This is a genomic window from Pseudomonas sp. 21 (genome assembly GCF_000955805.1).
Classification (GTDB): domain Bacteria; phylum Pseudomonadota; class Gammaproteobacteria; order Pseudomonadales; family Pseudomonadaceae; genus Pseudomonas.
On the sequence record NZ_JYOA01000009.1, the window covers coordinates 28,475 to 84,388 of the forward strand.

52 protein-coding genes (1 of these 52 running past the window's edge) are annotated in these 55,914 nt (G+C 66.7%); 24 read left to right on the plus strand and 28 right to left on the minus strand.

The window, feature by feature from the left end:
• Positions 1–27: 27 nt before the first annotated feature.
• Complete coding sequence (hrpB, locus tag UB43_RS21190) at positions 28–2,559, minus strand: ATP-dependent helicase HrpB (RefSeq protein ID WP_045215002.1); 2,532 nt, start codon at positions 2,557–2,559, stop codon at positions 28–30.
• Between the two features lie 192 nt (positions 2,560–2,751).
• On the opposite strand from hrpB, the gene UB43_RS21195 reads away from it, so the two are divergent.
• From UB43_RS21195 to UB43_RS21205, 3 genes are read left to right on the plus strand one after another with little or no spacing between them, the layout of a single operon-like run.
• Positions 2,752–3,168: a hypothetical protein gene (locus tag UB43_RS21195; RefSeq protein WP_045215005.1), complete on the plus strand. Its 417-nt coding sequence runs from the start codon at positions 2,752–2,754 to the stop codon at positions 3,166–3,168.
• 1 nt (position 3,169) lies between these two features.
• Entirely contained in the window at positions 3,170–3,682 is a 513-nt protein-coding gene (locus UB43_RS21200; RefSeq protein ID WP_045215008.1) for a DinB family protein, read from the plus strand.
• Positions 3,682–4,578, plus strand: a complete 897-nt coding sequence (locus UB43_RS21205; RefSeq protein ID WP_045215011.1) for a cation diffusion facilitator family transporter — start codon at positions 3,682–3,684, stop codon at positions 4,576–4,578. Before UB43_RS21200 ends, UB43_RS21205 begins: the two co-directional genes overlap by 1 nt.
• Before the next feature lie 6 nt (positions 4,579–4,584).
• Here the strand turns inward: UB43_RS21205 and UB43_RS30115 are convergent, their stop codons facing one another.
• Positions 4,585–5,769 carry a DUF6515 family protein gene (locus tag UB43_RS30115; RefSeq protein ID WP_256205204.1) on the minus strand — a complete coding sequence of 395 codons (1,185 nt, stop codon included), beginning with the start codon at positions 5,767–5,769 and terminating at the stop codon, positions 4,585–4,587.
• A 441-nt stretch (positions 5,770–6,210) separates the two neighbouring features.
• On the opposite strand from UB43_RS30115, the gene UB43_RS21215 reads away from it, so the two are divergent.
• The gene (locus tag UB43_RS21215; RefSeq protein WP_024763946.1) at positions 6,211–6,690 is read left to right on the plus strand and encodes an Lrp/AsnC family transcriptional regulator; all 480 of its coding nucleotides are present in this window, start codon (positions 6,211–6,213) and stop codon (positions 6,688–6,690) included.
• A 335-nt stretch (positions 6,691–7,025) separates the two neighbouring features.
• Positions 7,026–7,229, plus strand: coding sequence for a DUF2788 domain-containing protein (locus UB43_RS21220; protein WP_015475469.1), 204 nt, complete (start codon positions 7,026–7,028; stop codon positions 7,227–7,229).
• A 27-nt stretch (positions 7,230–7,256) separates the two neighbouring features.
• Here the strand turns inward: UB43_RS21220 and UB43_RS21225 are convergent, their stop codons facing one another.
• The 4 genes from UB43_RS21225 to UB43_RS21240 all read right to left on the minus strand — a co-directional run bounded on the left by UB43_RS21225 (position 7,257) and on the right by UB43_RS21240 (position 11,543).
• Positions 7,257–8,492 (minus strand): amidohydrolase family protein, encoded by a 1,236-nt coding sequence (locus UB43_RS21225; protein ID WP_045215013.1) that lies wholly within the window; start codon positions 8,490–8,492, stop codon positions 7,257–7,259.
• 10 nt (positions 8,493–8,502) lie between these two features.
• A complete protein-coding gene (locus tag UB43_RS21230) occupies positions 8,503–9,819 on the minus strand; it encodes an MFS transporter (RefSeq protein WP_045215016.1) in 1,317 nt (438 codons plus the stop codon).
• A gap of 110 nt (positions 9,820–9,929) precedes the next feature.
• Positions 9,930–10,838, minus strand: a complete 909-nt coding sequence (locus UB43_RS21235; protein WP_045215020.1) for a LysR substrate-binding domain-containing protein — start codon at positions 10,836–10,838, stop codon at positions 9,930–9,932.
• 138 nt (positions 10,839–10,976) lie between these two features.
• Positions 10,977–11,543, minus strand: a complete 567-nt coding sequence (locus UB43_RS21240; RefSeq protein ID WP_045215022.1) for a pseudouridine synthase — start codon at positions 11,541–11,543, stop codon at positions 10,977–10,979.
• Between the two features lie 151 nt (positions 11,544–11,694).
• Between UB43_RS21240 and UB43_RS21245 the strand changes: the two genes are divergently transcribed.
• A complete protein-coding gene (locus UB43_RS21245; RefSeq protein WP_045215025.1) occupies positions 11,695–12,747 on the plus strand; it encodes an MBL fold metallo-hydrolase in 1,053 nt (350 codons plus the stop codon).
• Between the two features lie 232 nt (positions 12,748–12,979).
• Here the strand turns inward: UB43_RS21245 and UB43_RS21250 are convergent, their stop codons facing one another.
• The 3 genes from UB43_RS21250 to amn form a co-directional block, all read right to left on the minus strand.
• Complete coding sequence (locus UB43_RS21250; protein WP_045215027.1) at positions 12,980–13,543, minus strand: SEC-C metal-binding protein; 564 nt, start codon at positions 13,541–13,543, stop codon at positions 12,980–12,982.
• A gap of 116 nt (positions 13,544–13,659) precedes the next feature.
• Positions 13,660–14,436, minus strand: coding sequence for a deoxyribose-phosphate aldolase (gene deoC, locus UB43_RS21255; protein WP_045215030.1), 777 nt, complete (start codon positions 14,434–14,436; stop codon positions 13,660–13,662).
• A 143-nt stretch (positions 14,437–14,579) separates the two neighbouring features.
• Positions 14,580–16,055: an AMP nucleosidase gene (gene amn, locus UB43_RS21260; protein WP_045215033.1), complete on the minus strand. Its 1,476-nt coding sequence runs from the start codon at positions 16,053–16,055 to the stop codon at positions 14,580–14,582.
• A gap of 181 nt (positions 16,056–16,236) precedes the next feature.
• On the opposite strand from amn, the gene UB43_RS21265 reads away from it, so the two are divergent.
• Entirely contained in the window at positions 16,237–17,301 is a 1,065-nt protein-coding gene (locus UB43_RS21265) for a LirA/MavJ family T4SS effector (protein WP_052969592.1), read from the plus strand.
• On the opposite strand, the gene UB43_RS21270 is transcribed toward UB43_RS21265, so the two are convergent.
• The 14 genes from UB43_RS21270 to UB43_RS21335 form a co-directional block, all read right to left on the minus strand.
• Positions 17,298–18,950 carry an acyl-CoA dehydrogenase family protein gene (locus tag UB43_RS21270; RefSeq protein ID WP_045215037.1) on the minus strand — a complete coding sequence of 551 codons (1,653 nt, stop codon included), beginning with the start codon at positions 18,948–18,950 and terminating at the stop codon, positions 17,298–17,300. The genes UB43_RS21265 and UB43_RS21270 overlap by 4 nt on opposite strands.
• Positions 18,947–19,630 carry a TetR/AcrR family transcriptional regulator gene (locus UB43_RS21275; protein WP_045215039.1) on the minus strand — a complete coding sequence of 228 codons (684 nt, stop codon included), beginning with the start codon at positions 19,628–19,630 and terminating at the stop codon, positions 18,947–18,949. The genes UB43_RS21270 and UB43_RS21275 overlap by 4 nt, the downstream gene beginning before the upstream one ends.
• Positions 19,631–19,751: 121 nt before the next feature.
• Complete coding sequence (locus UB43_RS21280; RefSeq protein ID WP_045215042.1) at positions 19,752–21,002, minus strand: OprD family porin; 1,251 nt, start codon at positions 21,000–21,002, stop codon at positions 19,752–19,754.
• Positions 21,003–21,242: 240 nt separating this feature from the next.
• Positions 21,243–22,220 (minus strand): NADH:ubiquinone reductase, encoded by a 978-nt coding sequence (locus UB43_RS21285; RefSeq protein ID WP_045215045.1) that lies wholly within the window; start codon positions 22,218–22,220, stop codon positions 21,243–21,245.
• 19 nt (positions 22,221–22,239) lie between these two features.
• Positions 22,240–23,157, minus strand: coding sequence for an SDR family NAD(P)-dependent oxidoreductase (locus tag UB43_RS21290; RefSeq protein ID WP_015475457.1), 918 nt, complete (start codon positions 23,155–23,157; stop codon positions 22,240–22,242).
• A 48-nt stretch (positions 23,158–23,205) separates the two neighbouring features.
• Complete coding sequence (locus UB43_RS21295; protein WP_045215048.1) at positions 23,206–24,351, minus strand: acyl-CoA dehydrogenase family protein; 1,146 nt, start codon at positions 24,349–24,351, stop codon at positions 23,206–23,208.
• A 16-nt stretch (positions 24,352–24,367) separates the two neighbouring features.
• Entirely contained in the window at positions 24,368–25,135 is a 768-nt protein-coding gene (locus tag UB43_RS21300) for an enoyl-CoA hydratase/isomerase family protein (protein WP_177329817.1), read from the minus strand.
• An 8-nt stretch (positions 25,136–25,143) separates the two neighbouring features.
• Positions 25,144–26,202: an acyl-CoA dehydrogenase family protein gene (locus tag UB43_RS21305; protein WP_045215052.1), complete on the minus strand. Its 1,059-nt coding sequence runs from the start codon at positions 26,200–26,202 to the stop codon at positions 25,144–25,146.
• A gap of 4 nt (positions 26,203–26,206) precedes the next feature.
• The gene (locus UB43_RS21310; RefSeq protein WP_037006947.1) at positions 26,207–26,611 is read right to left on the minus strand and encodes a PaaI family thioesterase; all 405 of its coding nucleotides are present in this window, start codon (positions 26,609–26,611) and stop codon (positions 26,207–26,209) included.
• Positions 26,612–26,649: 38 nt separating this feature from the next.
• The gene (locus UB43_RS21315; protein WP_045215055.1) at positions 26,650–28,008 is read right to left on the minus strand and encodes an MFS transporter; all 1,359 of its coding nucleotides are present in this window, start codon (positions 28,006–28,008) and stop codon (positions 26,650–26,652) included.
• Between the two features lie 39 nt (positions 28,009–28,047).
• The gene (locus UB43_RS21320; RefSeq protein ID WP_045215058.1) at positions 28,048–28,929 is read right to left on the minus strand and encodes a MaoC/PaaZ C-terminal domain-containing protein; all 882 of its coding nucleotides are present in this window, start codon (positions 28,927–28,929) and stop codon (positions 28,048–28,050) included.
• Positions 28,913–31,048, minus strand: a complete 2,136-nt coding sequence (locus UB43_RS21325; protein WP_045215061.1) for an acetate--CoA ligase family protein — start codon at positions 31,046–31,048, stop codon at positions 28,913–28,915. The genes UB43_RS21320 and UB43_RS21325 overlap by 17 nt, the downstream gene beginning before the upstream one ends.
• A gap of 122 nt (positions 31,049–31,170) precedes the next feature.
• Complete coding sequence (locus tag UB43_RS21330; RefSeq protein ID WP_045215064.1) at positions 31,171–32,322, minus strand: thiolase; 1,152 nt, start codon at positions 32,320–32,322, stop codon at positions 31,171–31,173.
• Entirely contained in the window at positions 32,319–32,705 is a 387-nt protein-coding gene (locus UB43_RS21335; protein ID WP_045215066.1) for a Zn-ribbon domain-containing OB-fold protein, read from the minus strand. The genes UB43_RS21330 and UB43_RS21335 overlap by 4 nt, the downstream gene beginning before the upstream one ends.
• A 141-nt stretch (positions 32,706–32,846) precedes the next feature.
• Between UB43_RS21335 and UB43_RS21340 the strand changes: the two genes are divergently transcribed.
• Positions 32,847–33,662: an IclR family transcriptional regulator gene (locus UB43_RS21340; protein ID WP_045215069.1), complete on the plus strand. Its 816-nt coding sequence runs from the start codon at positions 32,847–32,849 to the stop codon at positions 33,660–33,662.
• A 396-nt stretch (positions 33,663–34,058) separates the two neighbouring features.
• The gene (locus UB43_RS21345) at positions 34,059–35,078 is read left to right on the plus strand and encodes a branched-chain amino acid aminotransferase (protein ID WP_045215071.1); all 1,020 of its coding nucleotides are present in this window, start codon (positions 34,059–34,061) and stop codon (positions 35,076–35,078) included.
• Between the two features lie 220 nt (positions 35,079–35,298).
• Here the strand turns inward: UB43_RS21345 and UB43_RS21350 are convergent, their stop codons facing one another.
• Complete coding sequence (locus tag UB43_RS21350; protein ID WP_045215073.1) at positions 35,299–37,689, minus strand: hybrid sensor histidine kinase/response regulator; 2,391 nt, start codon at positions 37,687–37,689, stop codon at positions 35,299–35,301.
• Between the two features lie 208 nt (positions 37,690–37,897).
• Between UB43_RS21350 and UB43_RS21355 the strand changes: the two genes are divergently transcribed.
• From UB43_RS21355 to UB43_RS21370, 4 genes are all read left to right on the plus strand, one after another.
• Complete coding sequence (locus tag UB43_RS21355) at positions 37,898–38,695, plus strand: hydroxymethylpyrimidine/phosphomethylpyrimidine kinase (protein WP_045215075.1); 798 nt, start codon at positions 37,898–37,900, stop codon at positions 38,693–38,695.
• A gap of 34 nt (positions 38,696–38,729) precedes the next feature.
• Positions 38,730–39,359 (plus strand): thiamine phosphate synthase, encoded by a 630-nt coding sequence (gene thiE, locus UB43_RS21360; RefSeq protein WP_045215077.1) that lies wholly within the window; start codon positions 38,730–38,732, stop codon positions 39,357–39,359.
• Between the two features lie 42 nt (positions 39,360–39,401).
• The gene (gene hemL, locus UB43_RS21365; RefSeq protein WP_045215079.1) at positions 39,402–40,688 is read left to right on the plus strand and encodes a glutamate-1-semialdehyde 2,1-aminomutase; all 1,287 of its coding nucleotides are present in this window, start codon (positions 39,402–39,404) and stop codon (positions 40,686–40,688) included.
• Positions 40,689–40,915: 227 nt separating this feature from the next.
• Positions 40,916–41,458, plus strand: coding sequence for a tetratricopeptide repeat protein (locus tag UB43_RS21370; RefSeq protein ID WP_017521798.1), 543 nt, complete (start codon positions 40,916–40,918; stop codon positions 41,456–41,458).
• A 127-nt stretch (positions 41,459–41,585) separates the two neighbouring features.
• On the opposite strand, the gene UB43_RS21375 is transcribed toward UB43_RS21370, so the two are convergent.
• On the minus strand, positions 41,586–41,918 hold the full coding sequence (locus UB43_RS21375; protein ID WP_045215085.1) for a DUF1820 family protein: 333 nt from the start codon (positions 41,916–41,918) through the stop codon (positions 41,586–41,588).
• A gap of 148 nt (positions 41,919–42,066) precedes the next feature.
• Here UB43_RS21375 and miaB point away from each other — a divergent pair, with 148 nt between their 5' ends.
• The 5 genes from miaB to lnt all read left to right on the plus strand — a co-directional run bounded on the left by miaB (position 42,067) and on the right by lnt (position 47,581).
• Positions 42,067–43,404 carry a tRNA (N6-isopentenyl adenosine(37)-C2)-methylthiotransferase MiaB gene (gene miaB / locus UB43_RS21380; protein WP_045215087.1) on the plus strand — a complete coding sequence of 446 codons (1,338 nt, stop codon included), beginning with the start codon at positions 42,067–42,069 and terminating at the stop codon, positions 43,402–43,404.
• A gap of 105 nt (positions 43,405–43,509) precedes the next feature.
• Complete coding sequence (locus UB43_RS21385; RefSeq protein WP_045215337.1) at positions 43,510–44,511, plus strand: PhoH family protein; 1,002 nt, start codon at positions 43,510–43,512, stop codon at positions 44,509–44,511.
• On the plus strand, positions 44,504–44,965 hold the full coding sequence (ybeY, locus tag UB43_RS21390; protein WP_045215090.1) for an rRNA maturation RNase YbeY: 462 nt from the start codon (positions 44,504–44,506) through the stop codon (positions 44,963–44,965). The genes UB43_RS21385 and ybeY overlap by 8 nt, the downstream gene beginning before the upstream one ends.
• Before the next feature lie 21 nt (positions 44,966–44,986).
• Positions 44,987–45,826: an HlyC/CorC family transporter gene (locus UB43_RS21395; RefSeq protein WP_045215093.1), complete on the plus strand. Its 840-nt coding sequence runs from the start codon at positions 44,987–44,989 to the stop codon at positions 45,824–45,826.
• 222 nt (positions 45,827–46,048) lie between these two features.
• Positions 46,049–47,581: an apolipoprotein N-acyltransferase gene (lnt, locus tag UB43_RS21400; RefSeq protein ID WP_045215095.1), complete on the plus strand. Its 1,533-nt coding sequence runs from the start codon at positions 46,049–46,051 to the stop codon at positions 47,579–47,581.
• Positions 47,582–47,713: 132 nt separating this feature from the next.
• On the opposite strand, the gene UB43_RS21405 is transcribed toward lnt, so the two are convergent.
• Together UB43_RS21405 and UB43_RS21410 are read right to left on the minus strand one after the other, a co-directional pair.
• The gene (locus UB43_RS21405; protein WP_045215098.1) at positions 47,714–48,475 is read right to left on the minus strand and encodes a YdcF family protein; all 762 of its coding nucleotides are present in this window, start codon (positions 48,473–48,475) and stop codon (positions 47,714–47,716) included.
• 46 nt (positions 48,476–48,521) lie between these two features.
• Complete coding sequence (locus UB43_RS21410) at positions 48,522–48,953, minus strand: hypothetical protein (protein WP_045215101.1); 432 nt, start codon at positions 48,951–48,953, stop codon at positions 48,522–48,524.
• 236 nt (positions 48,954–49,189) lie between these two features.
• On the opposite strand from UB43_RS21410, the gene leuS reads away from it, so the two are divergent.
• From leuS to holA, 3 genes are all read left to right on the plus strand, one after another.
• Entirely contained in the window at positions 49,190–51,811 is a 2,622-nt protein-coding gene (gene leuS / locus UB43_RS21415; RefSeq protein ID WP_045215104.1) for a leucine--tRNA ligase, read from the plus strand.
• A 79-nt stretch (positions 51,812–51,890) separates the two neighbouring features.
• Positions 51,891–52,505, plus strand: a complete 615-nt coding sequence (gene lptE / locus UB43_RS21420; RefSeq protein ID WP_045215106.1) for an LPS assembly lipoprotein LptE — start codon at positions 51,891–51,893, stop codon at positions 52,503–52,505.
• Positions 52,506–52,541: 36 nt separating this feature from the next.
• Entirely contained in the window at positions 52,542–53,579 is a 1,038-nt protein-coding gene (gene holA, locus UB43_RS21425) for a DNA polymerase III subunit delta (RefSeq protein ID WP_045215109.1), read from the plus strand.
• Positions 53,580–53,676: 97 nt separating this feature from the next.
• Here holA and UB43_RS21430 read toward each other — a convergent pair whose 3' ends face one another.
• Positions 53,677–54,027 carry a YciI family protein gene (locus UB43_RS21430; protein WP_045215112.1) on the minus strand — a complete coding sequence of 117 codons (351 nt, stop codon included), beginning with the start codon at positions 54,025–54,027 and terminating at the stop codon, positions 53,677–53,679.
• 176 nt (positions 54,028–54,203) lie between these two features.
• Between UB43_RS21430 and arfA the strand changes: the two genes are divergently transcribed.
• From arfA to UB43_RS21445, 3 genes are all read left to right on the plus strand, one after another.
• Positions 54,204–54,356 carry an alternative ribosome rescue factor ArfA gene (arfA, locus tag UB43_RS21435; RefSeq protein ID WP_045215115.1) on the plus strand — a complete coding sequence of 51 codons (153 nt, stop codon included), beginning with the start codon at positions 54,204–54,206 and terminating at the stop codon, positions 54,354–54,356.
• Positions 54,357–54,428: 72 nt separating this feature from the next.
• Positions 54,429–54,728 (plus strand): hypothetical protein, encoded by a 300-nt coding sequence (locus UB43_RS21440; RefSeq protein WP_045215116.1) that lies wholly within the window; start codon positions 54,429–54,431, stop codon positions 54,726–54,728.
• 206 nt (positions 54,729–54,934) lie between these two features.
• Positions 54,935–55,914, plus strand: partial view of a lytic murein transglycosylase gene (locus UB43_RS21445; RefSeq protein ID WP_045215119.1) — the 5' portion only. The gene runs 283 nt beyond the window's last position; 980 of the gene's 1,263 nt are visible here — the first part of the coding sequence; it begins with the start codon at positions 54,935–54,937; its stop codon lies beyond the right edge, outside the window.

Consider the following 55,914-nt stretch of genomic DNA (forward strand, 5'->3'; position numbering starts at 1 on the left):
GCATGGCCCGCTCCTACAAGGCTCTGCTCAGGTCCCGCGCGGCTTGGCCCGCGCCGTCGGCTCGGCGATCAGCGGGTCGTCCGGCCAGTAGTGCTTGGGATAGCGCCCCTTGAGGTCTTTCTTCACTTCGGCATAGGTACTGCGCCAGAAGTTGGCCAGGTCCTGGGTCACCTGCACCGGCCGCTGCGCCGGAGAGAGCAGGTGCAACTTGACCGCCACCCGGCCCTGGGCGATGCGCGGCGTATCGGCGAGGCCGAACAACTCCTGCAAGCGTACGGCAAGCACCGGTGGGAATTCGCTGTAGTCCAGGCGGATGTTCGACCCGGACGGCACCTGCAAGGTGCGCGGCGCCAGCTCGTCCAGGCGTTGCGGCAATGGCCAGGGCAGCTGCGCCTGGAGTATCCCGCTCAGCTCCAGGTTGCCGAAATGCGAGAGCCGCGAAACCTTGCCCAGGTACGGCAGCAGCCAGTTCTCCAGCGAGCCCAGCAAGGCGGCGTCGCTGACATCCGGCCATTCGCTTTCCCCCTTGCCCTCCAGATCCAGCCGCCGCAACAGGGCGATGCGTGCCTGCCACTGGCGCAGCTCCGGCGTCCACGGCAGAAGCTCCAGGCCCTTGCGGCGCACCAGCCCGAGCAGTGCGCGGCTGCGGGCTTCGGCGTCCAGGTTGGGCAGCGCCTCGGTGGACAGCACCAGTTCGCCGACCTTGCGCTGACGCTCGGCGCGCAGCACGCCTTCGCGCTCGTCCCACTCCAGCTCGTCGTGGACGCTCACCTGTTCGGCGAGGATCGACTCGAACAGCGCCGGTTCCAGCGCCGCCGCCAGGTAGATGCGTTCCTCGCGCTGGCCCTGGCGGCTGCCGAGGTCGGCGACCACCAGCCAGGCTTCCTTCATCAGCGCATCCGGCTCGCCGAACAGCGCGGCACGGCCGTTGGCCAGGCGGTATTCGCCGCCACCGACGCGGCGCTGGCGGGCGATGCGGTCCGGGTAGGCGAAGGCCAGCAGGCCACCGAGCCAGCGCGGATGCTCGGGGTCGGCCACCGGTTCGCGGGCCGGGCCTCGCAGGTAGCCCTTGAACTGCCGCGCCAGCTGGCGAACGCGCTGTACCGCACCACGGCTGGCGCGCGGAGCGTTCTGCTCGCCGGCCAGCAGGGCGATGCGATGGTGCAGGTCGGCGTCGTTGCCGCGCAGGATGTCGCGCTCGCCCAGCAGGGCGGCCAGATCACAGGCCAGTTGTCCCAACCCCAACGCGTGGCCGCGCAGCAGCAGGTGGGCGATGCGCGGGTGCGCCGGCACCTCGGCCATGGCCTGGCCGTGGGGCGTGAGGCTGCCGCCACCGGCGCGGGAGGCCAGGGCGCCGAGGCGATCCAGCAGGTCCTGGGCCTGTGCATAGGCGGCGGCCGGCGGCAGGTCGAGCCAGGCCAGCTCCTGCGGGGCGACGCCCCAGCGCGCCAGTTGCAGGGCGAGGCCGGCGAGATCGGCCTGGAGGATTTCCGCCGCGCCATAGGCCGGCAATTGGTCGTGCTGCCCCTCGGACCACAGGCGATAACAGGCGCCCGGTTCCAGTCGTCCGGCACGGCCGGCGCGCTGGGTGGCGGAGGCGCGGGAGATGCGCTGGGTGTCCAGACGGGTCATGCCGCTGCCCGGATCGAAGCGCGGCACCCGCGCCAGCCCGGCATCCACCACGACGCGCACGCCGTCGATGGTCAGGCTGGTCTCGGCGATGTTCGTGGCCAGTACCACCTTGCGCTTGCCCGCCGGCGCAGGCTCGATGGCGGCGCGCTGGGCGTCGAGATCGAGTTCGCCGTGCAGCGGACAGAGGAGTACCTCGGGGCGGCCGGCCAGTGCGTCACCCAATTGTTCGGCGACACGGCGAATCTCCGCCTGGCCGGGCAGGAACACCAGCAGGCTGCCGGGCTCATCCGCCAGCGCCTGCTGCACGGTCTGCACCACGCGCGGTTCGATGAACTCGCCGGCCTGCCACGGCCGACCCCAGCGGATGTCCACCGGGAACATGCGGCCCTCGCTGCGCACCACCGGGGCGTCGTCCAGCAACGCGGACAGGCGCTCGCCCTCCAGCGTGGCGGACATCACCAGCACCTTCAGCGGCGGCTCGTCGCGCAGCAGCGCGCGGCCATTGAGGGTCAGCGCCAGGGCCAGGTCAGCGTCAAGGGAGCGCTCGTGGAATTCGTCGAAGATCACCAGGCCCACGCCTTCCAGTGCCGGGTCATCCTGGAGGCGGCGCGCGAGGATGCCTTCGGTGACCACCTCGATGCGCGTCCCGGGGCCGACCCTGCTGTCCAGGCGGATGCGGTAACCGACGGTCTCGCCGACTGTCTCGCCCAGCTCACTGGCCAGACGCTCGGCAGCAGCGCGGGCGGCCAGGCGGCGCGGCTCCAGCATCAGGATCGACTGCCCGGCCAGCCACGCCTCGCCCAGCAGCGCCAGCGGCACACGGGTGGTCTTGCCGGCGCCGGGCGGCGCTTCCAGCACCACCTCGTGGCGCGCAGCCAGGGCCTGGCGCAAGTCGGGAAGGACGCTGTCGATGGGAAGGGCGTTCATGCCGGCTCCTGGAACTCGAATTTCATAAGGCGGTAACCCGGACTACGCGGGGCCGGCGATTATAGCGGGCGAACCGCGGTGCCAACTCGGCAGTCATAGAAGCAACGAGAACGCCGGCTAGTGCGAAACTGCCAGCAGCGACAGCGAGCTCGTTGATATAGTTGTCTGCATCATCCTCCCGGAGGTTTTTTCATGCGCCTTGCCACCCGAGTCTCCTGTGCAGTCCTGAGCGCCGCCCTGTTCAGCCAGCTGACGGCCTGCGGCACCCTGTTCTACCCCGATCGTCGCGGCCAGATCGACGGCCGCATCGACCCGGCAGTCGCTGCCCTGGACGCCGTGGGTCTGTTGTTCTACGTCATCCCGGGCCTGATCGCCTTCGGCGTAGACTTCGCCACCGGCGCGATCTACCTGCCCGACGAGAAGTACTCGATCGCACCGGAGAAGCTCAAGGATGCCGTGAGTGAAGACGGCAGCGTGGACAAGGCTAAACTCAAGGCGATCCTCGAGCGTGAAACCGGCCGCAGCCTGCCCCTGGACGATCCGCGTCTGATCCAGCGCAGCGGCGACCTCCAACAACTCGCCAGCCTGGGCCTGCGCCCGGAGGCCTGATATGCACGGCGCTCTCGCTTCACACCTTCAGCAACTCCTGGCGTACCACCAGTGGGCCTACGAACGCATCCTGGAGGCCGTCGCGCCGCTGGATGAAGAGGCCTACCGCGCACCGCGCGGGCTGTTCTTCGGCAGCCTGCACGGCACCCTCAACCACCTCGCGGTGGTCGATCGCATCTGGTTCGCCCGTGTGCAGCGAGAGCCCTGGCAGTTCGAACGTCTCGACGCCGAGGCCGCGCCCGATCGCGCCGGCCTCGCCGATTTCCTCAATGACGGGGTCGGCGCCTGGCGCCTGTGGCTGAGCAAGCAGAGCGACGCCACCCTCGGCACCCAACTGGACTACCGCAACATGGCCGGGCAGGAACACCGCCAGAGCCTGGCGAACATCGTCCAGCACCTGGTCAACCACGGCACCCACCACCGCGGGCAGATGAGCGCTGCGCTCACCGCGCTGGGCCAGAAGGCGCCGCTGCTGGATTACATCTACTTCCTGCCCAATCGCCTGGACACCTGATGCTCAAGCACGCCAGCCACGCCCACCTGATGCGGCTGGCGACCTTTGCGTCGCTCGGCGTTGCCACCACCCTGATCGTCGCCAAGGCCATCGCCTGGTGGCTCAGCGGCTCGGTCAGCCTGCTGGCCGGCCTCACCGACTCGCTGCTCGACGGCGCCGCGTCCTTCCTCAACCTGCTGGCGGTGCATTACGCCATCCGCCCGGCGGACGACGACCACCGCTATGGCCACGGCAAGGCGGAATCGCTGTCGGGGCTGGCGCAGGCGCTGTTCATCGCGGTCAGTGCCTTGCTGGTCGGCGCCCAGGCCATCGACCGGCTGCAACACCCGGAACCGGTGGAAGCCGCCGGCTGGGGCATCGCGGTGATGATCCTGTCCCTGGCACTCACCGCCGGCCTGCTGATGGTGCAGGGCTATGTGGTGAAGATCACCGGCTCCAACGCCATCCGCGCCGATTCCCTGCACTACCGCTCCGACCTGCTGCTCAACAGCAGCATCCTGGTGGCGCTGCTCCTCGCGCAGTTCGGCTGGCAGCAGATGGACGCCATCTTCGGCCTGGGCATCGCCTTCTACATCCTCTGGAGCTCGTTCCAGATCGCCAAGGAATCGGTGGCCGTGCTGATGGACGAGGAACTGCCGCCAGACGTCAGCACGCGCATGCTCGAACTGGTGCGGGAAGTGCCCGGCGTGCTCGGTGCCCATGACCTGCGCACGCGGATATCCGGCACGCACTGGTTCGTCCAGCTGCACCTGGAGCTGCCTGGCGAGCTGTCACTGTCGAAGGCGCATCAACTGTGCGACGAGGCGGTGCTGGCGATCCACAAGGAATTCCCGCGGGCCGAGGTGCTGGTGCACGCCGACCCGCAGGAAGTGGTGGGCAAAGAGACCATCAGCTAGAGAACATCAGTTGACGCTGTAGCCGCGTCCGCTCAGGCAGGCGCCCAGGGCGCGGCGGTAGTTGTCGGCGACGTAGGCCGGCGGCGCATAGCTCGCCATGGCCGGGTCGAAGCCGCTCTGGTCGGCGGCCCAGCGGTGGCATTCGTAGCGGTCGCGGGCCTGCTGGTCCGGGCCCTGGTTGTACATCGGGTACGCCATCACGTCATAGGCCGACTGCGCCACGCTGGCCACCTGCTGCTGCGGCGGCTCCACCACTTCGTAATCCTGCGAACCGGCCTGCCACAGGTAGTAGGTACCGGCGGCGAGGAAGTAGCCAATGCTGCCGATCCACACCTGCTCGGCGTAGGACGGCAGGTAGCGCACGCGCACACCGTAAGGTGGCGTCACCACCACATAGCGTGAGCCGTAAGGGCGGTACCAGTAACCATCGTTGAAGTAGTAGTCGCTGCCGCGATAGGGCACGCGGTAGTGTCCGCTGGGCATGGCATTGACCACGTAGCCCGGCCGCCAGTAGGACGGATGCGGGCCCCAGTTGCCGTGGGAAGGCGGCGGGCGACCCTGCCAGCCGGCCGATGGCGGGCGATTGCCGCCCTGCCAGCCGGTGCCGCCGTGGTCGTTGCTCGGCGGGCGGCCTTGCCACTGCCCGCCATTGTTGCCCTGCGGATGCCCTTGCCACTGGCCACCGTTGTTGCCCGGCGGACGGCCCTGCCATTGCCCGCCAGGGCTGCCCGGCGGACGTCCTTGCTCCTGGCCGCCGTTATTGGCCTGCGGATGGCCTTGCCATTGACCGCCATTGTTGCCCTGCGGACGGCCCTGCCACTGGCCGCCAGTGTTGCCCTGTGGACGACCGTGCTCCTGGCCTCCATTGCTGCCTTGAGGGCGACCCTGCCACTGGCCACCGTTGTTGCCCTGCGGGCGACCGTGCTCCTGGCCTCCATTGCTGCCCTGCGGGCGACCCTGCCACTGGCCACCGTTGTTGCCCTGGGGACGGCCGTGCTCCTGGCCTCCATTGCTGCCTTGCGGGCGACCCTGCCACTGGCCACCGTTGTTGCCCTGGGGGCGTCCCTGGGGCTGCCCGCCGCCTGACGACGGATGGCCCTGCATATCGGGCCCATCGGCCGCCAGCGCCTGGACCGCGACGGCCAGAGAAAGCACAGCGAACGAGGCGAACCGCCCGATACCCGACTTCATGGAATCCTCACTTCGGCGATGGCCGAAAACCGTGATGCGACATTGCCATAGACCACGGCGCGAAGCCGCCATTGCAGCGCGCTGGGTAAAGTCAGGGTAAAGATGGCCGGGGTAAATTGCGGGCAAGAAAAAAGGGAGGCTCGTCAGCCTCCCTTCCGGAATCTCGTCCTGCTCGTCGCTGTTGGCGCCGGCTCACCTCGCTCCGCCTTCTGGGCAGTGCGTAGCCCGGTGGCCGGCGCGATCCTGTGGGGTCGGCGGGCCGCGAAGCGCCTGATTGGGCGGATCGCAGGGGACGTGATGTCCGGGCTGTGAATCTGGGAGAAATAGTACGGCGACAGAACAAGGAAATGATTGCTAAGATTGCTCATACAGGCACCACCTGAGCAACAAACAGCTAAAAATTACGCCAAAAGCGCAATTCATTTAAAATCCGAGGCTTTCATGGACAAGCTGGACCGCTACGACCTGCGAATTCTTGCCGAACTGCAACGCGACGCGCGCATCTCCAACCAGGAACTGGCCGAGCGTATCGGCCTGTCGCCCTCCCCCTGCTCGCGGCGGGTCAAGCAACTCGAAGACGACGGCTACATCGTCCGCCAGGTCGCCCTGCTGGACAGCAAGAAACTCGGCCTGAGCCTCACCGCCTTCGTGTTGATCGGCATGGACCGGCACACCCCGGAGCGTTTCGAGCACTTCCAGCAGATCATCGGCAAGTGCCCCGAGGTGCTGGAATGCAGCCTGGTCACCGGGATGGACGCAGACTACCAGCTCAAGGTGATGGTGCCGGACATGGAGCATTACCAGCACTTCCTGCTCGGCACCGTGACCCGCATCGAAGGGGTGACCAGCGTGCGCTCTAGCTTCGTGCTGCGCAACGTCCTGGCCAGCACCGAGCTGCCGCTGGATCACCTGCGCGTCTGATCGACGTTCTGCAGGAGCGAGCCTGCTCACGCACGTGGCCTCCTGGCACGCCGGTGCCGTGCGGTTCGCGAGCAAGCTCGCTCCTACAACCTGCCCCCTGCGACACAGCAGCGCACCCTGGCTCCCGCCGAACGAAATCGAAACCGGAGAATTCCCCGCCAGCCGGGCCGCGGCGGGAATTTTCGCGGCATTGCCTCCGTCGTGCAGGAGGAACTGATCAATTTATGAACGGCCCTGAACGACAGATCGCCGCATGCGTATAATGCGCGCCTTCTCCACCACCACCCTCAGTCCCGGCGCCCCACCGAACACATCCGTACCGGGCAGGAGCAGCAATGAACGAAAGTTTCGAAGACTGGATGATGTATGGCCTGGTGACCGGCCTGATCCTGTTCATGGCCTTCATCGTCTGGGACCTCGCCAAGAAGTCCAAGGCCGGCCGCATGGGCACCATGGTGCTGTTCTTCGCACTGGGCCTGGGCGTACTCGGCTTCCTGATCAAGTCCGTGGTCGTCGCTGGCCTCGAAGGCGGCTTCTGACGCCTTCCGCCAGGGAGCGCCAGCGCATCAGTGCCGGCGCCCCTTGACCAACCGCCCCCGCTGCAACACGTACTCGATCCGCTCGCCGCTGCCGGCCAGCAATTCGATGTCCTGCAGCGGGTCGCCGTCGATGACCAGCAGGTCGGCCAGAGCGCCAGCGGCCACCACGCCCAACTCCGCGCCACACTGGAGTATCTCGGCCGCCACGCTGGTGGCCGAGCGCAGGGCGTTCAGATTGCCGACGACCTCGGCGCGAATGCGAAACTCCTCGCCCTGGAGATGGTGCATCTCGCCCAGCAGGTCGGAACCGAACCCCATCGGCACGCCCGCCCGGGCATAGATCTCCAGCGACGCCCGCCCGGCCGCGCGCACCTCCTCGATCTTCGCCAGTGACTCCGGCGGCAGGCCCAGCACCGCGCCATGAGTGGCCAGGGCATCGTAAGTCACCAGGGTCGGCACCACGAAAGCACCCTGGGTGTGCATGAAAATGGCCGTGGCCTCATCCACCAGGTTGCCGTGCTCGATGGTGCGCACGCCGCAACAGACCGCCCGTTCAATGGCTCGCGGGGTGTAGGCATGGGCCATCACATAGGTCTGCGCAGCCCTGGCCTCGGCGACGATGGCCTGGATTTCCTCCAGGGAATACTGGGTATTGCCGATCGGATCGTTGGGCGAAGCAACGCCACCCGAAGCCATGATCTTGATCTGCGTGGCCCCCTTCTGCAGCTCCTCGCGCACCGCCAGGCGAACGCCCTCCACCCCGTCGACCACGCGTGCGATGGCCCCTGCTCGGAAGCAGCAGGAACAGGGTTCGAGAAAGTCGCCGCGCGGACGGAAGTCGCCGTGGCCGCCGGTCTGCGACAGTGCCTTGCCCGACGGGAAGATGCGCGGTCCCGGCACCAGTCCCATCTGCACCGCCCGCGCCAGCCCCCAGTCCGCACCCCCGGCGTCACGCACGGTGGTAAAGCCCCGCTCCAGCATCGCCCGCAGAATCGGCAGCGCGCGGATGGTGGTCAGCGTATTCGGCTGCAAGGCGTTCAAGCCCAGGTTCGCGCTAGCGGCCAGCACGTGCACGTGGCAATCGATCAGCCCGGGCATCACGGTCTTTCCGGCCACGTCCAGCACTCGGGCCTCCGGGAACGCCAGCGGGCGGTCGCTGACCTCGACTATCCGTTCGTTCTCGATGACGACGTGGTGGTTTTCCAGCAGAACGCCCTGCGTCAGGTCCAGTACATTGCCACCTTGGAGCACGGTCAAAGCCATGGTGAATACCTCAGAGTCCGGAGGGAGAAGAAGGTCGTACGTCCTTGATGCAGAACGTGCCGGCCAGGCTGATGGCGGCGGCGACCATGACGTAGAGCGCCGGCGCCATGTTGCTGCCCGTGCGGGCGATCAACCAGGTGATGAAGAAGGGGGCGAAGCCGCCAAACAGCGTCACCGAGGCGTTGTAGGCGACGGACAGGCCCGTGGAGAGCACCCGGGCCGGGAACAACTCGGCGAAGACGGCCAGGATCGGGCCGGTGTAGGCGGCGATCAGCAGACCGAATATCGCCTGGAACACCAGCAGCGATAGCAGCCCCGGCGACCGGTTGATCCAGGCGAAGAGTGGCCAGCTGAGCAGCAGGATCGCCAGGGCGGCGGCGCTGAGGAAGATGCGTCGTCCCCAGCGGTCGGCCAGATGCCCGACCAGCGGCGAACCCAGCATGATCACCGCGCCGCCGAGCATCCCCGCGAGCAGCCCGGTGGCGGGCGGCAAGCCGAGCGTACGCAGCGAATAGGTCGGCATGTAGAACAGCAGCACATAGGTACAGACCGTCCACAGGACCACCAGCGAAAAGCTTGCAAACGTCTCCTGCGGGAAGCGCGAAAACACCTCGCGCAGCGGCGAACGCTCGGCCGCCTGCGCCTGCAATTCGGCGAACACCGGAGTCTCCTCCAGGTGTCGGCGAATGAAGTAGCCGACCGGCCCGATCAGCAACCCCAGCAGGAACGGCACGCGCCATCCCCAGCTGTACAGGGCCTGCTCGTCCAGCACAGTGGTGATCAGGGTGCCAGTGGCCGCACCGAGCAGCACGGCGAAGCCGATGCTCGACTGGATCCAGCTGGAGTAGAAGGCGCGCCGATGCGCCGGCGCATGCTCGCTGAGGAAGGCCGTGGCGCCGCCCATCTCGCCGCCGGCGGAGAACCCCTGCACCAGGCGCGCGAAGACGATCAGCAACGGCGCCGCCATGCCGACCTGTTCATAGGTCGGCGCCAGACCGATCATCGCGGTGCCGATGGCCATCAGCAGGATCGTCAGCGACAACGCGGCCTTGCGCCCTACCTTGTCGGCATACACGCCCAGCACCAGGCCGCCGATGGGCCGCATGACGAACCCCACGCCGAAGGTCGCCACCGCCATCAGCATCGAGCTCAGCTCGTCCGCGGCCGGGAAGTACAGATGGGCAATGATCACCGCGAAGAAGCTGTAGACGGTGAAGTCGAACCACTCCAGGCCATTGCCCAGCACAGTGGCGATGATCGCGCGGCGCTCGGGCGACGCAGGGACAGGCCGCACGGGCACGGTCTCGGAAGGCAGGGCAGCTTGCATGGTTATTGTTATCCTTGGCTATCGGCAATAACGCGATGCTAAGGACGATCCTGCACCCGGTTGAAACGCTGGATTCGCATGCCGCCATGCGCCCAGCGCATGGCCAAGGCTCAGCGACGCAGTTGCTCCTGCGCCTGCTCCAGCAACCAGCGGCTGAACAGGCGGCTGGCCTGGCTCTGCATCCGCTCAGTGGGCGTCAGCACGAAGTAGCCGCCACCGTGGCTCGCCGAAGCGTCGGTGACGCGCAACAGCCTCCCGTCGAGCAGGTGCTCGTCGATCATGTAGCGCCAGCCCAGCACAATGCCCTGGTCGAGCAGCGCCAGGCGCACCAGTTGCGGGTAATCGTTGGCCATCAGGCGCGGCTGCCCACGGGTGAAGCTCAGGCCGTTGCAGCCGAACCACTCCTGCCAGGACATCCACTGGCGCTGCCCATCTTCGAGGAACAGCAAGGTTTCACCGGGCAGGTCCTCCAGCTGCAGGCAACGCCCCGCCAGGTAACCGGGCGAGCAGACCGGGAAAACCTCCTCGTCGAACAGACGCCGCGCCGTGTACTCCGTCGGGGCCGGCTCACGCAGGTAGTAAAGGCCCGCATCGAACTCGGCGGGAGCCATCGACGCCAGCGCGTCGCGCACCAGCAGGCGCAGTCGGATGCCTGGATGGCGCCGGCGAAAGCCTGGCAGGCGCCGGGTCAGCCACAGCGACGCGACACCTGAAGAACAGGCCACGGTCAGGTCCAGATCGCCGTGGCGCTTCATCACATCGAACGTGGCTTCGGCACACTGCGCCAGCAGCCGGTGCACCTCTCGCGCATAGTGCTCCCCCGCCGGTGTAAGGCGCAGCGAGCGGTGCTCGCGAAAGAACAACGGACGACCGAGGAAGCCTTCCAACTGCTGGACCTGCCGACTGACGGCGCTCTGCGTCACGAACAGTTCGTCGGCGGCGCGGGTGAAGCTCGCGTGGCGCACCGAGGCCTCGAACGCCACGAGACACTGCAGTGGCGGCAAGGGGTGGATTCGCATGGGCGCACTCCCTGAAGGGGAACTCCTGCCCAGGGCGGGACTGGAGACAAGCGGCGAGCATGCTCCGGGGGCCGGCGCGGCAACAATCGAAGCCTCGGGATTCCGGAAACGCCCTACAACATCATCCGACCATTTCCTTCAGAGCTCTGCGCTGACTTCCCGCCACTGTCCCGGCTGCAACCCGTCCAGCTGCCACGGCCCGATGCGCACGCGCACCAGGCGCAGCGTGGGCAGGCCGACCGCCGCCGTCATCCGCCGCACCTGGCGGTTGCGCCCCTCGCGGATCACCAGTTCCAGCCAGGCCGTGGGCACTGACTTGCGGAAGCGCACCGGCGGATCGCGCTCCCACAGTTGCGGCTCATCCAGTCGCCGTGCCTCCGCCGGCAGCGTCGGGCCGTCGTTGAGCTGCACGCCCTTGCGCAGCTGGTCGAGCTGTTCGTCGCTCGGTTCGCCTTCCACCTGCACCCAGTAGGTCTTCGGCAGCTTGTGCTTGGGATCGGCAATGCGCGCCTGCAGGCGGCCGTCATTGGTCAACAAGAGCAGACCCTCGCTGTCGCGGTCCAGGCGGCCGGCCGGATAGACACCCGGTACATCGACGAAATCCTTCAGCGTTGCGCGGCCGTCGCTGTCGTTGAACTGCGTCAGCACGTCGAACGGCTTGTTCAGCAGGATCAGCCTGGGTTGCGCCGGCGGCGCCTTGGCCACGCGGCGAGGCGTGGGACGGGCAGCGGGACGGCGATTGGCGGGGCGCGGAGGACGGGGCATGGCGAAAAGACTGGCAACCGAGGATGGGGGTACGGCGAATGCCCGGCATGCTAGGTTGTGCAGAGTACTCATCGCAAGAGCACGCACGAGCATGCCCATGAGCCACCCCACCTGGCTGATCACCTTGCAGAACCTCAGCGGTCGCCTTGGCGCCCGCTACCGAGGCCCGCGGAGCGCGCATTTCGACGGTGCGCGTTTCCATAATCTCGACCGCCAACCGCACAACGGCCTGCGCGCCTTTCTCAAGTGGCAGCGCGAACGCGGCCGCCAGCAGCAATGGCTCGCCCAGCCGGGTCGTGACGCCCGTGCGGAAACGCCGGCCCGCGTCGAGGGCGACGAACTGCGCGTCACCTACATCAACCATGCCACCCTGTTGATCCAGCACCGCGGCCTGAACATCCTCACCGACCCGCTCTGGTGCGAGCGCACCAGCCCGTTCAGCTTCGTCGGACCCAAACGCGTGCACCCGCCGGGCCTGGCGCTGGACGAGCTGCCGCCGATCAACCTGATCCTGGTCAGCCACAACCACTACGACCACCTGGATATCCACAGCCTGCGCGAGCTGGCGCGGCGCTTCCCGTCAGCGAAGGTGGTCACCGGGCTGGGCAATGGCGAGCTGATCCGCGCCTGCGGCTTCACCGATATCGCCGAACTGGACTGGTGGCAGAGCCTGCCGATGCCCGAAGGCATGCTGCTCACCGGCGTGCCGGCGCAGCACTGGTCGGCGCGCTCGCGGCGCGACACCAATCGCACGTTGTGGATGGGCTTCGTGCTGGAGTCACCGGATGGGCCGCTGCTGTTCCCCGGCGATACCGGGCTGGGCGAGGAGTTCGGCCTGATGCACGAGCGCTTCGGTCCCATGCGCTTCGCTGCCCTGCCCATCGGCGCCTACGAGCCGCGCTGGTTCATGCGCCACCACCACATGAACCCGGATGACGCGGTGCAGGCACACCAGCATCTCGACTCGCAGTGCAGCATGGCGATCCACTTCGGCACCTTCCGCCTGAGCGACGAGGGACAATTCACGCCGGTCAGCGACCTGGCGGCAGCGTTGCAGAAGCGAGGCGTGGCAGCGGAGCGTTTCCGCGCGCCAAAGCCGGGCGAGCAGTGGCTCGTTCCGCCGATGCCGGACGCTTCCCTGTAGGAGCGAGGGGAACGCCATCGTCATTGCTCGCGAACGCTCTTACCGGGGCAATGGTGTTGGGCGGTTCGCGAGCAAGCTCGCTCCTACAGAGAGCCGGGCGTAAAGCCCCACGAAAGCACACGGCGGTTGTCTCTGGGCAGGAGCGGAATCCTTCCGCGATTGGCATCAGGCCAACACCGACCCACCGGCAACAACTGGTTCGCGAGCACGCTCGCTCCCACGAAGAGCAGTCTCAGTTCTCGCGAACCCGCTTGCTGCAACAATTGCGATAACGCTTGCCGCTGTTGCACGGACACGGCTTGTCGCCGCGGCCGCCCAGCTCCAGCCAGCTTTCCAGGCGCTGGCGCATGGACTCGCGGACTTCCCGGCGCTCATCGTCCATCTGCGGTTTGCTCAGCTCACGGCTGAGCCAGAGGTAATCCCCCAGCAGTTCGTCACGCTCCAGCGCGTGCAGCTGTTCGACCAGCGGAACGCCTTCGTAGCGGCGCTTCGGGTCAGGCAGGAAGGCGATGGCGTCGCCGCCGGGCAGTACGTTCCACAGGCGGCCCTGGACATCACGCCAGCAGGCGCTGAAGCGAGCGCGCAAAGCCAGGCCCGGCCACTCTTCCAGGCACCAGCCATCCACCCGCTCGCCGCCCAGCCCTGCCACCGCCTTGCCCACGGAGAACCAGGGCTCGCCGGCAATGCTGTCGGGCAACGGCAGCGGCGCGGCGACTTCGGGCGTGCCGTTTTCCACCAGTCGGCGGGCGAAACGGCGCAGCGGGTTGGTGAGGTGCGAAGGGGCGCGGAAGGGCATGGGATCACCAGCGGAAAAGGTCGGCGAAGGTCCGACCGGAGGGACGCGCCACGGTTCCCCGTAGCGCGGCAGGCGAGCATTCTAGGCCCGCCCGGGGTGGCGTCAACGCGGGCCGATCAATAGTCCCGCGTGGAGACCGGATCGGCCGTGCCGCTCAGCTCGCGCAGCAGGTCGTCGAGCAGCGCGGAAGCACCGAAACGCAGGTGCTCCGGCTTGATCCAGGCGGCACCGAAACGCTCCTCCACCAGCGCCCGATAGCCCTGCGCATCAGCCAACGTGCGCAGCCCGCCGGACACCTTGAGCCCCACCTTGCCGCCCTCCTCCTCGATGGTTTCGAGCATCACCTTCACGGCTTCGGGCGTGGCATGGACCGCCGCCTTGCCGGTGCTGGTCTTGAGGAAGTCGGCGCCGCCGGCGATGGCCTCGCGGCAGGCCGTGCGGATCAGTTCCGCATCGGCCAGCTCGCCGGTCTCCAGGATCACCTTGAGCCGATGGTAGGGTCCGCACAGCGTCCTGCAGGTCCGGATCAGTTCCACCGCGCCGGTCTCCTGCCCAGCCTTGAGCTTGCGCCAGGGGTAGACCAGGTCGATCTCGTCGGCACCCTCGGCGAGGGTCTTGCGCACCTCTTCCACCACATCGGCCAGCGGCGCGTCGCCGCCAGGGAAGTTGCACACGCTGGCGACTTTCACACCGCGCCCGCCCAGGGTATTGAGCGTGCGCCGGGCAACATGCACCAGCTTCGGCCATACGCACACCGCCGCCACTTCGCCGTAAGGCGTCAGCGCACGGCGGCAGAGATCCACCGTGCTTTGCAGGTCATCGCCGGCGTTCAGCGAGGTCAGGTCCAGCAGGGCGAGCACGCGGCCCGCCGGGGTCTTGCGAGGATCGGTCATCGGCACCACTCTCCATCGGCTTTCTTCAGACGGCCGCACCGTAGGGCGGATAACGCTGGCGCCTTATGCGCCCTACGCTGCTTCCTTGATGCAGCCGGGACGACCACCATCGCCCCGGCAGGCGCTCCGCGCCCTGTCGCAGATCAGCGGAACGGCGGCTCGTCGAAGCTGCGCAGCTTGCGCGAGTGCAGCGAGTTGAGCTGGGTGCGCAACAGGTCGACGGCGGCGACGCCGATGGACAGGTGCTGGCTGACCGCCCGCTGGTAGAAGGCCGTGGCGGCGCCGGGCAGCTTGATCTCGCTGTGCAGCGGCTTGTCCGAGACACACAGCAGCGTGCCGTAAGGCACCCGCAGGCGATAACCCTGGGCGGCGATGGTGCCGCTTTCCATGTCCACCGCAATTGCCCGCGCCAGGTTGATCAGCGGGCGCTCCTGGGCCCAGTGCAGCTCCCAGTTGCGGTCGTCGTAGGTGAGCACGGTGCCGGTACGCAGGCGACGCTTGAGCTGGTCGCCGCGTTCGCCGGTCACCAGCGCGGCGGCCTCCTGCAGCGCCAGTTGCACCTCGGCCAGCGCGGGGATCGGGATGTGCGGCGGCAGCACTCGGTCGAGGATACCGTCGCGGCGCATGTAGGCGTGGGCCAGTACGTAGTCGCCAATGGTCTGCGACTGCCGCAGGCCACCGCAGTGTCCGACCATCAGCCAGCAGTGCGGGCGCAGCACGGCGAGGTGATCGGTGATGTTCTTCGCGTTGGACGGGCCGACGCCGATGTTCACCAGGGTCACGCCGTCGCCATCCTCGGCGATCAGGTGGTAGGCCGGCATCTGGAAGCGGTGCCACTCGACGCTGGCGACGATGGCATTGGCCTCGCCCTCGTCCGTGCCGCGCTCGATGATCACGTTGCCCGGCAGGACCATGCGCACGAAGCGCGGGTCGTCGCGCAGGCGCTCGAGGCCCAGGTGGATGAACTGGTCGACGTAGCGGTGGTAGTTGGTCAGCAGGATCCACGGCTGCACATGGCGCCAGTCGCTGCCGGTGTAATGCACCATGCGGCGCAGGGAGAAGTCGGTGCGCGCCGCATCGAACAGCGCCAGCGGCATCGGGTCGGCGTTCTCCCATTCGTACAGGCCATCGGCTACACCGTCGGAGGTCGCCGACAGATCGGTACTGGGAAACACCCGCGCCAGCTCAGCGGCGGTCACGCCCGAGCCACCCAGTTCGTCGCCACCTTCCACGACATAAGGGTACGGAATGTTCTGCGCACTGACGCCGACTTCCACCCGCACGGTGAAGTCTTCCATCAGCGGGCGCAGCTGCTCCAGCAGGTATTTGCGGAAGGCCCTGGGCTGGGTGATGGTCACCGCATACGTGCCGGGTACCTGGACCTTGGCGTAGGCGCGGGTGGTCGAGGGCACTTCGCCCTGGCACAGGTAGGTCAGCCGCAGGAGCGGGTAGCGGAATTGTTCGCGTTGCTGCGCATCGGGGACTTCGCGGTCCTTCAGGTACCGCTTGAGCGCCTGGTTCAGGGCGCCGGTGGCGCGCTCATGGAGCACGGCCAGTTGGTCGACGGCCTCTTCGGCGGTCTGCGCGACGAAGAACTCGTCGCCAGTCGTAAGACTCATGGTGGGCATCCTGTCTGAACGATCAGCTCCATCTTGCCTGCTTCTTTCACGGAAAGGGATGACCGATCACCGCGAATCGACCTCGTTCTTCCGCAGAGCCCGATGGCCGGTCGACTTTCAGTGGCGGCGCGATCATCTATAGTCCGACGGCACACTCATGAAATGCGCAGGGAGGCCAGCGATGAGCGTCATCTTCGAGTCAGTCAAAGCGGCGCGGGACAGCCTGAAGAAAAACGGATTCTTCTTTGGCAAGGTGGGCCTGAAGAAGGACAACGAAACACGCGGCTGGGTCCATGCCAAGGCTCCGCACGACGAAGACCTCCTGCTCGACTGCTACGCGCACATCGCTCATTTCCTCTGCACGCCGGAGCCATTCCAGACGGCGCTCGAAGCCGTGTCGGACCAGATGTGGGACTACTACCGCAACATGCCGGCCCTGACGCGCAACAAGTTCACCCGAGCGATGGGGCTGGTCGCGGTGAACCGGGGGTTTGTCTTCCAGGAGAACCTTGCCGCCGACACCTCCAAGCGCCTCATCGGACTGGGATCGCCCATTGGCGCCAAGCTGATCGCCGGCGACAACTTCATCGGCCACCTGCTGCGCAACAAGCTGTTCTGGAAAGACAGCATGGACGTCAACCACGGAGAGCACAGCCACAGCCTGCAGTGGCTGGCAATTGCCCAGCACTTCAACGGGAGCGCGGACCTGGGGACGCTGACGGTCGCCGACCTTTACGCCCTGACGGCGGACGTGGCGGCAGAAGCCGAGAACAAGCAGATCGTCCGCATGTGGCAATGGTTGGCGGACTGCTTTCCCACCTCGCTGAGCAGCAATGCCGAAACGCTCAAGGACGGCAAGAAGATCGTTTCAGACTCGTTCCGCTGCCCCCAGCACATCATGAATTATCTGTTGGGGAAGACCACCAACCGGCCACTGGAAGGCCACTTCGTTTCCAACTACCTGTACCACCGGTACCGCAACCGAGGCTGGCTGGTGTCCGACGAGCCGCCCGTCATTACCAAGCACTACACCGGCCCCGACCCCAAGTCGTACAAGCAGGAACAATGGACAAGCCAGGGCTGGCAAACTGCGAACAAACCCAGCGGAGCGATCAACCCCGCCAGATTACAGCGCACGCCGGGCACCTATTCCGCCACCCGCGCCGATACCAAGGATTACGAGCAGCACCGAGTGAGATTTCACAACAAGCCCGGCTTCATGCGCTTCTATACCACCCTCGGCTAGCCCGCCAGATGCGGCGTCGAGCGCGCCACCAGCGCCTCCACATCGACCCCGCGCGGCAGGGTCCCGTAGACGCGGCCGCCGTCGTCCAGGCGGCTGGCGATGAACGCGTCGGAGACTACCGAGTTGCCCGCTTCCAGCAGCAGCTTGGCCTGTAGCGCCACGGCGACATTCTCGGTGAGCTGGCGGGCGCGGTACTGGATGTCCTGGGTATCGGCGAAGGACGCCTTGAGGTTGCCGATGAACGAGGCCAGGCGCGCGTCACCGTGGCCATCGCCCAGCTCGGCGAACAGTGCGTCGAGCACGCCGGGCTCCTTGGACAGGGCGCGCAGCACATCCAGGCACTGCACATTGCCCGAGCCTTCCCAGGTGGAGTTGACCGGCGCTTCGCGGTACAGGCGCGGGAGGATGGTGTCCTCGACGTAGCCGGCGCCGCCCAGGCATTCGGCGGCTTCGTTGATCATCGCGGGGGCGCGCTTGCAGATCCAGTACTTGCCCACCGCGGTGACCAGGCGGGCGAACTTGTCTTCCTGCTCGTCGTGCAGGTGGTCCAGGGCGCGGCCCATGCGCATGGTCAGGGCCAGCGCGGCTTCGCTTTCCAGGGCGAGGTCGGCCAGCACGTTCTGCATCAGCGGTTGCTCGGCCAGCACGCGACCGCCGACCTGGCGGTAGGCGCAGTGGTGCGCGGCCTGGGTCAGCGCCTGGCGCATCAGCGAGCTGGAACCGATCATGCAGTCGAAGCGGGTCATGGCGACCATCTCGATGATGGTCGGCACGCCGCGCCCTTCCTCGCCGACCATCCAGGCCAGCGCGCCGCGGTATTCCACTTCGCTGGAGGCGTTGGACCAGTTGCCCAGCTTGTTCTTCAGGCGCTGGATGTAGAACTCGTTGCGGCTGCCGTCCGGGCGGTGGCGCGGCAGCAGGAAGCAGGTCAGGCCCTTGTCGGTGTAGGCCAGGGTGAGGAAGGCGTCGCACATCGGCGCCGAGCAGAACCACTTGTGGCCGACCAGCTCGTAGGCCTGGCCCGGGCCGGGAATGCCCACCGGGTAGGCGCGGGTAGTATTGGCGCGCACGTCAGTGCCGCCCTGCTTCTCGGTCATGGCCATGCCGATGGTGGCGCCGGCCTTCTGCTCGATGGGCAGGTTGCGCGGGTCGTACTCGGTGGAGAGGATCTTCGGCAGCCACTTCTCGGCGATGTCCGGCTGCAGGCGGATGGCGGGTACGCTGGCAAAGGTCATTGTCAGCGGGCAGCCGGTGCCGGCTTCGGCCTGGCTGTGCAGGTAACTGAGGCCGGCGCGGGCAACCTGGGCGCCGGCACGCGGATCGGTCCAGGGCATGGACGGAATGCCGGCCTCGATGGAGGCACGCATCAGCTCGTGGTAGGCCGGGTGGAATTCGATCAGGTCGACGCGATGGCCGTAGCGGTCATGGGACTTGAACACCGGCTTGTTCTCGTTGGCCAGAAAGCCCGCCGCCATCAGCGGGCCGCCCGCCAGCGCGCCATAGGCGTCGAGCTTCTGCTCGGCGAAGCCGCCGCCGTAGCGACGTACCCACTCCTGCAGCGGTACGTCGACACGATAGAGGTTGGCGCCGTCCAGCGGCGGCACCTGGTTGGTCACTTCGTGGGTTTCGGCGTATTGGTGCGGGATCATGGCTGGTCCTCCATCACAGGCGTGGGCCTGGCAGGTTTTGGCAAAGCAGCAGGGAACGCACCGACGGCGCGCAGGCAGAAGTTCACGAGGGCGTCGCTGACGTCCTCCAGGGAAACCTTGGAGTCACCGGCATCCCGCGCGGCGCGGGCCGGTGGCGAGAGCGGACCGATCAACGCCTCGGCGATGGCGCCGACCAGGCAGGCGGCAGTGAGCTGCACCGGCTGCGGTTGGAATTCGCCGGCGGCGATGCCCTGCTCCAGCAGGGTGATGAACAGGGCAGCGTAGGCTTCGCGGTAGACCAGGCGCTGCTCGTCCACCTCAGGGTCGACCGGTTCGGCGATCAGCGCAAAGGCCAGCTGGCGACTGCCCCAGGCACGCGCGGCGAATTGATGGAGGCCTCGATTCAGGCGCTCGGCGGCGCTGCCCGAATCCTTCAGCAGCGCGCCCAGCGCATCGACCTCGCGCTGGCTGGCGCGGGCGAAGACTTCGGCGGCCAGTTCGCCCTTGCCGCTGAAATGCCGATAGAGGCTGCCGGTGGCGATGCCGGCATCGTCCGCCAGGCTCTGCATGGTCAGCGCGGCGAATCCGCCGTCGGCCACCCGCGCCAGCGCCAGCTCGAGGATGCGCTCGCGCTGTTCGCCGTCCTTTTGCAGCCGGGCCTGGGTTTGCCGGTAAGCCATGGTCTGAACCCTGATTCATTGCATTGAAAGCAGTGAATCACGGTTCAGACTTTAGCTGAAAGGGACATTCCAGCCACGGACGGGGCGATTCTGGCCAAACCGCCACCGCCCGTAGCGACTATTACCAGAGTGGCATCTGGTAGCTGACGATGACCCGCGTTTCGTCGATGTCGTTGCCGAAATCGCTGCGGAAGGCACCGTTGCGCACCTTGAACCCGAGGTTCTTGAACGGGCCGTTCTGTACCACGTAGCCGATGTCGGTATCGCGCTCCCACTCCTTGCCGCGCCCCTGGCCGTTGAGCAGGTCGATGTGGTCGCCCTGCAGGTAGCGCGTCATGAAGGTCAGGCCGGGCAGGCCGAGGCCGGCGAAGTCGTAGTCGTAGCGCGCCTGCCAGGAGCGTTCGTCCTTGTTGGCGAAGTCGCCGATCTGCACGAAGTTGGTCAGGTACGGGTCGGTGCCGGACAGGTAGGCGAAACCGGTGTCGCCGGACATGCGCTGGTAGCCCACGCCGAAGCCGCTGCCGCCGATGCGGTAGGTGAACAGCGCGTTGAGCGCGCGGTTGTCGACATTGCTGCCGCCATCGTCGGTGGAGCGCGCCCAGCGGATGTCGGACTTGAGCGACTGGCCCTCGGCGATGGGCAGCGTGTGGACCACGCTCAGGTAGTGCTGGCGGTAGAAGTTTTCCAGGCCGCCGTAGTGGTAGCTGGTGCTGAGGTTGTCGGTCCAGCGGTAGGTGCCGCCGGCGAGGTTGAAGCGGTCGCTGCTGGTGTGGCTGCCGAGCACGATGTTGCGCTTGTTGCCACGGGTCATCGACAGGTCTTCGTCGTTGGTCGAGTCGCGCTGCTTCACCTGGCGCAGCTGGCCGAGTTGCGCGGTGAGGCCGTCGATCTCGTTGATCTCGGCGAGGCCGCCCTGGAAGGTCTGCGGGTGCAGGCGCGTGTCGTTGTACTGCACCACCGGCATCTTCGGCAGCAGCGTGCCGACCTTCAGGGTGCTCTTCGAGGCACGCAGCTTGGCGGTCACGCCCAGGTCGCTGTAGTCGTCGGCGGCGCGCTTGTCGCTCGCCGAATACGGCAGCAGGCCGGAGCCGGTGCGGTCCGGGCTAGAGTCCAGCTTGATGCCCAGCAGGCCGAGCGCATCGACGCCCACGCCGACCGTGCCCTCGGTGTAGCCGGACTCGAAGCGCAGCAGGAATCCCTGCGCCCACTCCTCGGACTTCGACTGCGCGGCGCCGCTCTGGCGGTAGTCGCGGTTGAAGTAGAAATTGCGCAGTTCCAGGTTGGCCTTGCTGTCCGCGATGAAGTCCGCGTGGGCGAACAGAGGCAGGCAGGCGAAGCTCGAAACGAGCGCCCGTACGGGAAGATTTTTCATTGTTGTTGTCTCTTCGTCAGGTGAGGTGAAGGCGGCGCCGCTGCTGTCCGGAAGTCAGTGCGAGACCCTCTCCCCCGCCCTCTCCCTGAAGGGAGAGGGGACCGTTCGCCGCCGGTTGGAACCATGGCGTCAGCCGGCACGGACAGCTCCCTCTCCCTTCAGGGAGAGGGCGGGGGAGAGGGAAGCGCCTGGTGCATAGCTCAAGAAGAAACGCTTGCTCCCACGCCGCCACATGGAAAATCACTGGATCAGCAAACCCTCCAGTCGCTCGCGGATCAGCTCGCGCGCCTGCTCGACGATGCTGCGCAGCAGTTCCTCGCAGCTGGGTTCGTCATCGATCAGGCCCTGGACCATGCCGGCCGACCAGATGCCCAGGTCGGTGTCGCCCTGTTCGTAGACCGTGCGCCCGCGCAGGCCGCTGACCAGGGTGGCGATGTCGGCATAGGTGGCGTTGCCGCGCGCCTCGATGGCCAGCACTTCCTGGCTGATGGCGTTGCGCGCGACCCGTGCGCTGTTGCGCAGCGAACGCATGATCACGTCCGTGGAGCGCTCGTCGGCGGCGCGGATGGCCGCCTTGACCTGCGGGTGGATCGGGCATTCGCGGGTGCTGAGGAAGCGCGTGCCCATGTTGATCGCATCGGCCCCCAACGCCAGCGCCGCCAGCAGTCCACGGCCATCGGCGAAACCACCGGAAGCGATGATCGGCACGCGCAACCGGTTGGCCGCGGCGGGCAACAATACCAGCCCGGGAATGTCGTCTTCGCCCGGATGGCCGGCGCACTCGAAGCCGTCGATGGATACCGCGTCGACTCCCAGTTGCTCGGCCTTCAGCGCATGGCGCACCGCCGTGCATTTGTGGATCACCTTGACCCCATGCTGGCGGAACTCGGCGATGTGCTCGCCGGGATTGTTCCCGGCGGTTTCGACCACGCGGATGCCGCTCTCGATGATCACCGCGCGGTACTCGGCGTAGGGGATCGGCTTCTGCGTCGGCAACAGTGTGAGGTTGACGCCGAAGGGCTGGTCGGTGAGTTCGCGGCAGCGCGCGATCTCGTCGGCCAGCGCCTGCGGGGTCGGCTGGGTCAGCGCCGAGAGCGTCGCCAGGCCGCCGGCGTTGGCCACCGCCGCCGCCATCTCGGCGCGGCCCACCCACTGCATGCCGCCCTGCATGATCGGGTGTTCGACGCCGAAGGTTTCGGTGAATCGGGTCTTGAACATGCGCCTGTCCTCCGGCGGTTCAGATCGGGTCCCAGGAGAACACGTCCGGGCTGCGCGCCAGGTCCATGAAGCTGCCGCGCAGCGCCGGCATGCCGTGCTCGGCGATGCTCTGCGGGGTCCAGCCGTTGTCGCTGTGCACGCTGCGCAGCGGGCGGCTCTGGCTCATCAGGAATATCTCGTGGTTGCGCGCGGCGAACACCTGGCCGTTGACCGCACTGGCGGCGTCGGAGGCGAGGTACACGGCCAGCGGCGCGTTCTTGTCCGGCGTCATGCGCTGCAGGTTTTCCACCCGCGCTTTCTGCTCCGGGGTCTCGGCCGGAATGGAGTCGGTCATGCGGCTCCAGGCGAAGGGCGCGATGCAGTTGGAGCGCACGTTGTAGCGCTGCATGTCGAGGGCGATGGACTTGCTCAGGGCGACGATGCCCAGCTTGGCTGCCGAGTAGTTGGCCTGGCCGAAGTTGCCGATCAGCCCCGAGGTGCTGGTCATGTGCACGAAGGCGCCGCTGTTCTGCGCGCGGAAGTGCTCGGCGGCGGCGCGGCTGACGAAGAAGCTGCCGTTGAGGTGCACGTTGATCACCGACAGCCAGTCTTCGGCGCTCATCTTGTGGAAGATGGTGTCGCGCAGGATGCCGGCGTTGTTCACCACGATGTCGACGCGGCCGAAGGCGTCGATGGCGCTGGAGACGATGCGCCGGGCGCTGTCCCAGTCCGACACGCTGTCGGTGTTGATCGCACCGTCGCCACCGCGCTGGCGGATCAGCCCGAGGGTTTCCTCGGCCGGCGAAGCCGAACCGCCCTCGCCCTGCAGGGACACGCCGATATCGTTGATCAGCACCCGCGCGCCGCTGTCGGCCAGGGCCAGGGCGATCTCGCGGCCAATGCCGCCACCGGCGCCGGTGACGATCGCTACCTTGCCTTCGTTGAGTCGTTGGGTCATTGCTCGTTCCTTACTTGAATTCGTGTTTGAGGTTCGTCGTGCGCACGATCAGCTCGGCAGGCCGAGCACGGCCTTGGCCAGGATGTTGCGCTGGATCTCGTTGGTGCCGCCGTAGATGGTGGTGGGCCGCGACTGGATGAAGATGCCCGCCGGGTGGAGTTCGGAGTCGTCGCTGAAGGGGTTGAGCAGCGCCGAATCCGCGCCGGCGATCTCCAGCCCCAGCTCGCTGATGCGCTGGTACAGCTCGGACTGGTGGATCTTCAGCAGGGAAACGTCCGGGCCCAGCTCCTCGCCGCGCCGCAGGCGTTCGGCGAAGCGCTCGTAGAGCGCCTTGTGGCAGTCCAGGTCCATGCTCAACGCGGCGAAACGCTGGGCGAACACCGGGTCGTCCCACAGGCCCTGGTGACGGGCCAGGCGCACCAGGCGCTCAAGGGCGAAGGTGGCCTGCTTGGGCGAGCCGAGGAAGATGCGCTCGAAACCGAGCAGTGCCTTGGCCATCCCCCAGCCGTGGTTGACCGCGCCGACGAGGTTTTCCTCCGGCACACGCACTTCGTTGAAGAACACCTCGCAGAACTCACCCTGCAGTTCGAGGTTGAGGATCGGCCGCACCTCGACGCCGGGGCTGTCCATCGGCACCAGCAGGAAGCTGATGCCCTGCTGCGCCTTGGCGCTGCGCTCGGTGCGCGCCAGCACGAAGATCCAGTTGGCCTCGGTGCCCATGGTGGTCCAGGTCTTCTGGCCGTTGATCACCCATTCGCCGTCACGCAGCACCGCCTCGGTGCGCAGGCTGGCGAGGTCGGAGCCGGCATTGGGTTCGCTGTAGCCCTGGCACCAGATGTCCTCGCCACTGAGGATGCGCGGCAGGAAGCGCTCGCGCTGGGCGTCGGTGCCGTAGCGGATCAGCAGCGGGCCGAGCATGGTGATGCCGCTGTCGGGCAGGCGCGCGCAGCCGTAGTTTTCCATCTCCTCGATCATGATCAGCTGCTTGCCGGCAGACAGCCCCATGCCGCCGAATTGCACCGGCCAGCCGGGGCACAGCCAGCCCTGCTGCGACAGCGCCTGGTACCACTCCCAGGTGTCGTCGCGGCCCAGGCGGTGGGCCGGGTTGCGGATGCGCTGCGGGTAGTTGGCGGCGACCCACTCGCGCACCAGCCGACGGAATTCGCCATCTTCGAGGGCGTTGTAATCGGTCATGTCATGGTTCTCCTGATTACTGGCCCCGGAAATTCGGGGAACGTTTTTCGAGGAAGGCCGCTTTGCCTTCGGCGTGGTCGGCACTGAGGAACAGCTGGCTCTGGAAATCGCCTTCGCGTTCGAGCAGCAGCTCCAGGCCATCGGCCAGCAGCGCCTTGGTCAGCGACAGCGCCAGCGGCGCCTGTTGCTCGACCTTCGCGGCCAGCGCGAGCGCGGCATCCAGCGCGGCACCCGGTGCGCAGAGCTGGTCCACCAGGCCGATGCGCAGCGCTTCCTCGGCCTCGATCACCTGGCCGAACATCAGCACCTGCCGCGCCCGCCCGTTGCCGATGCGCGCCGGCAGGGTGTGCAGCTGGCCGAGATCGGCGATCAAGCCGACCTTGCCGAAGCCGGCGGCGAAGCGCGCCGTGCCGCCGCAAACCAGGCTGTCGCAGGCCAGCGCCACCGACAGCCCGGCGCCCACCGCCCAGCCTTCGATGGCGGCGATGATGGGTTTGCCCATGCGCAGCATCTGGCGGATCAGGTCAGCATTCTTCTGCATGCGCACGCGGCCGGCATTGAGGTCGGTGACGTGCATGTCGCTGAGGTCACCGCCGGCGCTGAAGACTTCCGCCGAACCGGTGAGCACCACGCTGCGCACGGCGGGATCGGCTTCCGCTTCACGCAACGCTTCGAGCAGTTCGGCACGCAGCGCGGGGGACAGTGCGTTGCGTCGCGCCGGATTGTTGAAACGCAGCAGGCGCACCGAGCCATGTTCCGAACCATGGCTTTCCTGCAGCAGCATCTCGCTCATCACGCCACCTCCGCATGCAGCAGGGCGATGTAGCGCGCCCGGTGGAAGGCCAGCGAGCCCTGGCTGTTGAGCAGCACCATGGCGCGGCGCAGGAACAGGCCGATGTCGGCCTCGTCGGTGTAGCCGATGCCGCCATGCAGCTGAATCGCCTGGCGGGTGACCAGCATCGCCGCTTCGGCGGCACGCACCTTGGCGGTGGACACCAGCCGCTGTACCTGCGCGATCGGCGCACCGTCGTCCAGCGCGGTGGCCGCTTCGCCGACGATGGCGCGGGCCAGTTCGATCTGCAGTTTCAGATCGACCATGCGGTGCTGCAGCGACTGGAAGCTGCCGATCTCGCGGCCGAACTGGCGGCGCACGCCGAGGTAGTCGCGGGTCTGTTCGAAGGCCGCATCCATCAGCCCGACCAGATAGGCCGAGCAGGCCAGCGCCGCTTCGTCGAGGGCGGCGGGCGCGGACTCGACGAGTTGCGCCGGCGTGCCGTCGAAGCGCAGGCGCGCCAGGTGGCCGCCGTCCTGGGTCGCTTCCTGGTGCAGGCTGAGCCCTTCGGCGTTGCGTTGCACCAGAGCAAGGCCGGCATTGCAGGCGACCAGCCAGGCATCGGCGGCAGCACCGAGCGCCACGTGGGCGATCTCGCCGCGCAGTTGGCCGTCACGCAGCACCGGCAATGCCGCTTCCGCTTCATAACCGATGCCAGCCGGCAGGATCAGCCGCTCGCCAGCCAGCAGCGCGTCGCGCTCGTCCGCCGGCAGTAGCGCAGCGACCAGGCTCGCCTCGATCAGCGGCTCGGGCAGCAGGCCACGGCCCAGCTCTTCCAGCAGCGCCGCGTACTCGGCCATGCCCAGCCCGCTGCCGCCCAGTTCTTCCGCCAGGCGCAGGCCCGGCCAGCCCATGGCGCAGACTTCGCCCCAGGCGTCGCGGTCGACGCTCGCCTGCTGGAAGCGCAGGCGGCGCACCCGGCCCAGGTCGCCGCCGCGCGGGACCAGGGAGGCGGCGCTGTCACGGATCAGCCGCAGGCGCTCTTCGCGTTCCTCGGCCATCGCGGTGTGGTCGGTCATTTCATCATTCCCGTGTCGGTTGAACAGCTCCGGCCGCCGCGGGCCGGTACTTGAAACTGCCGGTGGCGCTGGCGATCAGCTCGCCGGCTTCATCGAAGATTTCCGCCGCGCAGAAGCACAGCGTGCGGGTGCGCTTGAGCACCCGGCCGACGGCGTTGATCTCGCCGCGGGTGCTGCCCATGAAGTGGGTGGCCATGTCGATGGTGACCATCGAGCAACCGGGCATCTGCGCGCGGATCGCCCCGGCCATGGCAGCGTCGAGCACGCTCATCAGCACGCCGCCGTGGAAGCTGTCGATGTAGTTCATCAGCTCCGGGCGGTGGCGCAGGCGTACCCGCACCACCTCGCCATCGACCCAGCGCTCCAGGCCGAGGAACTCCTGGAAGGTGTATCGATCGCGGGGGAACATGTCCGGTCCGGGCGCATGGGCGGCACGGGTGAGATCGGTCATCGCAGGCTTTCCTCCGTAACGGGTTGGCCCAGCGGGCGGGCAGCGTTGTGCGTCGGTGCACGTGCGGGCGTGCTGGGCGGCGCCGTGCGCGCTTCGCGGTTCGGGTCATACAGGCGGTTGGGGATCATCAGTGCGGGGATCAGGCCGGTGATGACGTAGGTGATGCCCATCACCAGGAAGCCCGCGCCGATGGACACATGCGAGGCCAGCAGGCCGATGGCCGCCGGGGCCACCGCCGCGCCGATGCGGCCGAGGTTGTAGGAGGTGCCGACGGCGGCGCCACGTACCTGGGTGGAGAAGCTCTCGGTCATGTAGGTGGCGAGCACGCCCACCGGTACGCCGTAGATGAAGCCGAACAGCGCGAGGATCCAGACGATGTTGTCCGGGGTGTGCCAGAACACGATCACCGGCATGAAGATGGCGGTGCCGATGGCGCCTGCGGCGAAGGTGGCGCGGCGGCCGAAGCGGTCCGAGGCGATGCCGGCGAGCACCTTGCCGAGGATCATCGCGGTGTAGGTGCCGACCATGTAGCCGGTCATGGACTTGAAGTTCATGCCCAGCTCGCTTTCCAGGTACGAGGGCATCCAGTTGTTGGTGCCGTAGTAGCCGAACAGCAGGAAGCACGAGGTAAGGCTCCACAGCAGGAACATGCGGCGGGTGGACGGATCGACCAGCAACTGGCGCATGCCGCCGCTGGCAGCCGCTTGCTGGCGACCGCTGCTCGCCTGCTGCACCCGTTGCGCACGGGCCGCCAGCCAGGATGGCGACTCCGGCACCCAGGGCCGCAGCGCCAGGCAGATCAGCGCCGCGCCGATGGCGGTGAAGAACAGCGCGCGCCAGCCGTAGTCGGGGATGATCTGCCCGGCAAGAACGGTCGCCACCAGATAGCCCACAGTCCAGCCGGCCTGCATGGTCGCCAGGATGGTGGTGCGGTACTTCGCGGTGACGAACTCGGACATCAGGATGTTGCAGGCTACGAACAGCGAGCCCAGGCCCAGCGAGGAGACGAAGCGGATCAGCGCGAAGGCCCAGAAGTTGTGCGCCAGCCCGAGCAGCGCGGTGCCCAGCGAGAACACCAGGATGGTCCAGGTCACCACCCGCACCCGGCCGAAGCGGTCGCACGCCCAGCCACCGTAGATACCGCCGATGGCCATGCCGGCCAGGGTGATGCTGCCCAGCGAGCCGGCCTCGAAGTTGGAGAGGCCGAACTCCGCCTTCAGGCTGTTCAGGCTGTAGGCGAGGAACATCAGGTCCGCGCCATCGGCGAGCAGACCCAGGAAGCAGAAGAGGAAGGCGATCACCAGGGTCCGCCGCGGGATCGCGGCGCCCTGGGCCAAGCTGTCGGGTGCGTTCATTGTTGTTGTTCTCGCAGGTTGGTTGAGGTCGTCGTCGCGCTAGGCCCGCCCGGCGTGTTCTCCCATCTCCGGGGTCAGGCGCACGCGGCCGTTGTCCAGCACCACCACGTCGCGCTCGACGACGCGGGTGCGGAAGGAGCCGTCATTCCAGATTTCGGTTCGCAGGGTCTCGCCGGGGAAAACCGGTGCGGAGAAGCGCACCTGCAGGTGGGCGAAACGCTCCGCGCGGTAGTCGGCGAAGCCGCGCAGCAACGCGTGGAAGGCCACGCCCAGGGTGCACAGGCCATGCAGGATCGGCCTGGGGAAGCCACCGCGAGCCGCCGCCGCGGGGCTGGCGTGGATCGGGTTGTCGTCGCCGTTCAGGCGGTAGTGCAGCGCCTGCTCGGGGCGGGTCGGCAGGTCGATGACCAGGTCCGGCGCCTGCTCGGGCAGACGGTGCGGCTGGCTCAGCGACTGGCTGTCGCCGCCGAAACCGCCATCGCCGCGCAGGAAGGTGGTGCCGCGGGCAATCGCCAGCACCTCGCCACTCTGCGCATCGCTGACGACCTTCTCGCTGTAGAGCAGCGCGCCCTTGCCGGCGCCCTTGTCGACCAGTCCGGTAACGCGGGTGCGGCCGATCACTTCGCCTTCCACCGGCAGCGGCTTGAGCCATTCGATGCTCTGCTCGCCGTGGACCAGGCGCAGGGCATCGACGCCGGTGTCCGGGTTGCCCAGCCAGAAGCCGGGATGGCCGAGCACGACGGCCATGCAGGGCAGCGCCTGGAGTTCGCGGTTGGCGTCGACGAAGGTCAGCTGGTGCTCGTCCATCGGGTCAGCGCCGAGGCCCACCGACAGCGCGTAGAAGGCGCTGTCGTGACGGCTGAAGCGCTGGCGTACTTCCGGGATCGGGTAGTTCAGCAGGTGCTCAGGATTCAGCGCCATGGGCCACCTCCTCCACTTCCAGCACCGCGTCGGCAGCCCAGGCGCCCTGCCCCTCGGACATGGCGAAGACCGGATTGAGGTCCACCGAACGCAGGCGCGGGCCAGCTTCCGCGGCAAACTGCGAGAGCTGCGCAAGCACGCGCGACAGGGCCCTGATATCGGTCACCGGGCGACCACGGGCGCCCAGCAGCAGCGGCGCGCCCTTGATGCTGCGGATCATCTGCTCGGCCTCGTCGACGCCGAACGGGCAACGACGGAACACCACGTCCTTGAGCACTTCGACGAAGATGCCGCCCAGGCCGAACACCGCCACCGGGCCGAACTGCGGGTCACGCTGGATGCCCATGAAGCACTCGACGCCGCCCTGCAGCTGGCGCGCCACCAGCACACCGTCGAGGCGAGCGTTCGGCGCATGTTCGGCAGCGCGCTGCAGCAGCAGGTCATAGCCCTCGCGCACGGCCTGGGCGCTGCCGACGTTGAGCAGCACGCCGCCGATTTCCGACTTGTGCAGGATGTCCGCCGAGGCGATTTTCAGCACCACCGGGAAGCCGATCTGCTCGGCGAACGCGGCGGCTTCCGCCGCATTCTTCAGCACACGCTCGGGCGCCGATTCGATGCCGGCGCGCGCCAGCAATTGCTTGGCTTCGGCCTCACCGGGCGTGCTGGCCGGCAGCTCGACGCCGCCAGCCGCAGGAATCTTGCGCAGCGGCCGAGCGAAGGCTTCGCCCAGTTGCCCCATGGCCTGGATGGCGCGCACGGCGCGGGTCGGGTCCTCGAACAGGGCGAAGCCGGCCTTCTGGTACGGCGCCAGCTCCTCGCCCTCGCCCATCACCGAGACCACGAACAGGCGGTCCGGGTGGTCGGCCTTGATTCGCGCGAACTGCTCGGCCAGGCGCGGGCCGATGGAGGCGGCGGTGCCGGCCTGGGTGAAGAAGGCGATCAGCGAGCGGTAGCCGCCGTCCACCACCATGGACTCGGTGAAGTCGTGCACCAGGCTCAGGTCGTTGAGGGCCTGGGCCGTGCAGTCCACCGGGTTCAGCGGCGAGGCATAGTGCAGGCGTTGCTTCAGGCGCGCCTGGGCCGCTTCCGGCATCGGCGGCATGGGCAGGCCGAAGTCTTCGGCAGCATCGCTGACGATGATCCCGGCGCCGCCGCTGACGGTGATCATCCCCAGGCTGTTGTTCACCGGGTAGATGCGCTGGGTGGCGAGGTAGGCGATGTCCACCAGTTCCTCGGTGGTGCGCGCGCGGACCACCGCGTAGTCGGCCAGCACTGCGTCGAGCACCTTGTCGTCGCCCGCCAGGGAAGCGGTGTGCGACATGGCCGCGCGACCGCCCAGCTCACTGCGCCCGACCTTGTGCAGGATCACCGGCTTGCCGGCGCGGTGGGCCGCTTCGAGCGCGGCGAGGAAGCTGTCGACGTTGCGGATGGATTCGGCGTAGGCCATCACCACGTCGACCTCCGGCGATTCCACCAGCCAGCCGATGGCGTCGCCCAGGGTGACGTCGGCCTCGTTGCCGGTAGCGACGCAGATCGGCGTGCCCAGCCCGCGCTGCCGCGACAGGCCCAGCAGGTGCGCGCCGTAGGCGCCGGACTGGGTGGCGATGCCGACGCGCCCGGCCAGCGGGATGCCGCGCTCCAGGCTGGTGGAGAAGAAGGCGTAGTAGCCCAGGTTGGCGTTGAACACGCCCAGGGCGTTCGGCCCCAGCAGGCGCATGTTCGCCGCGCGGGCGGCTTCGACGATGGCGTCCTGCATGGCCACGCCTTCCTCGCCGACCTCGCTGAAGCCCGAGGAGAACACGATGGCGCTGCGCGCCCCTTTGCGGCCCAGTGCCTGGACGGTTTCCAGCACCTGCGGTGCCGGCACCGCGATGATCGCCACGTCCGGCGCCTCGGGCAGTGCATCGACACTGGCATAGGCCGGCAGGCCCTGGATCTCGGTGCGGTTGGGGTTGACCGGCAGGATGCGCCCGGTAAAGCCGTTGCGCAGCATGTAGGCGATGGGGCGGCCACCGATGCGGTGCGGGTCGCTGGAGGCGCCGACCACGGCGACCGAGCGCGGCTGGATCAGCGGGGTAAGGCTGGCGAAGGCTGTGTGTTGCAAGTGACTCACTGACATGACGTTCCACCTGAACAGATAACGGGTGCCGGACGAGGCCGTCCCGGCGCGAGGGCGAACGCGTCCACGGCGGGCCGCCTGCTTATCGCAAGCGGCCACCGGGAGGGCGTCTTGCCCGGATTTCAGAGCACGTTCTGGGTGCCGAGCAGCGCGGTGACCTGGCTGGACAAGGTGCCGCCGTTGCCATGCAGCAGCGCCACGTCGGCTTTCTTCAACTGGCGCTCACCGGCCTGGCGGCGCAGTTGGGTGACCGCCTCGATGATCAGGAACATGCCGTACATGCCCGGATGCACACAGGACAGCCCGCCGCCGTTGGTGTTCACCGCCAGCTCGCCGCCGGGGGCGATGCGTCCGCCCTGGACGAAGCGGCCGCCCTCGCCCTTCGGGCAGAAGCCGAGGTCTTCGAGGAACAGGATCGTATTGATGGTGAAGGCGTCGTAGACCATCACGAGGTCGATGTCCGAGTGCTGCACGCCGGCCATCTGCATGGCGCGCGGACCACTCTCGGAAGCGGCCGTGACGGTGAGGTCGGGCATGGCAACGATGGAGCGGTGCCACTGCGCGCCGGCCGCGCCGAGGAAGTAGATCGGCGCCTTGGGCAGGTCCCGCGCACGCTCGGCGCGCACCATCACACAGGCGCCACCGCCGTCGGTGACCAGGCAGCAGTCGGCCTTGCTCAGCGGGTCGCTGACCATCCGCGCAGCGAGCACGTCATCGATGCTCAGCGGGCCACGGGCGAAGGCCTCGGGGTTGAGGTTGGCCCAGCCCCGCGCGGCCACGGCCACTTCGGCCAGGTGCTCGCGGCTGGTGCCGTATTGATGCATGTGCCGGCTGGCAGCCAGCGCGTAGGCGGTGATCGGGTGGCGCGGCTGGTAGGGCGTTTCGTGCCACTGCGGCTCGCTCATCGATACCAGCTTGCCGCCGGCGGTGCGCTGGTTGGAGCCGTAGCAGATCAGCGCCGCGTCACACAGGCCGGCCTCCAGGGCCAGCGTCGCCTGCAGCAGATGCAGCTCGAAGCTGGAGCCGCCGACATTGGTGCCATCGACGAACTTCGGTTTGATGCCCAGGTATTCGCAGACCGAGAGGGTCGGGAAGGCGTGGGAGCTGGTGGCCGAGAACACCGCGTCGATGTCCGAGAGCGCAAGCCCTGCATCGGCGATGGCTTTCATCGAGGCCTGGCCGAGCAGTTCCATGGCGCTGTAGCCGTGGGCTTCGCCGATACCGGCGCTGCCGATGCCGACGATGGCGGTCTTGCCGCGCAGGACCTGGCTCATGCCTGCACCTCCGCGAGGGGCTCGAAGACGACGACGGCGCCACTCTCCTGCTGGGCGATGCGCGCCTTGACGCGGGTGCCGATGGGCAGGCTGAGGTGCCCTTCGATACGCGACATCATGCGCACGCCTTCATCCAGGTCGATCAGGGCGACGTTGTAGTCACCGCTGCGGGCGCGATTGACGGTCAGGGCATAGAGGGTGCCCAGGCCACTGGCGGGAACCCATTCCAGGTCCGTTTCGCCGCTGCCGGGCACCTGGGTGCGCGGGTAGAACACGTGCCGGCCGGTGGAGGCGCTGCGCTGCAACATGAAGCGACCCTGGGCGAGGAAGGCGAGGTACTGCGCCTCGGGCCCTGGCATGCTGCGGTCGGGGAAATCCACCATTGAGGTTTCTCCTTTGTTCTTGTTCTGCCTTTGTTGCAAAGTGCGTTACCGCCCATGCCAAGCCAGCTTCACGGAAGCCGTTGCAGGCGTCGCAGGGCCAGAATACATTCACAATACTGAATGTCAATCAGAATACAGAATATGACCACTGAAAAGACCGTCGAAGAAGCCAGCAACAAACGCACCGGCAGCGCCAAGGATGTCGGCGCCGTGGTGAACGCCATCCAGATCCTGCGCCACCTGGCCAACGCCGAAGGCCCCGAGGGCGCAACCGCCATCGCCCGCGCCACCGGCATCAGCCCGAGCACCACCTTCAATATCCTGCGCACGCTGAGCAACGAGCAGCTGACCTCGTTCGACAACGAGACCAAGACCTATCGCCTGGGCCTGGGCCTGTCGGAGCTGGCGGTGAGCTTCATCGGGCGCAGCTATGCCGACCTTATCCAGCCGGAACTGGAACGCCTGAGCACCAGCCACAACATCCTGATCACCCTGTGGCAGGTCACCGACGACGCACACATCCGCGTGATCGCGGTCTCCGCACCGACCGTGGCGCACGTCAACGTCGCCGTCGGCTCGCGCCTGCCGGAACTGGTCGGCGCCGCCGGCCGCTGCATCGCCGGCCTGCGCAACCTGCCGGACGACGAGCTGCGCCGCCGCCTGACCCGCGTGCGCTGGGAGAGCCCGCCGAGCTTCGAGGAATACCGCAGCGATGCCGCCGCCACCCTGGAGCGCGGCTGGGCCATCGACCAGGACCACCTCTACCGCGGCGTCAGCATGGTCGCCAGCGCGATCATCGACCACGACCGCCAGCCACGCTTCATCATTTCCGGCATCGGCATCAGCGCCCAACATGAGCGCGAGAAGCTCGAGCAGATCGGCGCCAGCCTGCACGAGACGGCCCGCTTCATCAGCCGCTCGCTGTTCCCCCAGGGGAATCCCAGCCAGCCGGAATGACGGAAAATTCATTCAGCATACGAAATGACATTCATATAAATGTCTTTTTTCAGCTGAGTGCACGCCCGAAACCAACAGGGGGCCAGCAAAGTCCGCCTCCGGACAGGGCATTGCCGCCCGCAACCCTGCACCGGGGTCGCTCGGTTCCCGATGCGACTGATGGCAGCGATATTCGCAGCCAGGCCCCCACAGCCGCGAATATCGCCGGTATCATGGCAAGTCCTGGTGGAGTCCTGGCGGTACCATCAAGCGGGGGACGTCGCTCCCCCCGCGTAGCGGAATCCTGGTGATTCAGGCAGCGCCCGCCGTCAGGGTCCCGAAATCACCATGCGGATGCTCGCCCGCCATGCCCTGGCAGACGAATGGCCGCAGGCAATCCCATTGAATGAGGCAACCATGGAACAGAAAGACATCGATTGGGGCGCGCTCGGATTCGATTACATCAAGACCGACTTCCGCTACATCTCCCACTGGCGCGATGGTCTGTGGGACGACGGCAAGCTGACCGAAGACAACACCCTGCACATCAGCGAGGGCTCCTCGGCCCTGCATTACGGCCAGCAGTGCTTCGAAGGCCTGAAGGCCTACCGCTGCAAGGACGGCTCGATCAACCTGTTCCGCCCGGACCAGAACGCCGCGCGCATGGCCCGCAGCTGCGCTCGCGTACTGATGCCGCAAGTCTCGGAAGAGCAGTTCATCGACGCCTGCCGCCAGGTCGTGCGCGCCAACGAGCGCTTCATTCCCCCGTACGGTTCCGGCGGTGCGCTGTACCTGCGCCCGTTCGTGATCGGCGTGGGCGACAACATCGGCGTGCGCCCGGCTCCGGAATTCATCTTCTCGGTGTTCTGCATCCCGGTCGGCGCCTACTTCAAGGGCGGCATGAAGCCCCATGACTTCGTGATCTCCACCTACGACCGCGCCGCGCCCAACGGCACCGGCGCCGCCAAGGTCGGTGGCAACTACGCCGCCAGCCTGATGCCGGGCGCCCAGGCCAAGAAAGACGGCTTCGCCGACTGCATCTACCTCGACCCGGCCACCCACAGCCGCATCGAGGAAGTGGGCTCGGCCAACTTCTTCGCCATCACCCACGACAACGAGTTCGTCACCCCGCGCTCCAGCTCGGTACTGCCGGGCATTACCCGCCTGTCGCTGATGCAACTGGCCGAACAGCGCCTGGGCCTGAAAGTGGTCGAAGGCGACGTGCAGATCGACGACCTGGCCCGCTTCAAGGAAGCCGGCGCCTGCGGTACCGCAGCGGTGATCACCCCGATCGGCGGCATCCAGTACAAGGACAACCTGCACGTGTTCTTCAGCCGCGAAGACGTCGGCCCGGTGACCCGTCGCCTCTACGAAGAGCTGACCGGCATCCAGAAGGGTGACGTGGAAGGCCCGCAAGGCTGGGTCGTCAAGGTCTGAGCCTGACTACTCGCTGAAACGCAAACGCCGCGATACCGAAAGGGATCGCGGCGTTTTTCATTCGATTGTGCGCAGGAGTCATCACTCCGCCGCACGGACCGTTCGCGAGCAAGCNCGCTCCTACGAAGAGCGCGCCGGAGCAGGCCTGTAGGAGCGAGCTTGCTCGCGAACCGAATGGCACGAGGCTATCGCAGACGAAGCCCCCGCACAGGACCGAACCTCAGGCCGGGCTGGGCAGTGCCGGCTGGCACAGCAGCCAGTCGTGCAGCAGCGCCTGCAGCTCCTCGAACTTCACCGGCTTGGCCATGTAGTCGCTCATCCCCGCCGCCAGGCAGCGCTCACGGTCGCCGCTGTGGCTGTGAGCCGTGATCGCCAGTACCGGCAGGTCGGCGCACCGCGGCAACGTGCGGATCGCCCGGCAGGTCGCGAAGCCGTCCATCACCGGCATCTGGCAGTCCAGCAGCACGGTGTCGATGGCTTCCCGGCGCAGCAGTTCGATGGCCTCGGCGCCGTTGTCGGCCGTGCGTACGCGATAGCCGAGCTTGAGCAGCATGCCGCGGATCACCAGTTGGTTGATGGCGTTGTCTTCCACCACCAGCACGGTGCACTGGTCAGGGCTGCGCAGCACCTGGCCGCCCGCGCGACGCGGCGGCGGGGCGATGCCCTGCACCGGCTGGCCGACCTGCAGCTCCAGGGCGAAGCGACTGCCCTGCCCCGGCACGGATTCGTGGGTCAGCGTGCCACCCAGCAGCGCGACCAGCTTGCGGGTGAGCGCCAGGCCAATACCGAGGCCGCCGTACTCGCGGGTCAGAGACCCGTCGAGCTGGAAGAAGCGCTGGTACAGCGCGCCATCCGGCGGAGTGGAGAAACCGATGCCGCTATCCTGCACCTCGATGCGCAGCACCAGGCCTTCATTGTTCGGCACACCCTCCACCCGCAGGTGCACGCCACCCTGGTGGGTGAACTTGATGGCATTGTCGATCAGGTAGCCCAGCGCCTGGGTCAGCTTGCCGGCGTCGCCTTCAAGGGTGTCCGGCAGGCTCTCGTCCAGTTGCAGGACGAAGCGCAGCCCGCGCTCCTCGGCACGCGGCGCGTACTGAGCGCGCAGGCCGTCGCACAGGCCGCGCAGGCTGAAAGGCTCGCGGCGCGGGTAGAGCTTGCCGGCCTGCAGCTCGATCAGCGCGAGGATGTCGTTGACCATGCGCATCATGTCGCGCGCCGAACCGGTGGCGGTCTTGTGGTACTGCGCCAACTCGATGTCCATGGGCACCGTCTGCATCAGCTCCAGCGAGCCGATCACCCCGCTCATGGGCGTGCGCAGTTCATGGGTGACGGTGGCGAGGAATTCGTCCTTCAGGCGGTTGCTGCTGGCCAGCTCCAGGTTCAGCTGTTCCAGTTTGCGGCTGGTTTCCTGGAGGATGCGCGTGCGCTCCTCCTTCATGGCATTGATGCGGTCCGCCAGTGCCAGGGACAGCAGGCCGACCTCCAGCGCCGAACCGATCTGGCTGGCGTACATGGTGAGGAAGATGTTGGGCAGGAAGCCCAGCACCATCAGCGTGTTGATGACCCCGCCGAGCAGGAATGCGCTCCAGGCGAAGATGAAGTAACGCGCCACGCGCATGCCGCGCAGCCAGGCGACGATGCCGGCGGTGAAGATCACCACGGTGAAGGCCAGCGCCAGGTAGGTGGCCAGCCGCAGGGCGATGGCGTAGCTGACAGTCAGCGCCAGCACCATCACCAGCGCGCCGACGCCCATCAGTACGCGCAGGATGCGGTCGATCCACAGGCTGTGCTCGCGGGTATGCAGGAAGCTACGGGCGAACTGGCAGCCGAAGAGACCGGCCGAGCCGATCAGGAACGGCGTGGCGGCGTTGGCCCACCAGGGATTGTTCGGCCAGAAGTACTCGATGCCGGCGCCATTGACCGAGATCTGGTAGAAGCCGAACGAGGCTATATAAAGGATGTAATAGAGATAGCTGGTGTCGCGGACGCTGAGGAAGATGAACAGGTTGTAGATCAGCATCACCAGCAGCACGCCATAGATGATGCCCAGCACATAGATGCGCCCCGGCTGCTCTTCCAGGTAGGCCTTGGACGACCAGAGCGTCAGCGGCGCCTGGATCGAGCCCTGGCTTTCCAGGCGCAGGTAGACGCGCAGCGGCTTGCCCGGCTCCAGCTTGAGGTCGAACAGGTAGTTGTTCTGGCGGATCGGCCGGCTGCCGAACGGCAGGGTGTCGCCGGTGCGCTGGGCCAGCCTGAAACCGCCCTGGCCGTCGGGCAGGTACAGGTCGAGCTTGTCCAGCGGCGGGTAGGCCAGCTCCAGCAGCCAATTGGCCGGGTCGCTCGAGGCCTTGGGCTGGTAGTCCAGGTCCAGGCGCAACCAGAACACCGAGCGCGAATAGCCGGCATTGAGCACGTCGCGCTCATGGTGGCGGAAACTGGCGGCCAGCGCCGGCGAGCTGATCTCGGCGATATCGGCCGTGCCGCGCACGTCCTCGAAGACATCCATCGCCCGCCCGAGCGGCAATTGCCCGACGCGCTCGTCGAAGCTGATGGCGCTCGCCACTGGCGAGAGGATGAGAAGGATCAGGAAGATCAGCCAGTGCCGCATGGTGCCCCGCAGTGCCGCCGACAGCTGCGCCGGAGATCCCCATCCCCTGCCTTGGCGCGCCGTGGAGGCGTTGTGTTGGAATCGGCGAACTCTAGCACAGGCCTTGTGCCCCGTGGCATTCGACCATTCGGGCAGGGCGTGGCCGGGCGATGGGCATTGGACCGTTCGGTCAGCTCAGCAGCGCATTTTGGTGATAAGCTCCCGCGCCATGAAAACACCTGCCTCCCGTCCCGTAGTGCTCTGCCTGTCCGGCCACGACCCCAGTGGCGGTGCCGGCCTGCAGGCCGATATCGAAGCCCTGATCGCCCAAGGCTGCCACGCGGCGCCCACCGTCACCGCACTGACCGTTCAGGATACCGTCAACGTTTCCGACTTCCGCGTGCTCGACCGCGAGTGGGTGCTGGCCCAGGCCAACGCGGTGATCGCCGACCTGCCGGTGGCGGCGGTCAAGCTGGGCATGCTCGGCTCGGTGCAGATGGTCGACACGGTCGTCGAGATCATGCAATCCCTGCCGGGCATCCCGCTGGTCTGCGACCCGGTGCTGCGTGCCGGTGGCGGCGGCTCGCTGGGCAAGGACGACGTCGGCTACGCCATGCGCGAGCGCCTGCTGCCGATTGCCGCAGTGGCCACGCCTAACCTGCCCGAGGCGCGCATCCTCGCCGAGCTGCCCGAAGGCACAGCGGACGAGTGCGCCGACAAGCTGCTGCCTTATATCCAGACCCTGCTGATCACCGGCGGCCATGGCGACGAATCCGAGGTGCACAATCGCCTGTACACCCGCGACGGCCAGCGCCACACCTTCACCTGCCAGCGCCTGCCGGGCAGCTACCACGGTTCGGGCTGCACCCTGGCGAGCACCCTCGCCGGCCGCCTGGCCCTGGGCGAGGAACTGGTGAGCGCGGTACGCAGCGCCCTGGACTACACCTGGCGCACCCTGCGCGACGCGGAAGCGCCCGGCCACGGCCAGTATGTGCCGCGCCGCCTGCCGCTGGACTATTGCAACTGATTCACTGATCAACCGTACGAAGATCGAGGCACCGATGAAACTGCGCGGACTCTACGCCATCACCGACAGCCAGCTGCTCGACGGCGGCCGCCTGCTGCCCTACGTCGAAGCCGCCCTGAAAGGCGGCGCCAAGCTGCTGCAGTACCGCGACAAATCCGACGACGCCTCGCGCCGCCTGCGCGAAGCCGAGGCCCTGCGCGAGCTCTGCGCGCGCTACGGCGCCACGCTGCTGATCAACGACGACGCCGAACTGGCCGCGCGCCTGGGCGTCAGCGTGCACCTGGGGCAGACCGACGGATCGCTGGCCGCGGCCCGCGCCCTGCTCGGCCGCGACGCGGTCATCGGCGGCACCTGCCACGCCAGCCTGGAGATGGCCGAGCAGGCCATCGCCGAGGGCGCCAGCTACGTCGCCTTCGGCCGCTTCTTCGCCTCCCAGACCAAACCCGGCGCGTCCGCCGCCAGCCTCGAACTGCTGGAACAGGCCAAGGCCCGCTTCAACGTGCCGCTGGTGGCCATCGGCGGCGTGACCCTGGATAACGCGCCGGAGCTGATCGCCCGCGGCGCCGACATGATCGCCGTGATCCACGCCCTGTTCGCCGCCGACTCCCCGGCCGAAGTCGAACAACGCGCGCGCGCCTTCAGCCAACTCTTCGAAACCCGCTGAGCGCCCACGCGCCCAGCCCTTCACAGCTTCGCGAGGTACACCATGTCCCGTTCCGAAACGCTTTTCGCCAATGCCCAGAAACACATCCCCGGTGGCGTGAACTCGCCGGTGCGCGCGTTCAAGAGCGTCGGCGGCACCCCGCTGTTCTTCAAGCATGCGGAAGGCGCCTACGTGGTGGACGAGGATGACAAGCGCTACGTCGACTACGTCGGCTCCTGGGGCCCGATGATCCTCGGCCACAGTCACCCGGACGTCCTCGACGCGGTGCGCAAGCAACTCGACCACGGCCTGTCCTACGGCGCGCCGACCGCGCTGGAAGTAGAAATGGCCGATCTGGTCTGCTCCCTGGTGCCGTCGATGGACATGGTCCGCATGGTCAGCTCCGGCACCGAAGCCACCATGAGCGCCATCCGCCTGGCGCGCGGCTACACCGGCCGCGACAGCATCATCAAGTTCGAGGGCTGCTACCACGGCCACTCCGACAGCCTGCTGGTGAAAGCCGGCTCCGGCGCCCTGACCTTCGGCGTGCCGAACTCCCCTGGCGTGCCGGCGGCCTTCGCCAAACACACGCTGACCCTGCCCTACAACGACATTGCCGCCGTCGAGAAGACCCTGGCCGAAGTCGGCAAGGACGTGGCCTGCATCATCGTCGAGCCGGTCGCCGGCAACATGAACTGCGTGCCGCCGGCACCGGGCTTCCTCGAAGGCCTGCGCCGCCTGTGCGACCAGCACGGCGTGGTACTGATCTTCGACGAAGTGATGACCGGCTTCCGCGTGGCCCTGGGCGGCGCCCAGGCGCACTACGGCATCACCCCGGACCTGTCGACCTTCGGCAAGATCATCGGCGGTGGCATGCCGGTGGGCGCCTTCGGCGGCAAGCGCCAGATCATGGAGCAGATCTCCCCGCTCGGCCCGGTCTACCAGGCCGGCACCCTGTCGGGCAACCCGCTGGCCATGGCCGCCGGCCTGACCACCCTGCGCCTGATCAGCCGCCCCGGCTTCCACGACGAGCTGACCACCTACACCACCCGCATGCTGCAAGGCCTGCAGGAGCGCGCCGACGCCGCCGGCATCCCCTTCGTGACCACCCAGGCGGGTGCCGCGATGTTCGGCCTGTACTTCACCGGCGCCGATGCCATCGTCACCTTCGACGACGTGATGACCAGCGATGCGGAACGCTTCAAGCGCTTCTTCCACCTGATGCTGGACGCCGGCATCTACCTGGCCCCAAGCGCCTTCGAGGCCGGCTTCACCTCCATCGCCCACGGCGAAACCGAGCTGAAGCTGACCCTGGACGCTGCCGAGCGCGCTTTCGCCGCCCTGAAGTAAAGCCTCCCGCGAAGGCGCCCAGACGGGCGCCTTCTGCTCTAAACCGAGGCTTTCGCAGCGTTACGCCGGCGCTACGCCCACTCGGCCGCCGCTGGCGTTTCCAGTAAAAAAACAGAAAAGAAGGTAAAGACTTTGTAAGGAAGCGCCCGCTTATTTCATAATGTGAAGGCTGGCGCATTTCGCTGGCCGGGTTTTACCCGCCCCGATCCTGGAGGCCGTTTCTCCCCATGTACCGTTCCGGTCGCACCCTGCTGGGTTGCCTGTTGCTCGCACTGCCCCTGTTCACTCAGGCGGGCGGCAACTCGCTGCTGATTCCAGCTACCGGACGCTGCACCCTGAACACCGTGCCCGAGCAGCTGCAACAGGCCCTGGCCAGCTGCCAGCAGGCCGCCAACGCCGGCGACGCACAGGCACAGTTCGAACTGGGGGAGTTCTTCTATACCGGCGAACGCGCCCCGCGCGACTTCCAGGCCGCCCTGCACTGGTACGAGAAGGCTTCGCTGCAAGGCCACGCCGATGCACAACTGCGCCTGGGTACCATGTTCTTCCGTGGCGAAGGTGTGAAGGCCAACAACGTGCAGGCCTACATCGTGCTGAAGATGGCCGCGGTCAACGGCGCCGAAGACGCCATGGACAGCGCCGACCTGGTCGCCGAGCAGATGAACAAGGACGAGCTGGACATCGCCACCAAGGTGCTCGGGCAGATTTTCCGCAACTACCTGATCGAACTGCAGACCGCCGGCAACTCGCCGTTCTCGCCGCTGCCCTGAGTCGCACGCCAGCCTCCCACGCGCTGTAGCAACGAGCTTGCTCGCGAACAGGGCTCTACGGCTGATTTCGGTGCTGAGCGGTTCGCGAGCAAGCTCGCTCCCACGAAGAACTAAGTACGCTGATGAATCAGCTGTCCTTGCCGGGCATCGGCATGGGGAACGGCATCACGTTGCCGGTGATCTTGGCCTCGCTGATCTTCGCGGTGCCCAGGCGCTCCACCTCGTCGATGCGGATGATCGAGTGCAGCGGCACGAAGCTGCGGATGACGCCGTCGAATTGCGCCTTGAGCTTCTCCTCGCTGGGGTCGACCACCACCTGGGTGCGTTCGCCGAAGACGAACTCCTCGATCTCCAGGAAGCCCCACAGATCGCTTTGGTAGATCTGCTTGGCGTACATCTCGTACACCTGGCCCTGGTTGAGGAAGACCACCTTGTAGATCGGGTTCTCGCGCTTGCTCATGAACGAAGGATGACAGCTTTGCAAAAAGGGCACGAAGGATAGCACAGCCGCGCGGCCTCCAGGCCGTCCTTCGACCGGCCCGGTGGCAGACGCCTCGCCCCGGGCTTATAATGCGCGGTCATTTTTTAACCAGACCAAGAAAGACTCCATGGCCAAGAAGCTTTTCATCCAGACCCACGGTTGCCAGATGAACGAGTACGACAGCTCGCGCATGGCCGACCTGCTGGGTGAACACCAGGCCCTGGAAATCACCGAGAAAGCCGAAGAAGCCGACGTCATCCTGCTCAATACCTGCTCGATCCGCGAGAAGGCCCAGGAGAAGGTGTTCTCCGAACTGGGCGCCTGGCGCACGCTGAAGCAGCAGAACCCCAACCTGGTGATCGGCGTCGGCGGCTGCGTGGCCAGCCAGGAAGGCGCGGCGATCCGCGAGCGCGCGCCGTACGTCGACGTGGTGTTTGGCCCGCAGACCCTGCACCGCCTGCCGGAAATGATCGACGCCGCCCGCACCACGCGCAAACCGCAGGTGGACGTGTCCTTCCCGGAAATCGAGAAATTCGACCGCCTGCCCGAACCCCGCGTCGACGGCCCCACCGCCTTTGTCTCTGTCATGGAAGGCTGCAGCAAGTACTGCACTTTCTGCGTAGTGCCCTACACCCGTGGCGAGGAGGTCAGCCGTCCGTTCGACGACGTGCTCGCCGAGGTCATCCACCTGGCCGAGAACGGCGTGAAGGAAGTCACCCTGCTGGGCCAGAACGTCAATGGCTACCGCGGCCCGACCCATGACGGGCGCATCGCCGACTTCGCCGAGCTGATCCGCGTGGTCGCCGAGGTCGATGGCATCGAGCGCATCCGCTACACCACCTCGCACCCGCTGGAATTCTCCGATTCGCTGATCGCCGCCCACGCCGAGGTGCCGCAACTGGTGAAGTTCGTCCACCTGCCGGTGCAGGCCGGTTCCGACCGCATCCTCGCGGCGATGAAGCGCAACCACACCGCGCTGGAGTTCAAATCGCGCATCCGCAAGCTGAAGGCCGCGGTGCCGGACATCTGCATCAGCTCGGACTTCATCATCGGCTTCCCCGGCGAGACCGAGAAGGACTTCGAGCAGACCCTGAAGCTGGTGGAAGACGTCGGTTTCGATTACTCCTTCTCCTTCATCTACAGTTCGCGCCCAGGCACCCCGGCCGCCGACCTGGTCGACGACACCCCGGACGAGGTGAAGAAGCAGCGCCTGCTGACACTCAACAGCCGCCTCAACCACCAGGGCTTCGAGATCAGCCGACGGATGGTCGGCACCATCCAGCGCATCCTCGTCACCGACTACGCCAAGCGCGACCCCGGCCAGCTCCAGGGCCGCACCGAGAACAACCGCGTGGTCAACTTCCGCTGCGACAATCCGCGCCTGATCGGCCAGTTCGTCGACGTGGAAATCTACGAGGCACTGCCCAATTCCCTGCGCGCGACCCTGGTGGAAGCGCGTCACTGAACCTCGACCGTTGAATCCCCCGTTGGCGACTTAACTTTCGTACTCGCTCGCCGGGGGTTATTCTTCGACCATCTCCCTTTGCAGCACGGCGACTTAGACAACACCTTGAACGCCCCCCTGGATATCCATCGTTTCATGCTCGAGCCCTTCGAGGCCCGCAGCTTCGCCAACCTGTGCGGCCAGTTCGACGAACACCTGCACCAGATCGAGAAGCGCCTCGGCATCGAGATCCGCAACCGCGGCAACCAGTTCGAACTGGTCGGTGACCCCGAGCGCACCCAAGCGGCCGAAAACCTCCTGCAGCGTCTCTACCGCGAAGTGCAGAACGGCACCGAGCTGACGCCCGACCTGGTCCACCTGTTCCTGCAGGAATCCGGCCTGGAAGAACTCTCCGTGGAGCCCGCCGCCCCGCTGGTCACGCTCAAGACCCGCCAGGCGCACATCCGCCCGCGCGGTGCGAACCAGCAGCACTACGTGAAGGCCATCCTCGACCACGACATCAACTTCGGCATCGGCCCGGCCGGCACCGGCAAGACCTACCTCGCCGTGGCCTGCGCCGTGGACGCCCTGGAGCGCGAGCAGATCCGCCGCATCCTGCTGGTGCGCCCGGCCGTCGAGGCCGGCGAGAAGCTCGGCTTCCTGCCCGGCGACCTGTCGCAGAAGATCGACCCGTACCTGCGTCCGCTGTACGACGCGCTATACGAGATGCTCGGTTTCGAGACCGTGGCCAAGCTGATCGAACGCCAGGTGATCGAAGTCGCTCCGCTGGCCTATATGCGCGGCCGCACGCTGAGCAACAGCTTCATCATCCTCGACGAAAGCCAGAACACCACGATGGAACAGATGAAGATGTTCCTCACCCGGATCGGCTTCGGCTCCACCGCGGTGATTACCGGCGACGTCACCCAGGTCGACCTGCCCAAAGGCACCCGCTCGGGCCTGAAACACGTGATGGAAGTGCTGCGCGATGTCCCTGGCATCAGCTTCACCCACTTCAAGTCCAAGGACGTCGTGCGCCACCCGCTGGTGCAGCGCATCGTCGACGCCTACGACGCCTACGAGAACCGTCTGACCGGCGTAGAAGGCCAGGGCAACAAGCATGCTTGAACTGGACCTGCAGGTCGCCTCGGAATCAGCCGGCCTGCCAAGCGAAGCCGAGTTCAGAACCTGGTGCGAACTGGCCCTGCGCCAGCGCCAGAATGATTCGGAACTCACCATTCGCCTGGTGGACGAAACCGAAGGGCGCGAACTGAATAAGACCTGGCGACACAAGGACTACGCCACCAACGTACTGTCCTTCCCCGCCGATGTTCCCGATGAGCTGCTGGACATCCCGCTGCTCGGCGACCTGGTGATCTGCGCCCCCGTAGTCACCCGCGAGGCCGCCGAACAGGGCAAGTCCGCCGAGGCCCACTGGGCCCACCTCGTCATCCATGGCTGTCTCCACCTGCTCGGCTACGATCACATCGAAGACGAAGAAGCAGAGGAAATGGAAGGTCTGGAACGCGAATTGCTGGCTGAACTGGGTCACCCGGACCCGTATGCGGCCGACGAAGAATAAAAGCCACCGAGCAAGGAAAAGATGAGCGAAGACCGATCGAGCAATGGGCACAAGTCGTGGTTGGACAAGATCACCCAGGCTTTTGCCCATGAGCCGAGAAACCGCCAGGAGCTGCTTGAGCTGCTGCGCGAAGCCCACGACAACAAGCTGCTGGACAGCGAAGCGTTGTCGATCGTCGAAGGCGCGATCCAGGTGGCGGACCTCCAGGTCCGCGACATCATGATCCCGCGTTCGCAGATGATCTCCATCAAGTCGACGCAGAAGCCTGCCGACTTCCTCCCAGCCATCATCGACGCGGCGCACTCGCGCTACCCGGTGATCGGTGAGAGCCTGGACGACATCATGGGTGTCCTGCTGGCCAAGGACCTGCTGCCGCTGATCCTTCATGACCAGAACCACGCCTTCAACATCAAGGACCTGTTGCGCCCGGCCACCTTCGTGCCCGAGTCCAAGCGCCTGAACGTACTGCTGCGCGAGTTCCGCGCCAACCGCAACCACATGGCCATCGTCATCGACGAATACGGCGGCGTGGCGGGGCTGGTGACCATCGAGGACGTGCTGGAGCAGATCGTCGGCGACATCGAGGACGAGCACGACGTCGAGGAAGACAGCTACATCAAGCCGCTGCCCAGCGGTGACTTCATCGTCAAGGCACTGACCCCGGTGGAGGCCTTCAACGACTTCTTCGGTTCGGAATTCTCCGATGAGGAATTCGACACCGTTGGCGGCGTGGTGATGAGCGCCTTCGGCCACCTGCCCAAACGCAACGAAACCACCGAACTGGGCGGCTTCCGCTTCCGCGTGCTCAACGCGGACAGCCGCCGGCTGCACCTGCTGCGCCTCACCCCGCTGCAGGACTGAGCCACCACGCACCCTGTAGGAGCGGCCATGCCCGCGATCGCGGACAAAGTCCGCTCCTACAGGGCGCGCGAAACACCCCTCGCTGAATTCCTACAGAAAAACCCTCCGCGTCCTGCAACATCCCGCCGCAGTCAGCTCATGGCTTTTGGCTTTCATCCCCATAGCCTACCGTTCGTCTCTCCATTACTCTTGCGCATCGCTTAACCGCAACAAGGATTTCCGATGCGCTGGATCACCCGCCCCGGCCTGCCAGGCCACCTGCTCGCCCTGGCCGCCGGCGCGCTCACGCCGCTGACCCTGGCCCCGTTCGGCTACTGGCCGCTGGCGGTGCTCTCGCTGGCCCTGTTCTACCTCGGCCTGCGCGGCACCACCGCAGGCTCGGCGCTCTGGCGCGGCTGGTGGTACGGCTTCGGCGCCTTCATCGCCGGCACCAGCTGGATCTACTTCAGCATCCACAACTTCGGCGGCGCCTCCGGACCGCTGGCCGGCTTCCTGGTCGGCGGCTTCAGTGCCGGCGTGGCGTTCTTCTTTGCTCTGCCTGCCTGGGCCTGGGCGAAGTTCTTCCGTCGCAACAATGCCCCGGTCAGCGACGCGCTGGCCTTCGCCGCGCTGTGGGTGGTGCTGGAGCTGTTCCGCAGCTGGTTCCTCACCGGCTTCCCCTGGCTCTACGCCGGCTACAGCCAGCTGGAAGGCCCGCTGGCCGGCCTCGCCCCGCTGGGCGGCGTCTGGCTGGTGTCCTTCGGCATCGCCCTGACCGGCGCGCTGATCATCAACATCCCGGCCCTGACCCGCCGCCCCGCACGCCTGGTCACCGGCCTGATCCTGCTGATCGCTCCCTGGGCCGTGGGCCTGGGCTACAAGGGCCACGCCTGGACCACCCCGGCCGGCGCACCGCTGAAGGTCGCCGCGCTGCAGGGCAACATCGCCCAGGAAATGAAGTGGGACCCGAAGGCCATCACCCACCAGCTGGAGCTGTACCGCGACCTGACCGCCGAGCAGAACGACGTCGACCTGATCGTCTGGCCGGAAACCGCCGTGCCGGTCCTCAAGGACCAGGCCACCGGCTACCTGGAGATGATCAACGGCGTCGCCACCGCCAGGAAGGCTGCGCTCATCACCGGCGTACCGGTGCGCGAGAAGACCTCCGAGGGCATTCGCTACTACAACGGCATCACCGTGGTTGGCGAAGGCAGCGGCAACTACCTCAAGCAGAAGCTGGTGCCCTTCGGTGAATATGTCCCGCTGCAGGACCTGCTGCGCGGCCTGATCACCTTCTTCGACCTGCCCATGTCCGACTTCGCCCGCGGCCCGGCCGACCAGCCGCTGCTCAAGGCCAAGGGCTACTCCGTGGCGCCGTACATCTGCTACGAAGTGGTCTACCCGGAATTCGCCGCCGAACTCGCAGCGCAGAGCCAGCTGCTGCTGACCATCAGCAACGACGCCTGGTTCGGCACCTCCATCGGCCCGCTGCAGCACCTGCAGATGGCGCAGATGCGTGCCCTGGAAGCCGGCCGCTGGATGGTGCGCGGCACCAACAACGGCGTCACCGCGCTGATCGACCCGTTCGGCAAGCTGGCGGTGCAGATTCCGCAGTTCCAGCAAGGCGTGCTGCGCGGCGAAGTGGTGCCGATGCAGGGCCTGACCCCGTACCTGAAGTGGCGCGTCTGGCCGCTGGCGATCCTCAGCGCCGTACTGCTGGTGTGGGCGCTGGTACGCCGCCGTACGCACCCGGAAGAACGCCGACTGTTCGGCTGACACCAACGAAAAGGGCCTCATTGCGAGGCCCTTTTTCATTCTGGGAGCCGGGTTCGCGAGCAAGCTCGCTCCTACAAGGACGGATCTGCACATGTAGGAGCGAGCTTGCTCGCGAACCGCATCACGCCGGTACTATCGATAGAACAACCGATACCCGACCAGCCCGATCGCCTCGTTCAGCAACTGCCCGCTCTGCCAGATCGCCCGCCCCTCCGGCAACCAGCCGCCCATGGGCACTGCATCGTCGGTGCCTATGTACCCCGAAGGCGCCGGCACCACTTCCAGCCCGGCCTTCTCGAAGCTCCAGATCGAACGCGGCATGTGAATGGCGCTGGTGACCAGGACTACCCGCCTGATACCCGCCTCACGCAGTATCTCGGCGCTGAACCGCGCATTCTCCCAGGTCGTGCGGCTGCGACCCTCCTCCCAGCGCACCGGCACGGCGTAATCGTCCAGCAGGCTCTGCGCCATGATCCGCGCCTCGGAGGGCGGCGTGTCGTAATGCAGACCGCCGGAGGTCAGCAGCGGCAGGCCGCTGGCCTTGGCCAGACGCGCCGCATAGCGGATGCGCTCGCGGGCCATCAGGCCGGGCTGGTCTTCATCCCAGGCCCGATCCCCACGCACCCTGCCGGCTCCCAGCACCACGATGGCATCGGCGCGTTGCGCCAGCCCTGACCATTCAGCCTGTTTGAGCGCGTCCTGCGGCTCCAGCTGGCGCGCGCCCCACTCCACCGTCACCGGCAGGCTCATCACCAACAGGCCGAGGAAACCGGAAAAGAAGCAGCACACCGACAAGCGCGGATAGCGCCGGCGCAGAACGAAACCCAGGAAGAGCAACAGCAGCAGCAATCCCGGCGGCATGAAAATCTGTTTGAGGATGAAGCGGATAGGCATTGGCGACTCCTTGTCGAGGCGCCAAGCCTAACGGATCGGGGAAGTGTCAGCGTGCCTTTGCGTTGCGGAATAACTGCGAGCCACAGGAAGTGCAGGGCAGCACGCCGTGACTGCGGCTCCAGGCCACTGGCGAGCCGCACAGCGCACATTGCAGCTGCTGCGGGCGCGTTACCAGGCGCGGACGGCTGGGCGGCGCGGGTTGGCGCACGTGGCGCGGCGCACGGGTCGGGGCACGCTCCAGCATGGCGAGCTCCTCCGCCGCAGCATGCCAGCCGCGCAGCCAGTTCACATCCTGGTCCAGATAAGCCCTGATCAACTCCATCTCGGCACTGCTCAAACCGCGCAACTCCAGTTCCACGGGGCATTCGTCACGTAGTCGCTCAGCGGTTTCGGCCTCATCCAGGGCCAGCGCGAGCCGTTGCAACAACCGTTCATACAGACCGGAACCCGGAGCACTTGCGCGATGCAGCTCAGCCATCAGTCACCTCAAGACAGGCGGAAACCTCCCGCCCTCAGGCAAAGCTTAGCGGCCCCCCCCGTGCCACACCGAGCGTGCGACAAACGGCGCGGGCTACCGGCTCGAGTGGGGGTCATGTATGCTACGAGGCTTTCTGTAGCCGCCCGACCCGTGTCTTCTCAGGGGTTGGTTCAGCGAAAGGACCACTCGACCTTCCTGGCTGCACAATTCTTTTCCGTACAGGTTCAAATCGCGCCATGCACGAGCAATATCAGCCTCTCGAGATCGAATCCCGGGCCCAGAACTTCTGGAACGAACACAACTCCTTCCGCGTCGACGAAGTCGCCGGCAAGGAGAAGTTCTACTGCCTGTCGATGTTCCCGTATCCGAGCGGCAAGCTACACATGGGGCACGTGCGCAACTACACCATCGGTGACGTGATCAGCCGCTACCACCGCATGCAGGGCAAGAACGTCCTGCAGCCGATGGGCTGGGACGCGTTCGGCATGCCGGCGGAAAACGCCGCGATGAAGAACAACGTCGCACCGGCGGCCTGGACCTACGACAACATCGCCTACATGAAGTCCCAGCTCAACAGCCTGGGCCTGGCGATCGACTGGTCCCGCGAAGTCACCACCTGCAAGCCGGACTACTACCGCTGGGAACAGTGGCTGTTCACCCGCCTGTTCGAGAAGGGCGTGATCTACCGCAAGAACGGTACCGTGAACTGGGACCCGGCGGACCAGACCGTACTGGCCAACGAGCAGGTCATCGACGGCCGTGGCTGGCGCTCGGGCGCGCTGATCGAGAAGCGCGAAATCCCGATGTACTACTTCAAGATCACCGCCTACGCCGAAGAGCTGCTGTCCAGCCTCGACGACCTGCCGGGCTGGCCGGAACAGGTCAAGACCATGCAGCGCAACTGGATCGGCAAATCCCGCGGCATGGAGATCGCCTTCCCGTATGACCAGGCTTCCATCGGCGAAGCCGGCCAGCTGAAGGTCTTCACCACCCGTCCGGACACCCTGATGGGCGCCACCTACGTCGCCGTGGCCGCCGAGCACCCGCTGGCCACCCTGGCCGCCGAGCGCGATCCGTCGCTGCAGGCGTTCATCGACGAGTGCAAGCGCGGCGGCGTCGCCGAAGCCGACATCGCCACCCAGGAGAAGAAAGGCGTCGCCACTTCCCTGTTCGTCGAGCACCCGCTGACCGGCGACAAGCTGCCGGTCTGGATCGCCAACTACGTCCTGATGACCTACGGCGAAGGCGCCGTGATGGCTGTGCCGGGTCACGACGAGCGCGATTTCGAGTTCTCCAACAAGTACGGTCTGCCGATCGTCCAGGTCATCGCCAAGGTCGAAGGCGACAACGACTTCGAAGCCGGCACCTGGAAAGAGTGGTACGGCCTGAAGGACGAGAGCGTCATCACCGTCAACTCCGGCAAGTACGACGGCCTCGGCTACCAGGCCGCGTTCGACGCCATCGGCGCCGATCTCGCCGCCAAGAGCCTCGGCCAGCAGCGTACCCAGTTCCGCCTGCGCGACTGGGGCATCAGCCGCCAGCGCTACTGGGGCTGCCCGATCCCGATCATCCATTGCGACGCCTGCGGCGACGTGCCGGTCCCGGCCGACCAGCTGCCGGTCGTCCTGCCCGAAGACGTGGTGCCGGACGGCGCCGGTTCGCCGCTGGCCAAACTGCCGTCGTTCTACGAGTGCAGCTGCCCGAAATGCGGCCAGCCGGCCAAGCGCGAAACCGACACCATGGACACCTTCGTCGAGTCGTCCTGGTACTTTGCCCGCTATGCCTGCCCGCAGTTCGAAGACGGCATGCTGGACAAGAAGGCTGCCAACTACTGGCTGCCGGTCGACCAGTACATCGGCGGCATCGAGCACGCCATCCTTCACCTGCTCTATGCGCGCTTCTTCCACAAGCTGATGCGCGACGAAGGGCTGATCGACTCCGACGAGCCGTTCAAGAACCTGCTGACCCAGGGCATGGTCGTCGCCGAGACCTACTACCGCGTCGCCGCCAACGGTGGCAAGGAATGGTTCAACCCGGCGGATGTGGAAGTCGAGCGTGACGCCAAGGCCAAGGTCATCGGCGCGCGCCTGAAGACCGACGGCCTGCCGGTGGAAATCGGCGGCACCGAGAAGATGTCCAAGTCCAAGAACAACGGCGTGGACCCGCAGGCCATGATCGACGCTTATGGTGCCGATACCTGCCGCCTGTTCATGATGTTCGCCTCGCCGCCGGACATGAGCTGCGAATGGTCCGACTCCGGCATCGAAGGCGCCAACCGCTTCCTGCGCCGCGTCTGGCGCCTGGCCCAGGCCCACGTCAACGCAGGCCCGGCCGGCGCCGTGGACAAAACCGCCCTGGACGACGCACAGAAGGCCATTCACCGCGCCATCCACCTGGCCATCCGCCAGGCCAGCCAGGACGTCGGCCAGCACCACAAGTTCAACACCGCCATCGCCGCCGTGATGACCCTGATGAACGTGCTGGAAAAAGCCCCGGCCGAATCCGCCGCCGACCGCGCCCTGCTGCAGGAAGGCCTGGAAACCGTCACCCTGCTGCTGGCCCCGATCACCCCGCACATCTGCCACGTGATCTGGGAAGAGCTGGGCAAGGACGGCGCCGTGATCGACGCCAACTGGCCGCAGGTCGACGAAGCCGCCCTGGTGCAGGACAGCCTGCAACTGGTGGTACAGGTCAACGGCAAGCTGCGCGGGCACATTGAAATGCCCGCCAGCGCCAGCCGCGAGGAGGTCGAGGCGGCCGCCCGCGCCAACGAGAACGTGCTGCGCTTCACCGACGGCCTGACCATTCGCAAGGTCATCGTGGTGCCCGGCAAGCTGGTCAATATCGTCGCCAACTAAAAGCAACGCTGGAAAAGACCCATTCGCCCGTGGCACCTTCGCCACGGGCATACCGGATCCACAGGAGTGAGGAAGCTTGATGAAACGTATCCTGACCAGCCTCGCGCTGATCGGCCTGGCCAGCGTGCTGAGTGCCTGCGGTTTCCAACTGCGCGGCCTGGGCGATACGAACTTTGCGCTCAAGGAAATCGACGTGAGTGCGCGCAACGCCTATGGCGACACCGTCACGCAGCTCAAGCAGGTGCTTGAAGGCAGCGGCGTGAAAGTCGTCTCCCGTGCGCCGTACCACCTGATCCTCGCCCGCGAAGACGTGACCCAGCGTAGCGTCAGCTACACCAGCTCGGCGCGCAGCGCGGAAAACGAACTGACCAACACCCTGAGCTACGAGATCCGTGGCACCGACAACCTGCTGTTGCTCGCCAACCAGGTCCAGGTCCGCAAGGTCTACGTGCAGGACGAGAACAACCTGATCGGCTCCGACCAGGAAGCCCAGCAGATTCGCGCCGAAATGCGCCGCGACCTGGTCCAGCAGATGGTCTCCCGCCTGCAGATGATCACCCCGGCCCAGCTCGACGACCTGCAGGCCAAGGCAGAAGCCAAGGCCAAGGCCGAAGCGGACGCGATGAAGGCCGCGGACGAGGCTGCCAAGTCTCAGCCGCAGCAGTCGCCGATCGAATTCCCGAAAGCGCAGTAAGCGACAAGGGGCCGGCCAACCGGCCCCTTTCTCATTATGAAGCTCAATCCCGGACAACTCGCCAAGCACCTGCAAGGCAACCTCGCGCCCGTCTACGTGGTCAGCGGCGACGAGCCCCTGCTCTGCCAGGAAGCCTGCGATGCCATCCGCGCCGCCTGCCGCCAGCGCGATTTCGGCGAGCGCCAGGTGTTCAACGCCGAAGCCAACTTCGACTGGGGCCAACTGATCGAAGCCGGCGCCAGCCTCTCGCTGTTCGCCGAAAAACGCCTGATCGAACTGCGCCTGCCCTCCGGCAAGCCCGGCGACAAGGGCGCGGCCATCCTCCAGGAATACCTGCAGCGCCCGCCGGAAGACACCGTCCTGCTGGTGAGCCTGCCCAAGCTCGACGGCAGCACGCAGAAGACCAAATGGGCCAAGGCCCTGATCGACGGCGATGCTGCCCAGTTCATCCAGATCTGGCCCATCGACGCGCACCAGTTGCCGCAGTGGATTCGCCAGCGCCTGTCCCAGGCTGGCCTCGCCGCCAGCCAGGAGGCGGTCGACCTGATCGCCGCACGCGTGGAAGGCAACCTGCTGGCCGCCGCCCAGGAAATCGAAAAACTCAAGCTGCTTGCCGACGGCCAGCAGATCGATGCCGACACCGTGCAGGCCGCCGTGGCCGACAGCGCGCGATTCGACGTCTTCGGCCTGATCGATGCCGCCCTCAACGGCGAAGCGGCTCACTGCCTGCGCATGCTCGAAGGCCTGCGTGGCGAAGGCGTGGAGCCACCGGTGATCCTCTGGGCCCTGGCCCGGGAAATCCGCGTGCTCGCCAGCCTCGCCCAGCAGTTCAGCCAGGGCGTCCCGCTGGACAAGGCCTTCAGCCAGTGTCGCCCGCCGATCTGGGACAAGCGCCGCCCGCTGATGAGCAAGGCCCTGCAACGGCACACCGCGCAGCGCTGGAACCAGATGCTGCAGGACGCCCAACTGATCGATGCACAGATCAAGGGGCAGGCTCCCGGCAACGTCTGGAACAGCCTCGCCCGCCTCGCCCTGCTGGTCGCCGGCCAGCGCATCAGCCTGCCTTCGGCCTGAGCTCGGCCTGTACAAGCGGGCCGCGCCCGCGATAGCGCCCATCGGGCGCTCCTACAACGATCTATCCAGATCACCTGCAGGAGCGATGCGCGCTATCTCACTCCCATTCCCGCACCTGGCGCACCTCCACACAGCCCAGCCGCCCCGGCGGAATCTTCGCAGCGATACGTTCGGCCTCTTCCATGCTCTGCGCCTCGATCAGGTAGAAGCCGCCCAACTGCTCCCGCGTCTCGGCAAATGGCCCGTCGGTAACGGCCAGCTTTTCACCCTGCCCACGCAGCGTGCGCCCCGTCGGCGTCGGCAGCAGCGCGTTGGCCGCGATGTAGTTGCCGCTGCGCCGCAGTTGCTCGCTGTAGGTCATGCACTCGTCGACGATGCCGCGCAACTCGGCTTCCGGCAGCTCCGCCGCCTTGCGCTCGTCGAAATAGATCATGCAGAGAAACTTCATCGCCCTTGTCCTCGTTCTTGTTCGTTATGCCAGGAAGGTCCGTCGCCCCAGCGTAGCCCCTATCCGCCCGCGTCGGCCCTGGCCCGCCCACCGGTTGACCAGCGGCATGGACAAGCGTGCCAGATAGGTGGAAGATTCGCGCGCCGGCACCGGGTCGGCCTCAAGAGGAAAGTCAGATGGCGAAGAAATCCAAACGGCCGAACAAGGCCAAGTCCCTGGTGGCACAACCACTGTTCCGCAGCCGCCAGGAACAGCCGCTCAAAGGCAAAGGCAGCTACCGCCGCGAAGCCTCCCGAAATTGGGAGGCTTCTTCGCTTCTGGCGGCCTGAAAACCTCAGAAAACCTGAACCACCCCCGCCCTTGCGCTTTCAACCGGACAGCCATGCACCTGGAGGTCCACCATGAAAGCCCCCCTGATCGTCGCCATCCTCGCCCTCCCCTTCAGCCTGTCCGCCCATGCGTTCTGCTCCGACCAGGAAGCCGAAGCCAAGGGTAAGCAAGTCGCCGCCAAGGTCACCGAAGTCACCCGCAGCGATCCCCAACGCGCACAGAAGCTCAACGAGAAACTGGCCGAGATGAACAAGTCCCGCTCCAGTGAACAACGCCCGGACGACTGTGCCGCGTACGACGACATGCTCAAGGAACTCAGTCAGAGCGCCCCCAAGGTCGACCAGGAAACCGGCAGCAAGCCGCAGCCGTAGCACCGCCAGGGCGGTACGAAGCGAGCCTGCGAGCGGTTCCGGCAAGTGGCGTTGCATCGCGCCGCCCGACGGACGCTACAGCGTGGCGGGAATTTTCCTCCGGCCGTGCCATCGAATCCTGCGTACCCGGCGCTTCTGCCCAACGCAGACGCGTCACAGAGGCCATGCTAAGGTGGCCCCTCGCCTGCCCGTTCCCGAGGAGAGCAATGCGCAAGCCCGTTTCACCTGTCGTCGGCCAACGCTGCCTGCTCGTCGCCGCCCTGTCCCTGGCCAGCTTCGGCCTGTTGACCTCCTGTACCGAGCCGCCCCCCAAAGGCGCCACCGCCGAGTACGCTCAACCCACGCAGAGCTTCGCCCAATGGCGCGACGGCTTCCGCGCGCAGGCGCTCGCTGCGGGCATCAGCGCCGCCACTTTCGATACTGCATTCGAAGGCATCGAGCCGGATGATTCGGTGGTCACTGCCGATCGCAGCCAACCCGAGTTCAGCCGTCCCGTCTGGCAATACCTGGAAAGCGCGGTGTCGTCTGCGCGAGTACGCAACGGGCAGGACCGCCTGCAACAGAACGCCAAGGTACTGCAGCGCATCGACGCAACCTACGGTGTGGACCGGGAAGCCGTCGTGGCGATCTGGGGCATGGAGAGCAACTTCGGCCAGCAGATGGGCAGCAAGAACGTCATCCGCTCCCTCGCCACCCTGGCCTACGAGGGCCGTCGCCCGGACTTCGGCCGCGACCAGTTGATCGCCGCACTGCAGATCATCCAGCACGGCGACGTGCCCGCGAGCAACATGATCGGCTCCTGGGCCGGCGCCATGGGCCAGACCCAGTTCATCCCCACGACCTACAACCGCTATGCCGTGGACTTCGACGGCGACGGCCGCCGCGATATCTGGAGCTCGTCGCCGGACGCCCTGGCCTCCACCGCCAACTACCTCAAGACCTCCGGCTGGCAGCGCGGCCAGTCCTGGGGCTTCGAAGTGCGCCTGCCGCCAGGCTTCGACTACTCCCAGGCGGACATGGACATCCGAAAACCGATGAGCGAATGGCTGCGTCAGGGAATAAAGGTGGCTGGCGGCAACCTGCCGAGCGACCCACAAGCCAGCGTCTCGCTACTCCTGCCCGCCGGTTACCGCGGTCCTGCGTTTCTGGTGACAGACAATTTCCGCGCCATCCTCAAGTACAACAA

What these genes read in the sequence shown, in the direction of transcription:
- hrpB (WP_045215002.1), bottom strand. Translation starts at nt 2,559, where the DNA reads ATGAACGCCCTTCCCATCGACAGCGTCCTTCCCGACTTGCGCCAGGCC.
- UB43_RS21195 (WP_045215005.1), top strand. Translation starts at nt 2,752, where the DNA reads ATGCGCCTTGCCACCCGAGTCTCCTGTGCAGTCCTGAGCGCCGCCCTG.
- UB43_RS21200 (WP_045215008.1), top strand. Translation starts at nt 3,170, where the DNA reads ATGCACGGCGCTCTCGCTTCACACCTTCAGCAACTCCTGGCGTACCAC.
- UB43_RS21205 (WP_045215011.1), top strand. Translation starts at nt 3,682, where the DNA reads ATGCTCAAGCACGCCAGCCACGCCCACCTGATGCGGCTGGCGACCTTT.
- UB43_RS30115 (WP_256205204.1), bottom strand. Translation starts at nt 5,769, where the DNA reads ATGAAGTCGGGTATCGGGCGGTTCGCCTCGTTCGCTGTGCTTTCTCTG.
- UB43_RS21215 (WP_024763946.1), top strand. Translation starts at nt 6,211, where the DNA reads ATGGACAAGCTGGACCGCTACGACCTGCGAATTCTTGCCGAACTGCAA.
- UB43_RS21220 (WP_015475469.1), top strand. Translation starts at nt 7,026, where the DNA reads ATGAACGAAAGTTTCGAAGACTGGATGATGTATGGCCTGGTGACCGGC.
- UB43_RS21225 (WP_045215013.1), bottom strand. Translation starts at nt 8,492, where the DNA reads ATGGCTTTGACCGTGCTCCAAGGTGGCAATGTACTGGACCTGACGCAG.
- UB43_RS21230 (WP_045215016.1), bottom strand. Translation starts at nt 9,819, where the DNA reads ATGCAAGCTGCCCTGCCTTCCGAGACCGTGCCCGTGCGGCCTGTCCCT.
- UB43_RS21235 (WP_045215020.1), bottom strand. Translation starts at nt 10,838, where the DNA reads ATGCGAATCCACCCCTTGCCGCCACTGCAGTGTCTCGTGGCGTTCGAG.
- UB43_RS21245 (WP_045215025.1), top strand. Translation starts at nt 11,695, where the DNA reads ATGCCCATGAGCCACCCCACCTGGCTGATCACCTTGCAGAACCTCAGC.
- UB43_RS21250 (WP_045215027.1), bottom strand. Translation starts at nt 13,543, where the DNA reads ATGCCCTTCCGCGCCCCTTCGCACCTCACCAACCCGCTGCGCCGTTTC.
- deoC (WP_045215030.1), bottom strand. Translation starts at nt 14,436, where the DNA reads ATGACCGATCCTCGCAAGACCCCGGCGGGCCGCGTGCTCGCCCTGCTG.
- amn (WP_045215033.1), bottom strand. Translation starts at nt 16,055, where the DNA reads ATGAGTCTTACGACTGGCGACGAGTTCTTCGTCGCGCAGACCGCCGAA.
- UB43_RS21265 (WP_052969592.1), top strand. Translation starts at nt 16,237, where the DNA reads ATGAGCGTCATCTTCGAGTCAGTCAAAGCGGCGCGGGACAGCCTGAAG.
- UB43_RS21270 (WP_045215037.1), bottom strand. Translation starts at nt 18,950, where the DNA reads ATGATCCCGCACCAATACGCCGAAACCCACGAAGTGACCAACCAGGTG.
- UB43_RS21275 (WP_045215039.1), bottom strand. Translation starts at nt 19,630, where the DNA reads ATGGCTTACCGGCAAACCCAGGCCCGGCTGCAAAAGGACGGCGAACAG.
- UB43_RS21280 (WP_045215042.1), bottom strand. Translation starts at nt 21,002, where the DNA reads ATGAAAAATCTTCCCGTACGGGCGCTCGTTTCGAGCTTCGCCTGCCTG.
- UB43_RS21285 (WP_045215045.1), bottom strand. Translation starts at nt 22,220, where the DNA reads ATGTTCAAGACCCGATTCACCGAAACCTTCGGCGTCGAACACCCGATC.
- UB43_RS21290 (WP_015475457.1), bottom strand. Translation starts at nt 23,157, where the DNA reads ATGACCCAACGACTCAACGAAGGCAAGGTAGCGATCGTCACCGGCGCC.
- UB43_RS21295 (WP_045215048.1), bottom strand. Translation starts at nt 24,351, where the DNA reads ATGACCGATTACAACGCCCTCGAAGATGGCGAATTCCGTCGGCTGGTG.
- UB43_RS21300 (WP_177329817.1), bottom strand. Translation starts at nt 25,135, where the DNA reads ATGCTGCTGCAGGAAAGCCATGGTTCGGAACATGGCTCGGTGCGCCTG.
- UB43_RS21305 (WP_045215052.1), bottom strand. Translation starts at nt 26,202, where the DNA reads ATGACCGACCACACCGCGATGGCCGAGGAACGCGAAGAGCGCCTGCGG.
- UB43_RS21310 (WP_037006947.1), bottom strand. Translation starts at nt 26,611, where the DNA reads ATGTTCCCCCGCGATCGATACACCTTCCAGGAGTTCCTCGGCCTGGAG.
- UB43_RS21315 (WP_045215055.1), bottom strand. Translation starts at nt 28,008, where the DNA reads ATGAACGCACCCGACAGCTTGGCCCAGGGCGCCGCGATCCCGCGGCGG.
- UB43_RS21320 (WP_045215058.1), bottom strand. Translation starts at nt 28,929, where the DNA reads ATGGCGCTGAATCCTGAGCACCTGCTGAACTACCCGATCCCGGAAGTA.
- UB43_RS21325 (WP_045215061.1), bottom strand. Translation starts at nt 31,048, where the DNA reads ATGTCAGTGAGTCACTTGCAACACACAGCCTTCGCCAGCCTTACCCCG.
- UB43_RS21330 (WP_045215064.1), bottom strand. Translation starts at nt 32,322, where the DNA reads ATGAGCCAGGTCCTGCGCGGCAAGACCGCCATCGTCGGCATCGGCAGC.
- UB43_RS21335 (WP_045215066.1), bottom strand. Translation starts at nt 32,705, where the DNA reads ATGGTGGATTTCCCCGACCGCAGCATGCCAGGGCCCGAGGCGCAGTAC.
- UB43_RS21340 (WP_045215069.1), top strand. Translation starts at nt 32,847, where the DNA reads ATGACCACTGAAAAGACCGTCGAAGAAGCCAGCAACAAACGCACCGGC.
- UB43_RS21345 (WP_045215071.1), top strand. Translation starts at nt 34,059, where the DNA reads ATGGAACAGAAAGACATCGATTGGGGCGCGCTCGGATTCGATTACATC.
- UB43_RS21350 (WP_045215073.1), bottom strand. Translation starts at nt 37,689, where the DNA reads ATGCGGCACTGGCTGATCTTCCTGATCCTTCTCATCCTCTCGCCAGTG.
- UB43_RS21355 (WP_045215075.1), top strand. Translation starts at nt 37,898, where the DNA reads ATGAAAACACCTGCCTCCCGTCCCGTAGTGCTCTGCCTGTCCGGCCAC.
- thiE (WP_045215077.1), top strand. Translation starts at nt 38,730, where the DNA reads ATGAAACTGCGCGGACTCTACGCCATCACCGACAGCCAGCTGCTCGAC.
- hemL (WP_045215079.1), top strand. Translation starts at nt 39,402, where the DNA reads ATGTCCCGTTCCGAAACGCTTTTCGCCAATGCCCAGAAACACATCCCC.
- UB43_RS21370 (WP_017521798.1), top strand. Translation starts at nt 40,916, where the DNA reads ATGTACCGTTCCGGTCGCACCCTGCTGGGTTGCCTGTTGCTCGCACTG.
- UB43_RS21375 (WP_045215085.1), bottom strand. Translation starts at nt 41,918, where the DNA reads ATGAGCAAGCGCGAGAACCCGATCTACAAGGTGGTCTTCCTCAACCAG.
- miaB (WP_045215087.1), top strand. Translation starts at nt 42,067, where the DNA reads ATGGCCAAGAAGCTTTTCATCCAGACCCACGGTTGCCAGATGAACGAG.
- ybeY (WP_045215090.1), top strand. Translation starts at nt 44,504, where the DNA reads ATGCTTGAACTGGACCTGCAGGTCGCCTCGGAATCAGCCGGCCTGCCA.
- UB43_RS21395 (WP_045215093.1), top strand. Translation starts at nt 44,987, where the DNA reads ATGAGCGAAGACCGATCGAGCAATGGGCACAAGTCGTGGTTGGACAAG.
- lnt (WP_045215095.1), top strand. Translation starts at nt 46,049, where the DNA reads ATGCGCTGGATCACCCGCCCCGGCCTGCCAGGCCACCTGCTCGCCCTG.
- UB43_RS21405 (WP_045215098.1), bottom strand. Translation starts at nt 48,475, where the DNA reads ATGCCTATCCGCTTCATCCTCAAACAGATTTTCATGCCGCCGGGATTG.
- UB43_RS21410 (WP_045215101.1), bottom strand. Translation starts at nt 48,953, where the DNA reads ATGGCTGAGCTGCATCGCGCAAGTGCTCCGGGTTCCGGTCTGTATGAA.
- leuS (WP_045215104.1), top strand. Translation starts at nt 49,190, where the DNA reads ATGCACGAGCAATATCAGCCTCTCGAGATCGAATCCCGGGCCCAGAAC.
- lptE (WP_045215106.1), top strand. Translation starts at nt 51,891, where the DNA reads ATGAAACGTATCCTGACCAGCCTCGCGCTGATCGGCCTGGCCAGCGTG.
- holA (WP_045215109.1), top strand. Translation starts at nt 52,542, where the DNA reads ATGAAGCTCAATCCCGGACAACTCGCCAAGCACCTGCAAGGCAACCTC.
- UB43_RS21430 (WP_045215112.1), bottom strand. Translation starts at nt 54,027, where the DNA reads ATGAAGTTTCTCTGCATGATCTATTTCGACGAGCGCAAGGCGGCGGAG.
- arfA (WP_045215115.1), top strand. Translation starts at nt 54,204, where the DNA reads ATGGCGAAGAAATCCAAACGGCCGAACAAGGCCAAGTCCCTGGTGGCA.
- UB43_RS21440 (WP_045215116.1), top strand. Translation starts at nt 54,429, where the DNA reads ATGAAAGCCCCCCTGATCGTCGCCATCCTCGCCCTCCCCTTCAGCCTG.